The sequence below is a fragment of the Selenomonas sp. CM52 genome, from assembly GCF_000292955.1.
Lineage (GTDB): Bacteria > Bacillota > Negativicutes > Selenomonadales > Selenomonadaceae > Selenomonas.
Window position 1 is genome coordinate 115,344 of the sequence record NZ_ALNM01000030.1, and the last position, 55,419, is coordinate 170,762.

General features: G+C 55.0%; 58 protein-coding genes, 1 other RNA gene and 1 pseudogene (2 of these 60 running past the window's edge). 51 read left to right on the forward strand and 9 right to left on the reverse strand.

The features are described 5' to 3' along the window. The 12 genes from HMPREF1153_RS08115 to HMPREF1153_RS08170 all read left to right on the forward strand — a co-directional run. Positions 1 to 458 carry the final stretch of a 5-bromo-4-chloroindolyl phosphate hydrolysis family protein gene (locus HMPREF1153_RS08115; protein ID WP_009646504.1) on the forward strand. Its footprint begins 526 nt before the window's first position, so 458 of the gene's 984 nt are visible here — the last part of the coding sequence; the start codon falls outside the window, past its left edge; its stop codon occupies positions 456 to 458. Positions 459 to 484: 26 nt separating this feature from the next. Continuing rightward, positions 485 to 1,639: a toxic anion resistance protein gene (locus HMPREF1153_RS08120; protein ID WP_009646490.1), complete on the forward strand. Its 1,155-nt coding sequence runs from the start codon at positions 485 to 487 to the stop codon at positions 1,637 to 1,639. 56 nt (positions 1,640 to 1,695) lie between these two features. After that, the gene (gene purE, locus HMPREF1153_RS08125) at positions 1,696 to 2,187 is read left to right on the forward strand and encodes a 5-(carboxyamino)imidazole ribonucleotide mutase (RefSeq protein ID WP_009646498.1); all 492 of its coding nucleotides are present in this window, start codon (positions 1,696 to 1,698) and stop codon (positions 2,185 to 2,187) included. 24 nt (positions 2,188 to 2,211) lie between these two features. Then, positions 2,212 to 2,925: a phosphoribosylaminoimidazolesuccinocarboxamide synthase gene (gene purC, locus HMPREF1153_RS08130; protein WP_009646403.1), complete on the forward strand. Its 714-nt coding sequence runs from the start codon at positions 2,212 to 2,214 to the stop codon at positions 2,923 to 2,925. A gap of 92 nt (positions 2,926 to 3,017) precedes the next feature. After that, positions 3,018 to 4,070, forward strand: a complete 1,053-nt coding sequence (purM, locus tag HMPREF1153_RS08135) for a phosphoribosylformylglycinamidine cyclo-ligase (protein WP_009646436.1) — start codon at positions 3,018 to 3,020, stop codon at positions 4,068 to 4,070. Beyond that, positions 4,063 to 4,674 (forward strand): phosphoribosylglycinamide formyltransferase, encoded by a 612-nt coding sequence (purN, locus tag HMPREF1153_RS08140; RefSeq protein WP_009646488.1) that lies wholly within the window; start codon positions 4,063 to 4,065, stop codon positions 4,672 to 4,674. Before purM ends, purN begins: the two co-directional genes overlap by 8 nt. A gap of 38 nt (positions 4,675 to 4,712) precedes the next feature. Then, positions 4,713 to 5,306, forward strand: a complete 594-nt coding sequence (locus tag HMPREF1153_RS08145; RefSeq protein ID WP_009646364.1) for an IMP cyclohydrolase — start codon at positions 4,713 to 4,715, stop codon at positions 5,304 to 5,306. Between the two features lie 10 nt (positions 5,307 to 5,316). Beyond that, a complete protein-coding gene (gene purD / locus HMPREF1153_RS08150; RefSeq protein WP_009646466.1) occupies positions 5,317 to 6,594 on the forward strand; it encodes a phosphoribosylamine--glycine ligase in 1,278 nt (425 codons plus the stop codon). Between the two features lie 6 nt (positions 6,595 to 6,600). After that, entirely contained in the window at positions 6,601 to 9,543 is a 2,943-nt protein-coding gene (locus tag HMPREF1153_RS08155) for an insulinase family protein (RefSeq protein WP_009646386.1), read from the forward strand. Between the two features lie 90 nt (positions 9,544 to 9,633). Next, positions 9,634 to 10,521, forward strand: coding sequence for a 4-hydroxy-tetrahydrodipicolinate synthase (gene dapA, locus HMPREF1153_RS08160; RefSeq protein ID WP_009646474.1), 888 nt, complete (start codon positions 9,634 to 9,636; stop codon positions 10,519 to 10,521). A gap of 39 nt (positions 10,522 to 10,560) precedes the next feature. Continuing rightward, entirely contained in the window at positions 10,561 to 11,109 is a 549-nt protein-coding gene (locus tag HMPREF1153_RS08165) for a hypothetical protein (RefSeq protein ID WP_009646362.1), read from the forward strand. 112 nt (positions 11,110 to 11,221) lie between these two features. Then, entirely contained in the window at positions 11,222 to 11,638 is a 417-nt protein-coding gene (locus HMPREF1153_RS08170; protein WP_071530767.1) for a YbaN family protein, read from the forward strand. Here HMPREF1153_RS08170 and HMPREF1153_RS08175 read toward each other — a convergent pair. Together HMPREF1153_RS08175 and HMPREF1153_RS08180 are read right to left on the reverse strand one after the other, a co-directional pair. Next, positions 11,623 to 12,372, reverse strand: a complete 750-nt coding sequence (locus HMPREF1153_RS08175; protein ID WP_037370301.1) for a transglycosylase domain-containing protein — start codon at positions 12,370 to 12,372, stop codon at positions 11,623 to 11,625. The two genes, HMPREF1153_RS08170 and HMPREF1153_RS08175, sit on opposite strands and share 16 nt — an antisense overlap. Before the next feature lie 40 nt (positions 12,373 to 12,412). Then, positions 12,413 to 12,655, reverse strand: a complete 243-nt coding sequence (locus HMPREF1153_RS08180; RefSeq protein WP_009646439.1) for a DUF2442 domain-containing protein — start codon at positions 12,653 to 12,655, stop codon at positions 12,413 to 12,415. Positions 12,656 to 12,849: 194 nt separating this feature from the next. On the opposite strand from HMPREF1153_RS08180, the gene argC reads away from it, so the two are divergent. From argC to HMPREF1153_RS08220, 8 genes are all read left to right on the forward strand, one after another. Further along, entirely contained in the window at positions 12,850 to 13,884 is a 1,035-nt protein-coding gene (argC, locus tag HMPREF1153_RS08185; protein ID WP_009646456.1) for an N-acetyl-gamma-glutamyl-phosphate reductase, read from the forward strand. Between the two features lie 17 nt (positions 13,885 to 13,901). Then, the gene (gene argJ / locus HMPREF1153_RS08190) at positions 13,902 to 15,113 is read left to right on the forward strand and encodes a bifunctional glutamate N-acetyltransferase/amino-acid acetyltransferase ArgJ (RefSeq protein ID WP_009646372.1); all 1,212 of its coding nucleotides are present in this window, start codon (positions 13,902 to 13,904) and stop codon (positions 15,111 to 15,113) included. Positions 15,114 to 15,125: 12 nt separating this feature from the next. Next, on the forward strand, positions 15,126 to 16,010 hold the full coding sequence (gene argB, locus HMPREF1153_RS08195; protein WP_009646467.1) for an acetylglutamate kinase: 885 nt from the start codon (positions 15,126 to 15,128) through the stop codon (positions 16,008 to 16,010). A 26-nt stretch (positions 16,011 to 16,036) separates the two neighbouring features. Next, positions 16,037 to 17,242, forward strand: a complete 1,206-nt coding sequence (locus tag HMPREF1153_RS08200) for an aspartate aminotransferase family protein (protein WP_198003334.1) — start codon at positions 16,037 to 16,039, stop codon at positions 17,240 to 17,242. 14 nt (positions 17,243 to 17,256) lie between these two features. After that, complete coding sequence (gene argF, locus HMPREF1153_RS08205) at positions 17,257 to 18,189, forward strand: ornithine carbamoyltransferase (RefSeq protein ID WP_009646464.1); 933 nt, start codon at positions 17,257 to 17,259, stop codon at positions 18,187 to 18,189. A 114-nt stretch (positions 18,190 to 18,303) separates the two neighbouring features. Next, the gene (locus HMPREF1153_RS08210; RefSeq protein ID WP_009646473.1) at positions 18,304 to 19,524 is read left to right on the forward strand and encodes an argininosuccinate synthase; all 1,221 of its coding nucleotides are present in this window, start codon (positions 18,304 to 18,306) and stop codon (positions 19,522 to 19,524) included. Next, on the forward strand, positions 19,521 to 20,948 hold the full coding sequence (gene argH, locus HMPREF1153_RS08215) for an argininosuccinate lyase (RefSeq protein WP_009646415.1): 1,428 nt from the start codon (positions 19,521 to 19,523) through the stop codon (positions 20,946 to 20,948). Before HMPREF1153_RS08210 ends, argH begins: the two co-directional genes overlap by 4 nt. A gap of 459 nt (positions 20,949 to 21,407) precedes the next feature. Continuing rightward, a complete protein-coding gene (locus HMPREF1153_RS08220; protein ID WP_009646451.1) occupies positions 21,408 to 23,141 on the forward strand; it encodes a nuclease-related domain-containing DEAD/DEAH box helicase in 1,734 nt (577 codons plus the stop codon). 121 nt (positions 23,142 to 23,262) lie between these two features. Here the strand turns inward: HMPREF1153_RS08220 and HMPREF1153_RS08225 are convergent, their stop codons facing one another. Together HMPREF1153_RS08225 and HMPREF1153_RS08230 are read right to left on the reverse strand one after the other, a co-directional pair. Beyond that, a complete protein-coding gene (locus HMPREF1153_RS08225) occupies positions 23,263 to 23,643 on the reverse strand; it encodes a hypothetical protein (RefSeq protein WP_009646433.1) in 381 nt (126 codons plus the stop codon). Positions 23,644 to 23,666: 23 nt separating this feature from the next. After that, a complete protein-coding gene (locus tag HMPREF1153_RS08230) occupies positions 23,667 to 24,305 on the reverse strand; it encodes a hypothetical protein (protein WP_198003335.1) in 639 nt (212 codons plus the stop codon). A gap of 270 nt (positions 24,306 to 24,575) precedes the next feature. On the opposite strand from HMPREF1153_RS08230, the gene infC reads away from it, so the two are divergent. The 4 genes from infC to HMPREF1153_RS08250 all read left to right on the forward strand — a co-directional run bounded on the left by infC (position 24,576) and on the right by HMPREF1153_RS08250 (position 26,677). Continuing rightward, a complete protein-coding gene (gene infC, locus HMPREF1153_RS08235) occupies positions 24,576 to 25,106 on the forward strand; it encodes a translation initiation factor IF-3 (protein ID WP_049781183.1) in 531 nt (176 codons plus the stop codon). Between the two features lie 2 nt (positions 25,107 to 25,108). Continuing rightward, a complete protein-coding gene (gene rpmI, locus HMPREF1153_RS08240; RefSeq protein WP_006192168.1) occupies positions 25,109 to 25,303 on the forward strand; it encodes a 50S ribosomal protein L35 in 195 nt (64 codons plus the stop codon). 31 nt (positions 25,304 to 25,334) lie between these two features. After that, a complete protein-coding gene (rplT, locus tag HMPREF1153_RS08245) occupies positions 25,335 to 25,688 on the forward strand; it encodes a 50S ribosomal protein L20 (protein ID WP_006192170.1) in 354 nt (117 codons plus the stop codon). Between the two features lie 167 nt (positions 25,689 to 25,855). Beyond that, a complete protein-coding gene (locus HMPREF1153_RS08250; RefSeq protein ID WP_232208249.1) occupies positions 25,856 to 26,677 on the forward strand; it encodes a TrmH family RNA methyltransferase in 822 nt (273 codons plus the stop codon). On the opposite strand, the gene HMPREF1153_RS08255 is transcribed toward HMPREF1153_RS08250, so the two are convergent. Next, on the reverse strand, positions 26,665 to 27,366 hold the full coding sequence (locus tag HMPREF1153_RS08255; protein WP_009646416.1) for a thiamine diphosphokinase: 702 nt from the start codon (positions 27,364 to 27,366) through the stop codon (positions 26,665 to 26,667). The genes HMPREF1153_RS08250 and HMPREF1153_RS08255 overlap by 13 nt on opposite strands. A gap of 108 nt (positions 27,367 to 27,474) precedes the next feature. Here HMPREF1153_RS08255 and HMPREF1153_RS08260 point away from each other — a divergent pair, with 108 nt between their 5' ends. From HMPREF1153_RS08260 to dut, 4 genes are all read left to right on the forward strand, one after another. Next, positions 27,475 to 28,152: a metal-dependent hydrolase gene (locus tag HMPREF1153_RS08260; protein ID WP_006192175.1), complete on the forward strand. Its 678-nt coding sequence runs from the start codon at positions 27,475 to 27,477 to the stop codon at positions 28,150 to 28,152. Continuing rightward, positions 28,149 to 29,108, forward strand: a complete 960-nt coding sequence (miaA, locus tag HMPREF1153_RS08265; protein ID WP_009646516.1) for a tRNA (adenosine(37)-N6)-dimethylallyltransferase MiaA — start codon at positions 28,149 to 28,151, stop codon at positions 29,106 to 29,108. The genes HMPREF1153_RS08260 and miaA overlap by 4 nt, the downstream gene beginning before the upstream one ends. Next, complete coding sequence (gene hfq, locus HMPREF1153_RS08270) at positions 29,077 to 29,310, forward strand: RNA chaperone Hfq (protein ID WP_009646425.1); 234 nt, start codon at positions 29,077 to 29,079, stop codon at positions 29,308 to 29,310. Before miaA ends, hfq begins: the two co-directional genes overlap by 32 nt. 78 nt (positions 29,311 to 29,388) lie before the next feature. Next, complete coding sequence (gene dut / locus HMPREF1153_RS08275) at positions 29,389 to 29,844, forward strand: dUTP diphosphatase (RefSeq protein ID WP_009646502.1); 456 nt, start codon at positions 29,389 to 29,391, stop codon at positions 29,842 to 29,844. Positions 29,845 to 29,856: 12 nt separating this feature from the next. Here dut and HMPREF1153_RS08280 read toward each other — a convergent pair whose 3' ends face one another. Both HMPREF1153_RS08280 and HMPREF1153_RS13235 read right to left on the reverse strand, forming a co-directional pair. Then, positions 29,857 to 31,614: an Rqc2 family fibronectin-binding protein gene (locus HMPREF1153_RS08280; protein WP_037370304.1), complete on the reverse strand. Its 1,758-nt coding sequence runs from the start codon at positions 31,612 to 31,614 to the stop codon at positions 29,857 to 29,859. A 166-nt stretch (positions 31,615 to 31,780) separates the two neighbouring features. Further along, a pseudogene (locus tag HMPREF1153_RS13235) lies at positions 31,781 to 31,876 on the reverse strand (methyl-accepting chemotaxis protein); the annotation flags it as partial. A 278-nt stretch (positions 31,877 to 32,154) separates the two neighbouring features. Here HMPREF1153_RS13235 and ylxM point away from each other — a divergent pair. The 10 genes from ylxM (at position 32,155) to ssrA (ending at position 39,971) form a co-directional block, all read left to right on the forward strand. Continuing rightward, positions 32,155 to 32,523 (forward strand): YlxM family DNA-binding protein, encoded by a 369-nt coding sequence (gene ylxM / locus HMPREF1153_RS08285; protein WP_037370306.1) that lies wholly within the window; start codon positions 32,155 to 32,157, stop codon positions 32,521 to 32,523. Next, the gene (gene ffh / locus HMPREF1153_RS08290; protein WP_009646459.1) at positions 32,513 to 33,883 is read left to right on the forward strand and encodes a signal recognition particle protein; all 1,371 of its coding nucleotides are present in this window, start codon (positions 32,513 to 32,515) and stop codon (positions 33,881 to 33,883) included. Before ylxM ends, ffh begins: the two co-directional genes overlap by 11 nt. 74 nt (positions 33,884 to 33,957) lie before the next feature. Next, positions 33,958 to 34,233: a 30S ribosomal protein S16 gene (rpsP, locus tag HMPREF1153_RS08295; protein WP_006191829.1), complete on the forward strand. Its 276-nt coding sequence runs from the start codon at positions 33,958 to 33,960 to the stop codon at positions 34,231 to 34,233. A gap of 70 nt (positions 34,234 to 34,303) precedes the next feature. Continuing rightward, positions 34,304 to 34,531, forward strand: coding sequence for a KH domain-containing protein (locus tag HMPREF1153_RS08300; protein WP_009646379.1), 228 nt, complete (start codon positions 34,304 to 34,306; stop codon positions 34,529 to 34,531). Positions 34,532 to 34,642: 111 nt separating this feature from the next. Further along, positions 34,643 to 35,050: a YlqD family protein gene (locus HMPREF1153_RS08305; RefSeq protein ID WP_009646489.1), complete on the forward strand. Its 408-nt coding sequence runs from the start codon at positions 34,643 to 34,645 to the stop codon at positions 35,048 to 35,050. After that, positions 35,043 to 35,552: a ribosome maturation factor RimM gene (gene rimM / locus HMPREF1153_RS08310; protein ID WP_009646394.1), complete on the forward strand. Its 510-nt coding sequence runs from the start codon at positions 35,043 to 35,045 to the stop codon at positions 35,550 to 35,552. Before HMPREF1153_RS08305 ends, rimM begins: the two co-directional genes overlap by 8 nt. Continuing rightward, positions 35,542 to 36,297, forward strand: a complete 756-nt coding sequence (trmD, locus tag HMPREF1153_RS08315) for a tRNA (guanosine(37)-N1)-methyltransferase TrmD (RefSeq protein ID WP_009646408.1) — start codon at positions 35,542 to 35,544, stop codon at positions 36,295 to 36,297. Before rimM ends, trmD begins: the two co-directional genes overlap by 11 nt. A gap of 90 nt (positions 36,298 to 36,387) precedes the next feature. After that, positions 36,388 to 36,990, forward strand: coding sequence for a 3D domain-containing protein (locus HMPREF1153_RS08320; protein ID WP_009646398.1), 603 nt, complete (start codon positions 36,388 to 36,390; stop codon positions 36,988 to 36,990). Positions 36,991 to 37,099: 109 nt separating this feature from the next. After that, on the forward strand, positions 37,100 to 39,508 hold the full coding sequence (gene priA / locus HMPREF1153_RS08325; RefSeq protein ID WP_009646427.1) for a replication restart helicase PriA: 2,409 nt from the start codon (positions 37,100 to 37,102) through the stop codon (positions 39,506 to 39,508). 110 nt (positions 39,509 to 39,618) lie between these two features. Further along, positions 39,619 to 39,971: a transfer-messenger RNA gene (ssrA, locus tag HMPREF1153_RS12360) on the forward strand. A gap of 140 nt (positions 39,972 to 40,111) precedes the next feature. Here the strand turns inward: ssrA and HMPREF1153_RS08330 are convergent. Next, the gene (locus tag HMPREF1153_RS08330; protein ID WP_009646359.1) at positions 40,112 to 42,361 is read right to left on the reverse strand and encodes a sensor domain-containing phosphodiesterase; all 2,250 of its coding nucleotides are present in this window, start codon (positions 42,359 to 42,361) and stop codon (positions 40,112 to 40,114) included. 358 nt (positions 42,362 to 42,719) lie between these two features. Between HMPREF1153_RS08330 and HMPREF1153_RS08335 the strand changes: the two genes are divergently transcribed. Together HMPREF1153_RS08335 and rlmD are read left to right on the forward strand one after the other, a co-directional pair. Further along, on the forward strand, positions 42,720 to 43,379 hold the full coding sequence (locus HMPREF1153_RS08335) for an HAD family hydrolase (protein WP_009646500.1): 660 nt from the start codon (positions 42,720 to 42,722) through the stop codon (positions 43,377 to 43,379). Between the two features lie 33 nt (positions 43,380 to 43,412). Further along, the gene (rlmD, locus tag HMPREF1153_RS08340; RefSeq protein ID WP_009646501.1) at positions 43,413 to 44,786 is read left to right on the forward strand and encodes a 23S rRNA (uracil(1939)-C(5))-methyltransferase RlmD; all 1,374 of its coding nucleotides are present in this window, start codon (positions 43,413 to 43,415) and stop codon (positions 44,784 to 44,786) included. Between the two features lie 472 nt (positions 44,787 to 45,258). On the opposite strand, the gene HMPREF1153_RS08345 is transcribed toward rlmD, so the two are convergent. Next, entirely contained in the window at positions 45,259 to 46,455 is a 1,197-nt protein-coding gene (locus HMPREF1153_RS08345; protein WP_009646412.1) for a helix-turn-helix domain-containing protein, read from the reverse strand. A 240-nt stretch (positions 46,456 to 46,695) separates the two neighbouring features. Here HMPREF1153_RS08345 and HMPREF1153_RS08350 point away from each other — a divergent pair, with 240 nt between their 5' ends. From HMPREF1153_RS08350 to rpsI, 11 genes are all read left to right on the forward strand, one after another. Further along, positions 46,696 to 47,313: an SAP domain-containing protein gene (locus tag HMPREF1153_RS08350; RefSeq protein WP_009646355.1), complete on the forward strand. Its 618-nt coding sequence runs from the start codon at positions 46,696 to 46,698 to the stop codon at positions 47,311 to 47,313. Positions 47,314 to 47,413: 100 nt separating this feature from the next. Continuing rightward, positions 47,414 to 47,713 carry a hypothetical protein gene (locus HMPREF1153_RS08355; protein WP_009646491.1) on the forward strand — a complete coding sequence of 100 codons (300 nt, stop codon included), beginning with the start codon at positions 47,414 to 47,416 and terminating at the stop codon, positions 47,711 to 47,713. 36 nt (positions 47,714 to 47,749) lie between these two features. Next, entirely contained in the window at positions 47,750 to 47,965 is a 216-nt protein-coding gene (locus HMPREF1153_RS12930; RefSeq protein ID WP_009646506.1) for a helix-turn-helix domain-containing protein, read from the forward strand. 13 nt (positions 47,966 to 47,978) lie between these two features. Further along, entirely contained in the window at positions 47,979 to 49,733 is a 1,755-nt protein-coding gene (locus tag HMPREF1153_RS08365) for a DUF262 domain-containing protein (protein WP_009646410.1), read from the forward strand. A 319-nt stretch (positions 49,734 to 50,052) separates the two neighbouring features. Beyond that, a complete protein-coding gene (gene ylqF / locus HMPREF1153_RS08370) occupies positions 50,053 to 50,961 on the forward strand; it encodes a ribosome biogenesis GTPase YlqF (protein ID WP_037370314.1) in 909 nt (302 codons plus the stop codon). 14 nt (positions 50,962 to 50,975) lie between these two features. Next, positions 50,976 to 51,728, forward strand: coding sequence for a ribonuclease HII (locus HMPREF1153_RS08375; RefSeq protein WP_037370360.1), 753 nt, complete (start codon positions 50,976 to 50,978; stop codon positions 51,726 to 51,728). Between the two features lie 89 nt (positions 51,729 to 51,817). Next, positions 51,818 to 53,932 carry a hypothetical protein gene (locus HMPREF1153_RS08380; protein WP_156810563.1) on the forward strand — a complete coding sequence of 705 codons (2,115 nt, stop codon included), beginning with the start codon at positions 51,818 to 51,820 and terminating at the stop codon, positions 53,930 to 53,932. Further along, positions 53,929 to 54,258: an EscU/YscU/HrcU family type III secretion system export apparatus switch protein gene (locus HMPREF1153_RS08385; RefSeq protein WP_009646424.1), complete on the forward strand. Its 330-nt coding sequence runs from the start codon at positions 53,929 to 53,931 to the stop codon at positions 54,256 to 54,258. The genes HMPREF1153_RS08380 and HMPREF1153_RS08385 overlap by 4 nt, the downstream gene beginning before the upstream one ends. After that, a complete protein-coding gene (locus HMPREF1153_RS08390) occupies positions 54,255 to 54,620 on the forward strand; it encodes a YraN family protein (RefSeq protein ID WP_009646518.1) in 366 nt (121 codons plus the stop codon). Before HMPREF1153_RS08385 ends, HMPREF1153_RS08390 begins: the two co-directional genes overlap by 4 nt. Before the next feature lie 293 nt (positions 54,621 to 54,913). Continuing rightward, the gene (rplM, locus tag HMPREF1153_RS08395) at positions 54,914 to 55,354 is read left to right on the forward strand and encodes a 50S ribosomal protein L13 (RefSeq protein ID WP_009646432.1); all 441 of its coding nucleotides are present in this window, start codon (positions 54,914 to 54,916) and stop codon (positions 55,352 to 55,354) included. Positions 55,355 to 55,379: 25 nt separating this feature from the next. Then, a protein-coding gene (rpsI, locus tag HMPREF1153_RS08400) for a 30S ribosomal protein S9 (protein ID WP_006192988.1) crosses the window boundary here: on the forward strand, positions 55,380 to 55,419 show its beginning. Its footprint extends 353 nt past the window's final position; only the first 40 of its 393 coding nucleotides appear in the window; it begins with the start codon at positions 55,380 to 55,382; its stop codon lies off the right edge, out of view.

The following is a 55,419-nucleotide window of genomic DNA, read 5'->3' on the forward strand; positions in this document are numbered from 1 at the left end:
AGTTCAAGCGCGTCATCAACTATCAGCTCATGGATCTCAACGCTGAGATCGAGGTGCTGCAGCATTCGATGAAGGGGCAGGCGATGGGGGAAGCGTGCACCGTGCCCGAAGCGGCGGAGCAGCCCTTCGTAAGGCGAGGTGCGCAGCATCCGATGAAGGCGGCGAACGCGACGCCAATCTTCCTGCAGAAGGTTTCGAGTCTCGCGCGAGGGACGAGCGTCATACCGCAGGAGCTTTACTGGCAAGTCGTGCGGCGCAAGATCAAGGCGTCGCTGCTCGGCATATTCCTCGGTGGTTTCGGTGCGCACAAGTTTTTTCTGGGCAAGAATTTTCAGGGTGTTGGTTACATCCTGTTCCTCTGGACGGGACTGCCGATCTTCGTCGGCTTCATCGAGGGCGTGCGTTGGCTCTTCATGCCCGTCGATGATTTTTATTTCGATTATTGTAATGAGGATTAGGCAGAGCAGATAAAGGAGAGGGAGAAATGGCGGAAATCAATCTGGACGATCTCTTGAGCAAGCGTGCGCAGCAGCCGCAGGAAAAGGCGCTGGAACTTGCGCCTGAAAAGGAGCTTGAGCGCATCGCGCAGACGGTCGAGGAACTGACGCCTGCGGAGCGTGCCGAGGTGGAGAAGATCAAGGAGGGGCTTGACCTCACGGATTCGGCGGCGATCATCGATTTCGGCACGGCGGCGCAGAAGAACATCGCCGACTTTTCGGACAGCATTCTTTGCAACGTGCGTGCAAAAGACAGCGGCTACGTCGGTGAGCTTCTGGGCGAGCTTCTGACGAATGTCAAGAGTTTCGAGCCGAAGTCATCGGACGGCGGATTCTTGAAGAAGCTGCCACTCGTCAGCTCCCTCGTCGGCAAGGCGGAGACGATGATGCAGGGCTACGAGAAGGTTTCCGTGCAGGTCGAGAAGGTCAAGACGTCGCTGCAGAAGGCGCGCATGCTCATGATGAAGGACGTCACGATGCTCGACACTCTCTTTGCGAAGAATCTTGAGTACTTCAAGACGCTGGAACTTTACATTCGCGCGGGCGAGGAGAAGATGCAGGAGATGCGTGAAGTCACGCTGCCCAAGCTGCGCGCGCAGGCTGCCGCTTCGAGCGATCCGATGGCAGCGCAGGTCGTCAGTGATTTTGAGAGTTCCGTCGAGCGCTTCGAGAAGAAGGTGCACGACCTCAAGATCAGCAAGACGATCTCCATCCAAACGGCGCCGCAGATCCGACTCATACAGAACAACGACAAGGTTCTCATCGACCGTGTGCAGAGTGCGATCTACAACTCGATTCCACTGTGGAAGAATCAGATGGTCATAGCGCTCGGTCTTGCGAACCAGAAGAAGGTTCTTGAGATGCAGCATTCGGTCAATGAGATGACGAACGACCTTTTGAAGAAGAATGCGGAAATGCTCAAGATCGGCACGATCGAGACGGCGAAGGAGAATGAGCGCAGCATCGTGGACATCGAGACGGTGCGCAAGGTGAACGACGACCTCGTGACGACGATCGAGGAAACGCTGAAAATCCAGCAGGAAGGCAGGGCGAAAAGGCGCGCGGCGGAAGCCGAGCTTGTCGAGTTGGAAGGCAGGCTTAAGAAGGCACTCGAAAGCACGCTCGACGGGCGAAGCGGTTGACAGCGTTTCCTTTCATCTGCTATCATACACTAAAGAGAAAAGGAGATGGAACTTTCATGAAAGCAGCTCTTTTTATGGGCAGTGACTCAGATTGGCCGATCATGAAGCCGGCGGTGGAGCTTCTCAAGGAGTTCGGCGTCGAGGTCGATGTCATCGTGGCGTCGGCGCACCGCACACCCGCGAAGGTGCATGAGTATGCCGAAAACGCGCGTGAAAACGGTGTCGGCGTCATCATTGCAGCGGCGGGCGCGGCAGCGCACTTGGCGGGCGTTATCGCGAGCTACACGACGCTTCCCGTCATCGGCGTACCGATCAATGCGACGCCTTTGAATGGTCTCGACGCGCTCTTGAGCACGGTGCAGATGCCGTCGGGCATCCCCGTCGCGACGATGGCGGTCAACGGCGCGAAGAATGCGGCGGTCTTCGCCCTCGAAATCTTCGGTGCAGGCGATGCCGCTGTGGCAAAGCAGCTCGAAGAGTATCGCGAGAAGCTCAGGGAAGGCGTGGCGAAGAAGGCGGCGCGCGTCGCCTCCCAGGTCAATCAGTAGAAATTTAACGGAGGACAGAAAATCATGAGCAAGAAGGTTCTGTACGAAGGCAAAGCAAAAATCATGTACGAGATGGAAAATCCCGACGAATTGCTCGTCTATTACAAGGACGATGCGACGGCAGGCAACGGCGCGAAGAAGGGCACGATCGTCGACAAGGGCGTCATGAACAACAAGATCACGGCTTTTTTCTTTGATCTCCTGAAGAAGAACGGCATCGACCATCACTGCATCAGCATGCCGAGCGACCGTGAGATGATCGTCAAGAAGCTTGAGATCATTCCGCTTGAGGTCGTCGTGCGCAATATTGCGGCGGGCAGCCTTGCCGAGCGCCTCGGCCTTGAAGAAGGCACGAAGATGGCGATCCCCATCGTGGAACTTTACTACAAGAGCGACGAGCTTGGCGATCCGATGATCAACCACTACCATGTCAAGGCAATGGCGATGGCGACGGATGAGGAGATCCGTGAGATTGAGCGCCAGGCCTTGAAGGTCAACGAGATTATGCGCGATTATTTGAAGACGAAGAAGATTACGCTCGTCGATTTCAAGCTGGAATTCGGCAGGGACAAGAACGGTACGATCATTCTTGCCGATGAGATTTCGCCGGACAACTGCCGCTTCTGGGACAGCGATACGAACGAGAAGCTCGATAAGGACAGATTTCGCCGTGATCTCGGCAACGTGGAGGACGCCTACAAGGAGATTCTGCGCCGCCTGACAGGCGAGGAGAGATAATAGCCCGCAGCCCGCCGCCATTCTGTTGGATGGCGGTGGGTTTGTGTATTTCTTTACATTTTTTCGTTTTCGATTGTGTTGGAGGAGGCAGAATGGAAAAGAAACTTACCTATCGCGATGCGGGCGTCGATATCGACGCGGGCAATGAATCCGTCAAACTCATCAAGGACAGCGTGCGTGCGACGTACCGCCCCGAAGTGCTCGGCGATCTTGGCGGCTTCGGAGGCCTCTTTGCACTGCAGGCAGCGAAGTACAAGGAGCCGGTGCTCGTCTCAGGTACGGACGGCGTGGGCACGAAGCTGCGGCTTGCCTTCATGCTCGACAAGCACGATACCGTGGGGCAGGACGCCGTCGCCATGTGCGTCAACGATATCCTTGTGCAGGGTGCAGAGCCGCTTTTTTTTCTCGACTACCTCGCCGTCGGCAAGCTCGTTCCCGAGCAGGCGGCCGCTGTCGTCAAGGGCGTTGCCGCCGCCTGCAAGGAGTCGGGATGTGCGCTCATCGGCGGCGAGACGGCGGAGATGGCGGGCTTCTATGCTGATGGCGAGTACGACATCGCAGGCTTTGCTGTCGGCGTCGTCGAGAAGTCGAAGATCATCACGAGCGAGCGCGTCCAGGAGGGCGACGTGCTGCTCGCGTTGCCGTCCTCGGGCGTTCATTCGAACGGCTTCTCGCTCGTGCGCAAGATTTGCTTCGAGCACAAGGGCTTCACGGGAGCTGAAACCTTCCCTGAGCTTCAAAAGACGCTCGGCGAGGAGCTTCTGACACCGACGCGGCTCTATCCGCGCGCGTGTCTGCCGCTCATTGAAAAGTTCGACATTCATGGCATGGTGCACATCACGGGCGGCGGCTTCTACGAAAATATCCCGCGCGCCCTGCCCGAGCATCTTGCCGCAGAGGTCGATGCTTCCGCCTGGCAGACGCCGCCGATCTTCCGCCTGCTGCAAGAGTGGGGCAATGTCGATGGACATGAGATGTACCGCACGTTCAACATGGGCGTCGGCATGGTCATCATCGCCGCGCCCGAGGAGGCCGCGAAGATTCGCGCTCACCTTGCGTCAGTGGGCGAGGAGGTCTACGAGATCGGCTGCGTCAAGAAGGGTGCGCATGATGTGACGATCAAAGGCGGGGTTCTCGATGCGTAAGGAAGTTCTCGGCATCCTGTGCTCGGGGCGCGGCACGAACCTCGAATCCATCATCAAGGCGCAGAAGCAGGGCGAGATTCGCGCTGAGATCGCTGTCGTCTTGACGGACAAACCCGAAGCGAAGGCCTTGGAACGCGCGGCACAGGCGGGTATAGCGCATCATTGCGTCGATCGCAAAGCGTGTGCGACGCGCGAGGAGTTCGAGGAGAAGCTCGTTGCAGCGCTTGAAGAGGCAGGCGTGACACTCGTTGTGCTCGCAGGTTTCATGCGCATCTTGAGTCCGTACTTCGTGCGCAAGTTTTGCGGGCGCATATTGAACATTCATCCGTCTCTCCTGCCGTCGTTTGGCGGGGCGCACGCCCATCGCGACGTGCTCGCCTATGGCGTCAAGGTCTCGGGCTGCACGATTCACTTCGTCGACGAGGGCATGGACTCAGGGCCGATCATCCTGCAGGCGGCTGTGCCTGTCATGGATGACGATACGGAAGATACGCTCGCCGCGCGGGTGTTGGAGCAGGAACATATCCTCTATCCGCGCGCTATCGCGCTCTATGTGGATGGGCGGCTCAAGGTGGAAGGCCGCCATGTGACGATTTTGGAATAAGCTATTTGTTTGTTGTAGACGAAAGGTGGAGGTTGACCATGAAAATCAAGCGTGCTCTCATCAGTGTATCGGACAAGACGGGCGTCGTCGAGTTCGCACGCAAGCTGCATGATGCCGGTGTTGAGATCGTCTCGACGGGTGGCACGATGAAGGCGATCCGCGATGCGGGCATCCCCGTGCTCTACGTCAGTGATGTCACGGGCTTCCCTGAGATCATGGACGGCAGGGTCAAGACGCTCAATCCCTACATCCACGGCGGCATTCTCGCCGTGCGCGACGATCCCAAGCATGTACAGCAGATGAAGGAGCACAAGATCACACCGATCGATCTCGTCGTCGTCAACCTCTATCCGTTCGATGCGACTGTGGCGAAACCAAACGTGACGCTCGCCGAGGCGATCGAGAACATCGACATCGGCGGCCCTGCGATGATCCGCGCCGCCGCGAAAAACTTCAAGTTCGTTGCCGTCGTGACGAATCCTTCGCACTACGATGAGGTTGCGGAAATGATCCAAAAGGACGGCTGCGTGCGCGGCATGAAGCGCATGGAACTCGCTCGTGAGGCCTTCCGTCATACATCGGTTTACGATGAGCACATCGCCGCATATCTTTCGGAGCAGATTGAGAAATAGGAGCAACGAGATGAAGATTTTGGTCATCGGCAGCGGCGGGCGCGAGCATGCACTTGTCTGGAAGCTCAAGGATAGTCCGCAGACGGAGAAGCTTTATGCGATTCCGGGCAATCCGGGCATGGCGGCAATCGCCGAATGCGTACCGCAGATCTCTCCGACGGATAATGCGGCAGTCGTCGCTTTTACCAAGGAGAACGACATCGATCTCGTTGTCGTCGGCCCTGAGGCGCCGCTTGCGGGCGGACTCGTCGACGCACTGGCGGCGGAGGGAATCAAGGCATTCGGCCCCGCGAAGCTCGCGGCGGAGATTGAGGGTTCGAAGGCATTTTCCAAAGACCTCATGAAGAAGTACGGCATCCCGACGGCGAAGTATGAAGTGTTTTCCGATGCCGCCGCCGCACGCGCCTACGTCAAAGCCGAGGGTGCGCCCATCGTCGTCAAGGCGGACGGACTCGCGGCGGGCAAGGGCGTCGTCGTCGCCATGACCGAGGAGGAAGCGCTCGCCGCCATCGACGAGATCATGGAGAGCGAAGCATTTGGCGCGGCGGGCAGCCGCGTCGTCATCGAGGAATTCATGGCGGGCGAGGAGGTTTCCATCCTTGCGTTCACCGACGGCAAGACGATTCGCGCGATGATTCCGTCGCAGGATCATAAGCGCGCTTACGACGGTGACAAAGGGCCGAACACCGGCGGCATGGGCGCTTACGCGCCCGCACCCGTCGCGCCGCCCGCACTCGTCGCCGAGGTGCAGCGGACGATCCTGGAGCCGACGATCCGCGCGATGGAGCAGGAAGGACGGCTCTACAAAGGCTGCCTCTATGCAGGACTCATGGTCACGGAGGAAGGCGCGAAGGTCGTCGAGTTCAACTGCCGCTTCGGCGATCCTGAGACGGAGGTCGTGCTGCCGCTCCTCAAAGGCGACCTCGTCGAAATCATGCTGGCGTGCGTCGACGGCAATCTCGCCGATGTCGAGATCCCTTGGAGCACGGGCGCGGCGGTGACCGTCGTCCTCGCGGCGGGTGGCTATCCGAAGACCTACGAGAAGGGCGCGGAAATCACGGGTCTCGCCGATGCTGAGGCGGAAGGATGCCTCGTCTTTCATGCGGGAACGGCAGAGAAGGATGGCAAGATCGTCACGGCGGGCGGCCGCGTGCTGAACGTCGTCGCCGAGGCGGCGGATATCCGCGCGGCGGTTGAGAAGGCATATCGCGGCGTCGGGTGCGTACATTTCAAGGACGCCTTCTGCCGCAAGGACATCGCGCACCGTGCATTGGAAAGGATGAAATGAACCTCTATGAAGTTGAACCTCAAGGAAAATGAGATTCTCCACGGTTTCCGTCTGCTCAAGCAGCAGACGGTGCCGGAGATCGATGCGAAGGCCTATGCGTTCGTGCATGAAAAGAGCGGCGCCCGCCTTTTCTTTTTGGAAAACGACGACGACAACAAAGTCTTTTCCATCAGCTTCCGTACGACGCCGGCGGATGATACGGGCGTGGCGCACATCGTCGAGCATTCGGTGCTCTGCGGCTCCAGGAAGTACCCGCTCAAGGAGCCGTTCGTCGAGCTTGTCAAAGGCTCTTTGAACACCTTCCTCAACGCCATGACCTTTCCCGATAAGACGATGTACCCTGTGGCGAGCCGCAATGACAAGGACTTCCAGAACCTCATGGATGTCTATCTCGACGCGGTCTTTTATCCTTCGATGAAGGAGACGCCTGAAATCTTCCAGCAGGAGGGTTGGCACTACGAGATCGACAATGCCGAAGAGCCGCTTCGCTACAGCGGCGTCGTCTACAACGAGATGAAGGGCGCTCTGTCCTCGCCCGATGACGTGCTTGAGAACAAGATCATGCTCTCCCTTTATCCCGATACGATGTACGGCTTCGAGTCGGGCGGCGATCCTGATGCGATTCCGACGCTGACATATGAGGATTTCTGCGCCTTTCACAGTCGCTACTACCATCCGTCGAACAGCTATATCTACCTCTACGGCGCGATGGACATTGAGGAAAAACTCGCCTATCTCGACCGCGAATATCTCGCCGCGTTCGACCGAATTGAGCCGCATTCCGAGATTGCTTTGCAGCAGTCCTTCCGTGATATGGCTCGCAAGGAGGACTTTTACTCCATTAGCGAGGGGGAGAAGGAGTCGGAGAAAACCTTCTTGGCGCTGAATTGGCTCGTGGGAGAGGCGGATGATGCCGAAGCGATGCTCGCTCTTGAAATCCTGCAGCATGCTCTCCTGCAGACGGAAGCCGCGCCCCTCAAAAAAGCGCTGATGGACGCGAAGATCGGCAAGGACGTCAGCGCTTCCTTCGAGGATGCGCTGCGCCAGCCTTACCTGAGCATCATCGTCACGAGTTCGGAGGCCGAGCGCGCCGAGGAGTTTTGCCGCCTGACGGAAGAGGCGATGCGCGGCCTCATCGAGAACGGCATCGACAAGACGCTGCTCGAAGCGTCGATCAACCGCCTCGAATTCAAGGCGCGTGAGGCGGACTTCGGCACGTTCCCCAAGGGGCTTGTCTACAACATCAAGATCATGAACAGCTGGCTCTACGATGCCGACCCTGCGCTCTACCTCTATTATGAGGAGCTTTTTCAGAAGATGCGCGAAGGACTCAAAGGGCGCTACTTTGAAGAGGTCTTGGAAAAGTACCTCGTGAAGAATGCGCATCGTTCGCTCGTCGTGCTCAAGCCGAGCAAGACGCTTTCCTCTGAGCGCGAGACGGCGCTTGCCGAAGCGCTGGAAAAGAAGAAGCAAGCGCTCACGCACGAGGAGATTGAGCGCATCATCGAGATGAACAAACGACTGAAGGAACGGCAGGAAAGCTCCGAGACAGCGGAGGCCCTGGCGACGATCCCTCTTCTTGAACTCTCCGATATTCGCAGGGAAGTGGAGAAACTGCCGCTCACCGAGCGCGAGATCGAGGGCTGCAAGGCGCTCCACAGCGATATTTTCACGAACAAGATCGCCTACGTTAACCTCTATTTCGATGCGCAGGGCGTACCACAGGAGCACATCCCGTATCTCTTTTTGCTGACCGAGCTTCTTGATGCGGTTGACACAGAGAGCCATACGTACGCCGAGCTGTCGAATCTCTCGAACCTCCATACGGGCGGCATATCGTACGAAAATTCCGCCGCCGTCCGAAACGGCGAGCCAGATTCCTGCATGCCGATGTTCCGCGTGCGTGCACGCGCCTTCGTACGCAAATTGCCCGAACTGTTCTCGTTTCTCGCGGAAGTTCTGACCGAGAGCAAGTTCACGGACAAGAAGCGCATCGAGGAGCTTTGCGGACAGTGCCGCGCCGTCATGGAGGCTCGCGTCATGAGCGCCTCGCAGCGCAGCATGGCGGCACGCATCGCGTCTTATCTGTCGCCGGCGGGCGCTTACAACGAGCAGGCGATGCTGTCCTTCTATAGCTTCATCGCCGACCTCACCGATCACTTCGAGGAGCGCTTCGAGGAGCTTTCCGAGACGCTAGCGAGCCTTCTGCCGCTCGTCTTTACCAAGGGCAATTTGACCATCGGCGTGACGCTCGCCGAAGCCGAATATGCCACGTTCGCTGAGGAGGCCGCAAAGTTCTGCCGCCGTCTGCCGCAGGCGAAGGCAGAGCCGCAGGTCTATCACTTTGATGTGCGTGCGAAGAACGAGGGGATTCTGTCGTCGAGCCGCGTGCAGTATGTGGGCAAGGCGGCGAACTTCCTGCACCTCGGCTTTTCCTACACGGGCAGCATGAGCGTTCTGGAGACGATCCTGCGCTACGACTACTTCTGGACGAAAATCCGCGTGCAGGGCGGCGCCTATGGCGCATTTACGCAGTTCAGCCGCGTCGGCTTCCTGTTCTTCGGCTCGTACCGCGATCCGAACCTCAGGGAAACGCTCGACGTCTTCGACAAGACGGCGGACTATTTACGCGGCTTCGACGTGTCCGACCGCGAGATGGTGAAGTTCATCATCGGCACGATCAGCACGGTCGACGCGCCGCTGACGCCGCAACTCAAGGGACTTGCCGCGCAGGATGGCTTCCTGCGTCATGTGACGGAAGCCGATCGTCAGAAGTCGCGCGATGAGATTCTTGCGACGCGGCAGGCGGACATTCGCGCGCTGGCGGATGTCGTCGACGCCTGCATGCAGGAAAATGTCCTGTGCGTCTTCGGCAATGAAGAAAAACTGAAGGAAAATGCAGGCCTTTTCGGCGGGCTTCTGCACGCTCTGGGCAGTGCGGCTGATTGACTTTCTTCCCTTGTCATGCCATAATGAAGAGAAACGCTGCACACGTCGGCGTTTCTCTCCAAATGAGATAATATCAAGGGGGACTTCGGAATGAAAGAACCAATCTTTACTGGTGCGGGCGTCGCCATCATCACTCCCTTTACGGAAGATGGCGTGAACTTCGAGGAGTTCGGCCGCATCATCGAAGATCAGATCGCGGGCGGCACGGACGCCATCGTCGTCACAGGAACGACGGGCGAGGCGGCAGCCATGAGCGATGCCGAGCACAAGGAAGCCATCAAGTTTGTCGTTGAGACAGTCGGCGGACGCATCCCCGTCATCGCGGGCACAGGATCGAACGATACGAACTACGCGATCCAACTTTCGCAGTATGCGGAGAAGGCGGGGGCGAACGGGCTGCTGCTCGTGACGCCGTACTATAACAAGTGTACGCAGGGAGGCCTTGTCAAGCATTTCTCGAAGATTGCCGACAATGTCAATATCCCGAGCATCGTCTACAATGTGCCGTCGCGCACGGGCGTCAACATTCTGCCCGCGACGTATGCCCGTCTCGCCGAGCATCCGCGCATCAACGCGACGAAGGAAGCGAGCGGCAACCTCGCGGCAGTGGCGCGCATCCGTAAGGCTTGCGGCGATTCGCTCAACGTCTATTCGGGCAACGACGATGAGATCGTGCCGATCCTCTCCGTCGGCGGCAAGGGCGTCATCTCCGTTCTTTCCAACGTCGCGCCGAAGGCGACTCACGATATGTGCCGTCTGTACTTCGAGGGAAAGGTTGAGGAAGCAGCGAAGATTCAGATTGACTACATGGATCTGATCGAAGCGCTCTTCTCCGAGGTCAATCCGATTCCCGTCAAGACGGCGATGCGCCTCATGGGCTACAAGACGGGGCACTTGCGCATGCCGCTTTCCGAGCTGGAGCCTGAGCATCTGGAACCGTTGAAAAAGGCGCTGAAGAGTCACAACCTTTTGCAGTGACCTCATGCCGATTGAGAAAGAGTCAAGGAGGAAGATTCAATGAAGAAGATTGTCCAAGTCATGCTTTTCGTCTGCCTGACCGTGTTCGGCATGCAGGTTGCTTTCGCCAACTCCGACAAGGTTACGATTCCGGAGGGCGCCGACATTGTCAGCGTCAAGCGTCTTGCTCTCGCAGCGCCGCTCTACACGCCGACGAAGGACGCTCCGACGAAAGAAGAATTGCTCGCTTCAATGTATGAGGCAAGCAATGTGGCGCGCAGCTATGTGCTTTCCTATGATATGGTTGCCGCCGACATTCAGAAGAATACAGGCGTTGACATCAAGTCGCTCGACCGCCGCCAGGCCGCAAAGATCTACAAGGAAAACGTGGCCGCCGATGCCGATGCTTATGTCGTCTTGACAGTCGCGAACAACAGTCGCATCGTCTTTTTCTTCGATGTCTACCGCTCGGGCACGAACGAGCTTCTCTACACCTATCAGATCGTAGCGAACAGAAGCCAGAAGGCGAATACGGAAACGTACAAGGCTCTGTCGGAGCAGTTCTACAAGAACTTCGAGCGCTCCGCCAACGAACAGGCAAAGAAATAAAAGGAAAGGGGGCTGCGCATAAGTCGATCGGACTTGTGCGGCAGCCCCTTCTTTATGCGGCGGGGTGCAGCTGAAAATCTGCACGGACAATACGGACAGAAAGGAAGATCGGATGATTTCAGCGAATCGCTTGATGCGCTATCTTTGGCTCGGTGTCGGCATGACCGCCTTCGCCTTGGGCACGGCGGGCATCGTTTTACCGCTGTTGCCGACGGTGCCGTTCTATCTTCTGGCGGCGTTCTGCTTTGCCAAGAGTTCGGAGCGTCTCCATCGTTGGTTTGCCGCCACCAAATTGTATCAGAAATACGTCGTCCCGTTTAACGACGGCAACGGCATGACGTGGCAGGCGAAGCTCAAGACCATGGCGCTTGTGACGGGCGTCATGAGCGTCAGCGGCTACTTCCTTTTGGACAACTGCATGGGCTTGATGATGCTTGGCGGCGCATGGCTCCTCCAGGGCGTTGCGATGCTCTTTTTCGTCAGGACGAGGAAGTGTGAGAAGCCTCCTGTCGGTCAGTGTGCGAAGTAGAGCGGTTTGATTTTGGCGGATTCTGCGACGGATTCCGAGATGCAGCCCGTCCGTACCATGGCGTCGAGCACGACGATCTGCCGCTTCTTTGCAAGCATGAAGTCAACGTAGGGCGAATAGACGGAAGGCGCGTTGGGGATTCCTGCGAGCATTGACGTCTCGGGCAGGTCGAGTTCGTGCGGCTCTCTGCCGAAGTAGCCGACAGAAGCTTCGTGTATGCCGTAGAAGCCTGAGCCGAAGTAGATCGTGTTGAGATACAGCTCCAGAATCTCATCCTTGGAGTAGTGCATCTCAAGATCGAGCGAAAGCAGCGCTTCTTCCAGCTTGCGGTCGAGGGACTGCTCATCGGACAGGAAGAGGTTTTTGGCGAGCTGCTGTGTGATCGTGCTCGCGCCTTCCTCGATGCGTCCGTATTGCAGATTGACGAGCGTCGCGCGTGCGATCGCTTCGGGATCGAAGCCGTGATGTGAGTAGAAGCGGCTGTCTTCGACGGCGACAACGGCGTCGAGGAGCGAGTCGGGCATCTCGTCGATTGTCACATAGCGCTCGCGCTGACGCACGCGCTCAGCGACCGCATCACGCAGAAAGATGAGGCGGCGAGCTTCCTGCATCTTCGGCATGGAGTCGAAGAACGCGGGACGAAAGATCGCCGCACTGCCTGTGACGAGGAAGGCGAGACAGAAAACGGTGAGGAGAAAGAGGGAAAAGCGCAAGAGCCGCTTGATTTTTTTCATGATGGCGGAAGCGTCCTCCTTTGATGGTTTTTGAATGCACTCAGTTGGCAGGCACGGAATCGTCATAAAGCTCATGCGGTGCGATGTCTTGTCCATCGGCCCACGCAACGGTATGTCCAGCGATATGCACGGTATGAAATACCGATATGTCGCGCAGTTTGCCATACCAATCTCCTTGGATGTATGGTCCAACGTCAAAAATCTTTTTCTCGCCCGTTTCAAAATCCAAAAGCAGCTTGTAATCGGGCAATGGTTTTACTGCCGTAACTTTGGGTTGCAACATAAAGATGACTCCTTAAAGTATGTTCGTCTTTATTATAAATTATACCGTACTTTTTTGGAATACATTTCGCAAAACAGCAATTATACAATTTGTTTAGAAGATAAATCTCCCAAACCTATTGCATAATTATGCAATAAAATGTATAATTATAAACGCCGTTCGACAAAGGAATTCGGGAAGGGGCGGTCGAGCACATGAGAGTGAGCATTATCGGAGCTACGGGCTACGCGGGGGCGGAGCTTCTGCGGCTTCTTTACGAACACCCGCAGGCGGATGTCATGCATATCACGTCGGAGAGCCATACGGGGGAAAAGATTTCGAGCATCTATCCGCATCTTCGCGGCATTTACGATGAAGAGCTTGAGAGCATGAAGGACATCGTGCGCATCGGCAGAGACAGCGACTTCGTTTTCATCGGCCTGCCGCACGGTCATGCGATGGCGGCGGGCAAGGCGCTCGAAGGCGAGAAGACGCGCATCATCGACCTCGGCGCGGACTATCGCTTCTCTGACACATCGGTCTATGAAGCGTGGTACAAAGTCAAGCATACACACAAGGATGCTGAGCGCGTCTACGGTCTGGCGGAGCTCAATCGCGAGGCGATTCGCAGCGCGAAGATCATTGGCAACGCAGGCTGCTACACGACGGCGAGTATCCTCGCGCTCGCACCGCTCGCCAAGAATCACCTCGTCGACATGGCGAGCATCGTCGTCGACGCGAAGTCCGGTGTATCGGGCGCGGGGCGCTCGGCGAAGCAGGCGAATCTTCTGCCCGAGCTTTACGACAGCTTCAAGGCGTACGGCGTCGCTACGCATCGCCATACGCCTGAGATCGAGCAGGCGATGACGGAGCTTTCGGGCGAAGCGTGCATCCTGTCCTTCACGCCGCACCTCGTGCCCATGTCGCGCGGCATCCTCGCGACATGCTACGCGCGGTTGAAAGAAGGTATCGAACCCAATATGGTCGATGCAGCGTATGAAACGATGTACGGCGAGGAATACTTCGTGCGGCTTCTCGGACGCGGCGGCTATCCGGCGACGAAGGCGGTGCGCGGTTCGAACTTCTGCGACATCGGCTGGCATATCGACGAGAGGACGCGTCGCGTCGTCGTCCTTTCCGCCATCGACAACCTCGTCAAGGGGGCGGCAGGACAGGCCGTGCAGAACTTCAACATCGCCTGCGGCTTCGATGAGAAGCTCGGGCTGGATCATATCGCAGTTTATCCGTAATGCAGGAGGGTATACAGATGTTTTCTGATACAGCAGCAAAAAAAGGCGTGACATTTCCCAAGGGATTCAAGGCGGCGGGCGTCAAGGCCGGTATAAAGAAGAGCGGCAACCTCGACGTCGCCGTGATTTACTCGGAAGAAGAGGCTGCCGTCGCGGGCGTCTTCACGCAGAATGCCGTGGCGGCGGCGCCCGTCTACGTTTCCAAAGCGGCGGTCGAGGACGGAAAAGCGCGCGCCATCGTGGCCAATGCGGGCTGTGCGAATGCCTGCACGGGCGAGCAAGGCATGAAGGATGCAAAACATACGGCGGAGATCGCAGCGAAGGCGCTCGGCTGTGTGGCGGATGACGTCCTCGTCGCCTCGACGGGCGTCATCGGCGTGAATCTGCCGATGGACAAGCTAGAGCAGGGCGTCAAGGATGCTGTGGCAAGCCTTTCCACGGAAGGCAGCGTCGATGCTGGTAATGCCATCATCACGACGGACACATACTCCAAGGCGTGTTCGACGGAGGTCGAGATCGGCGGCAGGAAGGTGCGCTTCGGCGCGATTGCCAAAGGCTCGGGCATGATCCAGCCGAATATGGCGACGATGCTCTCTTTCATCACGACGGACGCGGCAATCGAGAGCAAGCTTCTGCAGGAGGCTCTTTCCGAAATCACCGAGGTCACGTTCAACATGATCTCGGTCGACGGCGACATGAGCACGAACGATATGGTGACGGTGCTTGCGAACGGTGTGGCGGGCAACGCGAAGATCACGGAGAAGAACGCTGACTACGAAATTTTCTATCGGACGCTCAAGGAGATCTGCACGGGGCTTTCCGAGCGCATTGCGGCGGACGGCGAGGGCGCGACGAAGTTCCTGACCGTGCATGTGACGGGCGCGGAGTCCTTCGATGCGGCGAAGCAGGTCGCGATGAGCGTCGCGAAGTCGCCGCTCGTCAAGACGGCGTTCTTCGGTGAAGATCCGAACTGGGGGCGCGTCATCTGCGCTGTCGGCTATGCGGGCGTGCCCATGACGCCGGAAAAGACCGTCGTGAAGTTCGGCGGTATTCCCGTCTATGCGAACGGCACGGGCGCTTCCTGCGATGCAGACGCCTTGCGCAAGGTCATGGGGCAGCATGACATCGTCATCGATGTCGAGATGGGCTTGGGCAGTGCCGAAGCGACGGTCTGGACGTGCGATTTTTCCTATGAGTATGTGAAGATCAACGGCGAGTACCATACCTGAGGCGGTGAAGCGATGTTTGCGGCAAACGACAAGGCGGCGATCCTCGTCGAGGCGCTGCCTTATATACAGGAATTTTATGGCAAGACCGTCGTCATCAAGTACGGCGGCAACGCCATGATCAATGAAGAGCTCAAGGAAAAGGTCATGCAGGACGTGGCGCTGATGAAGTACGTCGGCATACAGCCCGTCATCGTGCATGGCGGCGGCCCTGAGATCACGGGATTTCTCGGCAAGGTCGGCAAGGAGACGGAGTTCATCAGCGGCCTGCGCGTGACGGATGAAGAAACGGTCGAGATCGCCGAGATGGTGCTCGACGGCAAGATCAACTCCGACATCGTGACGCTCCTCAATCGCCGCGGAGTCAGTGCTGTCGGATTGTCGGGCAAGGATGCGAACCTCATCCGCGCGCAAAAGAAGCTCGCGACGGTCTACGAAGGGGAAGAGAGCCGGAAGGTGGACATCGGCTATGTCGGCCAGGTTGAAAAAATCGACACGCGCCTCCTGCAAGACCTCATCGCGCACGACTACATCCCCGTCATCGCGCCGATCGGCGTCGGTGCGGACGGCGAGAGTTACAACATCAATGCCGACTACGTGGCGGCGGAGATCGCGGGTGCGCTCGGGGCGGAGAAGCTCCTGCTCCTGACAGACGTCGAGGGCGTCTACAAGGACTATGAGGACAAATCATCCTTCATCTCGACGCTCACGGCAGCCGAGGCGCGCCGCTATATCGAGGACGGCACCTTGACGGGCGGCATGATCCCGAAGGTGGAAGCGTGCCTGAGGGCGCTCGATGCGGGTGCGGCAAAGACGCATATCATCGACGGCAGGCTCGGCCACTCCATCATCTTGGAAATCTTCACCTCGGCGGGTATCGGTACGCAGGTCGTGAAGTGACGGCGCATGGAAAAGCGGGGGAAATTATGAGAGAAACAGATGAAGCAATCTACGCGAAGGACGCAGCGGGCTACCTGCCCGTGTTCAACCGCTACAAGATTGTGCTCGACCACGGCGAGGGCGTCTACGTTTTCGACAACAACGGCAAGAAGTACATCGACTTCCTCGCGGGCATCGCGGTCAACGTGCTCGGCCACGCCTATGCGCCGCTCGTCGAGACGATCGCCGAACAGGCGGGGCGCATGATCCACTGCTCGAATCTCTACTACACGCAGGCGCAGGCGGATGCAGCGGAAAGGCTCGTGCGCCTTACAGGACTCGGCAAGGCGTTTTTCGCCAACTCGGGCGCGGAAGCGAACGAGGGCGCAATCAAGGTCGCGCACAAGTATGCGCACGCAAAAGATCCTGAAAAGTCGCAGATCATCACGGCGTGGCACAGTTTTCACGGACGCACGCTCGCGACATTGACGGCGACGGGGCAGCCGAAGTATCATGAAGGCTTTGGCCCACTGCCGGCGGGATTCGACTATGTGCATTACGGCAATATCGAAGAGCTGGAAAAGATGATGAGCGCGAAGACGTGCGCCGTCATGCTCGAAACGATTCAAGGCGAGGGCGGCGTCCATGTGCCCACGGCAGAATACTTGAAGCGCGTGCGCGAGCTTTGCGACGAGCACGGCGCACTCTTGATCTTCGATGAGATTCAATGCGGCATGGGGCGCACGGGCAAGATGTTCGCTTACGAGCATTTCGGCGTGCAGCCCGATATCGTGACTCTTGCCAAGGGGCTTGCGGGCGGCGTGCCCATCGGCGCGTTTATCGTGACGGATGAGGTGGCGGGGGCGTTCCATGCGGGCGACCACGGCACGACCTTCGGCGGCAATCCTCTCGCGTGCGCGGCGGCGAACGTCGTGCTCGACACGGTGCAGAAAGAGGGCATCTTGGGTCATGTCGACAAGGTCGGCGCGTATTTCCGTGAAAAGCTCGAAGGCTTTCAAAAGAAGTATCCGGCTCTCATCAAGGAAGTGCGCGGCATGGGGCTTCTTCTCGGCATGGAGCTTTCCATAGAGGGACGCGGCATTGTCAACGAATGTTTGGAGCACGGCGCGATCATCAACTGCACGGCAGGAAATGTCCTGCGCTTCGTGCCACCGTTGATTGTCAAGGAAGCGCATATCGACGAGCTCTGTGCGATCTTGGAGCCGATTCTGGCGAAGTACGCCAAAGGCTGAAGGGAGGAAAACGTATGTTAAAAGGCAGGGATTTACTTTCCATCCATGATCTGTCCTCTGAGGAAGTCGAGTCGATTCTCGCGCTTGCCGAAGAACTCAAGGCGATGCAGAAGGCGGGCATAGAGCACCGCGTTCTCGCGGGCAAGACGCTCGGCATGATCTTCGAGAAATCCTCGACGAGGACGCGCGTTTCCTTTGAGACGGGCATGTTTCAGCTCGGCGGGCAGGCACTCTTCCTTTCGAACCGCGACTTGCAGATCGGGCGCGGCGAACCGATCAAGGATACGGCTCGCGTCCTCTCGCGCTATCTCGACGGCGTGATGATCCGTACCTTCGAGCATGAGAAGGTGGAGGAGTTCGCCAAGTATGCCGACATTCCCGTAATCAACGCCTTGACCGATTTCCTCCATCCGTGCCAGGCGCTGACCGACCTCTTGACGATTCGCGAGCACAAGGGCAAGAATCTCAAAGGGCTGAAGATGGCGTACGTCGGTGACGGCAACAACATGACGCATTCTCTGATGTATGCGGCGGCAAAGACGGGCATGAACTTCGTCGCCGCGACGCCTGCAGACTACGCGCCCGATGAAGGGGTGACGCAGAGGGCGCAGGAAGATGCGAAGGAGACAGGCGCGAGCATCACGCTCGTGACCGACCCGTTTGCAGCGGCGAAGGACGCTGACATCCTCGTGACAGACACATGGGCGAGCATGGGGCAGGAGGCGGAGCACGAGGAGCGCAAGAAAATTTTCGTACCGTACCAGATCAACGGCGACCTGCTCGCCGCCGCTGACAAACGCGCCATCGTCATGCATTGCCTGCCCGCCTATCGCGGTGAGGAGATCACGGACGACGTTATGGAAGCATTCTCCGACGTCATCTTCGACGAGGCGGAGAACCGCCTGCATACGCAGAAGGCGATCATGGCGCTTCTGATGGCGGACTGACTTTATCTTATCTGCAATCCCGGCAGGAAAATTTTATGAAAGCGCGTATTCTTAAGGAGACGCTGAATTTATCAGTGCTTCCTTGATATAAAATGTTTTAAGGAGCTGTTTTTCATGGCAAAGGCAAAAGTGAAGAAAGTTGTACTCGCATATTCGGGCGGTCTTGACACCTCCGTCATCATTCCGTGGCTCAAGGAGAACTATGACGGTTGCGAGGTCATCGCGGTGTGCGTCGACATCGGGCAGGGCGACGAGGTCGCTCCCGTGCATGACAAGGCGCTGAAGTCCGGCGCGTCGAAGGCATACGTCGAAGACCTCACGCAGGAATTTCTCGAAGACTACGTCTGGCCGACGCTCAAGGCGCAGGCGGTCTACGAAGGCAAGTACCTCTTGGGCACATCGTTCGCGCGTCCCCTGATCGCCAAGCGTCTCGTCGAGATTGCGAAGGAAGAAGGGGCAGACGCCATCGCGCACGGTGCGACGGGCAAGGGCAACGATCAGGTGCGCTTCGAGCTTACGATCAAGGCGCTCGCGCCGAACCTCACGATCATCGCCCCGTGGCGCGAATGGGAACTTGGCGCGCGCACGGAGGAAATCGAATACGCTAAGAAGCACGGCATCCCCGTCGCCGAGGAAAACAAGACGTACAGCATGGATCGCAACATCTGGCACCTGTCGCACGAAGGTTCCGACCTCGAAGATCCGTGGAACGAGCCGAAGAACGAGATGTTCCTAATCTCGAAAGCTCCCGAGGACGCACCCGACAAGCCCGAGTATGTCACGGTTGACTTCGAGAAGGGCATTCCCGTCGCCGTCAACGGCGAGAAGCTCGGCGCGGTCGAACTTCTGACGAAGCTCAACGAGATCGGTGCGCGAAACGGCGTCGGCATCACGGATATATGCGAGAATCGCCTCGTCGGCATGAAGTCACGCGGCGTCTACGAGAATCCCGGCGGAGCGATCCTCTACTACGCGCACCGCGAGCTTGAGTACCTGTGCCTTGACCGCGCGACGTACCACTACAAGGAAGGCGTCGCCATCCGCTTCGGCGAGCTCGTCTACGACGGCATGTGGTTCTGCCAGCTCAGGGAAGCGCTGCAGGCGTTCGTCGACAGCACGCAGGAGAGCGTCACGGGCACGGTGCGCCTAAAGCTCTACAAGGGCAATATCATCAGCGCCGGCTCGAAGTCGCCGTACTCGCTCTACAGTCAGGAGTTCGTGACCTTTGAGCGCGACGAGGTCTACGACCAGTCCGACGCGACGGGCTTCATCAACCTCTTCGGCCTGCCATTGAAGGTGCGTGCCCTCATGCAGGAAAAGGCGGGGAAGAAATGAGCGAACAGCTTTGGGGCGGTCGTTTCTCCAAGAGCACGGACGAGATGATCAACGATTTCCAGGCATCGATTTCCTTCGACAAGCGCATGTACCGCGAAGACATCTCGGGCAGCATCGCGCACGCGAAGATGCTCGCCAAGTGCGGCATCATCGCGGAAACGGATAAAGATGCCATCATCTCCGGGCTGCGCGACATTCTGCAAAAAATCGAGCACGGTGACTTCGACTTTTCCGTCGCGCTCGAAGACATTCACATGAACGTCGAGAAGCGCCTGACCGACGTGATCGGCGAGGCGGGCGGCAGACTGCACACGGCGCGCAGCCGCAATGACCAAGTCGCGCTCGACACGCACCTCTATGTGCGCGGGCAGACACTCGCCGTGCTCGGCTACATCGCTGACCTGCAGCGTGCGCTCGTCGAGACGGCGGAGCGCTATCCCGACGTGATCATGCCAGGATACACGCACTTGCAGCGTGCGCAGCCGATCCTCTTCTCGCATCACATGCTCGCCTACTTCTCCATGCTCGCACGCGACTTCTCACGCTTCCTGGGCGTTTACGAGCGTGCGGACATCATGCCGCTCGGCGCGGGTGCGCTTGCGGGCACGACGTTCCCCATCGACCGCGAGTTCGTGGCGAAGGAGCTTCACTTCGATGCCATTTACACGAACAGCCTCGATGCCGTCAGTGACCGCGACTACATCATGGAGTTCCTCTCCGCCGCTTCCATCCTCATGGTGCATCTCTCGCGACTCTCCGAGGAAATCATCCTCTGGTGCTCGCGCGAGTTCTCCTTCATTGAGTTGGACGACGCGCACTGCACAGGCTCTTCGATGATGCCGCAGAAGAAGAATCCCGACGTCTCCGAACTCGTGCGCGGCAAGACGGGACGCGTCATCGGCCACCTCATGGCGATGCTCACGATCGTCAAGGGTCTGCCGCTCGCCTACAACAAGGATCTGCAGGAGGACAAGGAAGGCGTGTTCGACGCCATCGACACGGTGAAATTCAGCCTCGCCGTCTACACAGCGCTCCTGCGCGGCATGACGGTCAAAGGCGACGTCATGAAACGCGCCGTCACGGAAGACTTCTCCAACGCCACCGACCTTGCCGACTACCTCGTGAAGAAAGGCATGCCGTTCAGAAAAGCGCACGCCGTCGCAGGACGCGCCGTGCATCTTTGCATCGAGCAGGGCAAGTGGCTCGAAGACATGAGCATGGAGGAATTCCACGCCCTGTCCGACCTCTTCGAAGCGGACATAAAAGACGCCATTCGTCCTGAAACTTGCGTAAAGAACCGCAATTCCCTCGGCGGCACTTCGTACAGCCAGGTCGCGTGGCAGCTCGAAAAAGCGAAAGCGCTGCTTGATGAGGAAGGTAAGAAGCAGGAAGAGTTGAAGAAGAAAGAGATTCGGCTCGATTGATGGGCAAGCCCCTTGCTGGGCACGTTGTATCGAATCGTGCATCTCAACGGCAAAAAAAGGAGTGTCGCTGTCGGCACTCCTTTTTTTGCTGTTGAATTCTATCGAAAGTGCAGAGCTTATGGTTAATTGTAAAATGAAATTGGACACATAAAAAGGACAGGAAGAAGAACCTGTGGGAGAATGTTTTGACAGAAAACAAGGCCGAGAGGAGCATCCTGCATGTCCAAGAAACGTTCTATCAAAACTACGCGAAACTTCAAGGTTAATTGCAATAGTAAATAGAACAGCTATAGAAAATTTTCAGCCGGCAGAAGTAATTCGATTGAAGTATTCCTAAAATGCTTTTTCTGTGATTTCTCTAAACGGTGCAATCGCAATCACAAAGGAGACAATTGGGGTTGACAATGCCTACGGCAGTACATACTATGAAAGTGAACATCAAGATGAGGAGGGGCGGCGATGGCACGATTTTATCCTGCATTTGCGGGGGATTTTCATGGGAGCGAGGGGGAGCGGCAGGCTTACCGTGCGTTGGAAACGCTCGGGGATGACTATACGGTGTTTCACTCTTACTGCTGGCTGGGAGACGGCGTGCGTACGGCGCCGCAGGGGGAGGCGGATTTCGTCGTTCTGCATCCGAAACACGGCATCCTCGCCATCGAGGTGAAGGCGGGCGGGATTGCCTACGAAGATGGAGCATGGCAGCAGACGAACCGCCGCACGGGCGAGCGGAAGGTCATCTATCCGTTTCAGCAGGCGGAGAACAGCTGTCAGTGCATCCTTGCGGAGTTGCGCCAAAGGACGCCGCAGTATGTGCCTCTCGTGGCCAAGGCAGTTTGGTTCACCTCCGTGGAGATTCCTCAAGGCAAGCCTTTGCCGTTGGAGTCGCCGCGCGACATCATCCTCGACGCGGGCGATTTGCGTGAGCCGAAAGCGAAATTGGAGAAGATTTACAGCTATTGGCGCAAGTTGTTCCGCATTCCTGAGCGCGTGCAGTCGCCGAGCGTGTTCAGACAGGTCATTCAGACATTGCAGCCCGTGTTCCGCATCGTGGAGACGGTTTCTGCCGCGTCGCAGGCGGTCGAGCAATCGACGGCGCGTCTGACGAATGCGCAGTTCGCGCTCTTGGAGTATCTGACTGATCAGCGAACGGCGGCGATTCACGGCGCGGCGGGCACGGGCAAGAGCCTGCTGGCGGCGGAGAAGGCGCGCATGCTGGCGCGTGAGGGACAGAAGGTGCTCTACCTTTGTTTCAATGAGTTTCTTTTTGAGCGGCTGCGCTCCTGTCACTGGGATTCGCAGATCATGATCCACAATGAGCGCACGTTGGCGGAGGAGTTGATGGCGGGGCGGAATCTGCCGCTCACGACGGTACTGCGCGAGTTCGAAGAGTTCTTTCAGAATGAATTTGATGATACACTGTGGGAGTATCCGAACATCGTCATCGATGAGGCACAGGATTTCCCGAGCGCATTGCTCGAACATCTCGCGCTTTTGGCTGAACTTCATAACGGAGCGTTCTACCTGTTTTATGATCGCGGGCAGACGATCATTTCGCGCCGTTCGACAGGGCAGACGCAGCAGACGGCGGCAGAGTGGATCGACGCGCATATGGACTGCCGGCTCGTTCTCTATCGCAATTGCCGCAATACGGCGGAGATCGGGCGTACGGTGCAGAGCTTCCTTTCGGGTAGGCACAAGAATTATCTCAATGCCATCCATGGCAACAAGCCTCGTGCCGTATTCGTTCCCGATGCAGAAGCGCTTGCGGCGGCCGCCGCCGATTTCGTACGCCGTATGAAGAGCGAGGAGAAGCTGGAAATTCAGGACATCGTGATCCTTACGGTGAGCACGCTGGAAAAGAGTATGCTCGCAGGCGTGACGTCGCTCGCCGGGATTCCTCTCGCGCATCAGCCGGCGGAGGGAAAGGTTTGGTTCACGACGGTGCGTCGCTACAAGGGACTGGAGGCGAAGGCCGTCCTCCTCGTGGATGTGCATGTGTCGAAGCTCGTGAAACCGACCTGCCAACGACTCGTCTACGTCGGCAGCTCACGCGCTTCTGCATATCTTGAGACGATATTTCTTAGCGATGTTTCGGCAGAGGAATATCCAGCGTTGGTCGAGCAGTTGGATACGGCTATTGAACCGTCTCCACAAGGAGTTGCGAAGTGGCTGGGGATGGAGGCGCAATAATTTCCGCAATTCCCGCATCGTGCGCTTTGAGCATGACAAATCCCGCCTGTTGCAGATCGTATTCTGAACAGGCGGGATTTGTCATATTGGGGAGAAATTCGTGCGTTCGAGAGCGGTGGTCTCAATAGTACCAGTATCCCTTGATGTAATATGACCAACCTAAGGAATCCATGCAAAACTCGAAGACCTGATTCCTGGGGAGGACGACCGTCGTATGGTCTCCTCGCATAGTGCTTGTTTCATATCTCCACATATCCGATTTGTATTTGATGAAATTCCAATGGACGATACGGATCAGCTCTCCGTTTCGCACCTCCTTGGTAGATACCTTGAAATATTTTATGCTGTCGGATGAACCAGTTGTAAGCGTATCATCCATAACGTAGATATCGACGTCCTCTGAATTCCAATGGTCGACCCAGACGTCCTTTGCCTCGCAGACGTATGATGGCAGCAGAATGGCTGCAGATACGAGCAAAGCCATGAGAAAAAATCGTTTCATTTTGCATTCCTCCTGAGAATTCCTCAATCCCGACGTATCTTTAGATGCTCATAAGAGAAGTCTCCGTTTTGAGCAACCATTGTCCAGCCTGTCGTCCCATCACTCTTGCGAAGGCAGTACCATGCCTCGATGGAAAGATTGCGTGATGTCATTTCGCCGATATATTCTCCCCATGCTTGCTGGGAAGCCCGATCGGAGAAATTTCGGATAGTGGAACCGTTTAGCCACCAAGCTTCTTCTCCGTTGTACCAGCCGATATAGGTGCCTTCTCCCGTGTACATCAAAAGATAGACGTAGGAGCCAGGCTGCAGGATCAATCCATCGGGGACAATTGTGCTGGCGCCTTGCTTTTTGTAGCTTCGCAACGTCCGCAGCACCCGTACGGGATGCTTTTGTGGATGCGTATAAACTACGCAGGAAACTCGCTTGACGATTTCGCCGGCAGCTACAGAGTTGATGACCGTATTTCCTCGCGGGGAATCGTATAGGTTGATGGGGGCGGTTGCCTCAAGTCTTGCTTCGACGAATGCCTCGCCAGGAATCCTGTCCCAAATGGCATACTCTGTAGGAGGCACAGCGGCGTAACCGTCATGCGTATGGCAGCAAAATAAAGCAAGAAGCATACAAAACGTACCCAGGTGCAGCTTGTAGGTCATATTCATGTAAAATCCCTCCATAAAGCTTTTTACATAGAGTATATTCTGCATATTATATGAAATTCCTCTAACATATTTCGGGGTAAAAGCGGTGTTTTGAAAAATCCCTTGACGTACGGTGCATTGATATGATAATATAGGCAAGTAATTCAAGAAGAGGCCGCCGCTTCTCACCTGCCGACATGCGTCGAGCGGGTCTTATATGCAGGTTTTGCAAAGGAAGGGGTGGCGTCTGCCGCCCTTTTTATTTGCTCGTTCACCAGGAGGTGTTTTCCCATTAGCAGGGACTCTTTAAGAATCAACGAAGAAATCCGCATTCGCGAGGTACGCGTCACGAGCGCGTCCGGCGAGCAGCTCGGCATCATGGCGACACGCGATGCCTTGCGCATGGCGGAGGAGCAGCATCTCGATCTCGTCGAGGTTGCGCCGAAAGCGAAGCCTCCTGTCTGCCGCATCATGGATTTCGGCAAGTACCGTTACGAGCAGCAAAAAAGGGAGAAGGAGGCGAAGAAGAAGCAGAAGATCGTCACGATCAAGGAGGTCAAGCTGCGCCCGAACATCGAGCAGCATGATTTCGACGTGAAGCTCAAGAATGCTCTTCGCTTTCTGGAAGAAGGAAACAAGGTCAAGGTCACGATCATGTTCCGTGGCCGCGAATTGTCGCATCCGGAGCTTGGCCGAGAGGTCTTGAACAAGGTGGCCGACCGGCTCAAGGAGCTCGTTTCCATCGAGCGCGATGCGAAGCTGGAGGGCAAGAATATGACGATGATTCTCGCCCCGAAGGCGCAGACTAAAGGAGGAAAATAAACATGCCAAAGGTAAAGACACGCAGAGCCGCTGCCAAGCGCTTTTCGATAACGGGTTCCGGTGAGTTCAAGCGGAACAAGGCGTTCAAGAGCCATATCCTTGAGAAGAAGACGAGGAAGCGCAAGCGCAACCTGCGCAAGGCTACGCTTGTCGCCGCCGCTGACCACAGGCGCGTGCGCGATATGCTGAACAAGTAAGATTCGAGCGAAGATAATGGAGGAATAAGATATGCCAAGAGTAAAATCCGGCGTTACGGCGCATCGCCGCCATAAGAAGATTTTGAAGCTCGCCAAGGGCTATCGCGGCGCAAAGAGCAAGCAGTTCAAGAAGGCGAACGAGACGGTCATGAAGGCGCTCTACTATGCGCGTCGTGATCGCCGCGCGAAGAAGGGCGAGTTCCGCAAGCTCTGGATCGCCCGCATCAATGCGGCTGCACGCATGAACGGCATTTCCTACAGCCGTCTCATCAACGGCTTGACGAAGGCCGGCGTCGAGGTCAACCGCAAGATGTTTGCCGATCTTGCCGTGCACGATGAGAAGGCGTTTGCCCAGCTCGTCGCCATTGCCAAGGAAAATCAGTAAGAAGATGACGAAAGGGGAGCTTTCCACAGCTCCTCTTTTTTTATGAAAGCCAAGAAGTCAAACTCGAAGGGTGCAGACTGCTCGGGGAACTTTCTGTAAGGGCGGCGCACAATGTCATGAAAGTGGATGTTCGTGCGTATAATATCTACAATTTCCGCGGAGGAACGATGGAAAAGATCGAGAGCGCACAGAATAAGAGGATCAAGTGGCTTGCGAGCTTGAAGAATGCCAGGCGGCGAAGGGAAGAAGGCGTCGTCGTCGCCGAGGGTGTGCGGCTCGTCGAGATGGCGGCGGAGGCGGGCTGGACGACGCGCTTTTGCCTCGTCACAGCCGAGGCGGCGCGGGAGGAGCGCACAGAGCGCATCCTCGCGCGGCTTGCGTCCCTCGGCTGCCCGCTCGCCGAGGTGACGCCCGAGGTCTATAAGAAGGCGAGCGATACCGATGCGCCGCAGGGCATTTTGCTTGTACTGGAAGAGCGGGGCGCGAGTCTTGCGGCTCTTCCTATGCGGCAGGAAATGCACGTCGTCGTGCTCGATGGCGTGCAGGATCCGGGCAATGCGGGAACGATCGTGCGCACGGCGGATGCGGCGGGCGCGGATGCCGTCGTCTGTCTGGAGGATACGATCGACGTGTTTTCTGCCAAGGCGGTTCGCGCAAGCATGGGATCGGTCTTTCATGTGCCCGTCGTGCGGAACGTGTCTCGCACGGCGCTGTGCGAGTTCCTGCAGCAGGGACGCGTGCGGCTCTTGGCTGCCGATCTCGACGAGGCGGCACAGCCGTACTATGCGGCGGATTACAGCGGCCGGCTCGCGCTCGCTTTCGGCAACGAGGGCAACGGCGTGTCGGACGAGGTTCGTCGGATGGCCGAGGCGAAGCTCTTTATCCCGATGTTCGGCAAGGCGGAATCGCTCAACGTGGCGACCGCCGCCGCCCTTGTGCTCTATGAGGCGGCCGGCGTGCGCCGCGGCTTTCGGCGTCACTGCCAGTAGAGATAGACGGCGAGCGTGCCCGCTTGCAGGCTGACGCGGAAGGAGGAGCTTCCTTCCGCCAGTTCGTTGCTCACGGCGTAGGGTTCTTCCTGGCGCAGGACGGCGCCTTTGAGCGGCCATTGTGTTCCCGATAGAGAGATGCCGCGACATTCGCCGCCCAAGGCGAGGAGAGAGATGGCCTTGGGCGTTTGTTTTGCCGTGAAGGAAAGGCTGTCTTTTTCGTGCAGGAAGAAGCACGCTTCCTGCTCGTCTGCCAGAATCATCGGGATGCCGCTGAAGGCGCAGGAAAAGAGCGTGCTCATGGCGTGATCGAAGCGGCCGCCGAAAGCCCCCGTGAGCAGGAGAAACGTGTCGAGGGATTTCTCCTTGATTTTGACAAGTGCGAGCTGCGTGTCCGTGAGATCCTTCTTGACATCGAAGCGCTCGCAGGGGGCGCCTTCGGCGAGCGCCCAAGACCAGGCGGCGGGCGAGGCGCTGTCTGCGTCGCCAAGCAGGAAGTCGGGCACGCATTTCATCGCGTGGCAGAGGTCGACGCCGTGGTCGATCGCCCAGAGCTTGCCGCGCCGCGCCCTTTGCAGCCAGTCGGCGGCGGGCGGACGACCTCCTGTGACCAAGGTGCAGATATGTGCGGGAAGCGCCCGAGAGAACGCGATCGTGCCCTGCGGCAGGGAAAATTCATGGGAGCGCATGTTTTTCCTCCTCCATTTCCGTTTGTAGGAAGGTTTTTCAATTTTTTTGTTTAATTATACAATATATAGATTTTTTGTGCTCGACTAAAATGGGAGGAGTCAAATGCGATGATCAAGTATACGTATTACGGGCACGCTTCGTTCTTGCTCGATGACGGCACGTCGAAGGTTCTGACCGACCCGTTCCTCACGGGAAATCCGCTCGCTGCGATTCAGGCGGATGAGGTGGAGTGCGACTACATCTTGCTGACGCACGCGCACGGCGATCATCTCGGCGACGCGCCTGCCATCGCCAAGCGCACGGGCGCGATGGTCTTGGGCATTCCGGAGGTTCTCGACGTCTGTTTGCAGGCGGAGAGCGACATCAAGACGCACGGCATGAACATCGGCGGCTCGGTCAAGCTGCCCTTCGGCAAGGTGCGCATGACGATGGCGCTGCACAGCTCGGGCGTCGCGGGCGGCATCGCCTGCGGCTACGTCATCCAGATCGGCGGCATCAACGTCTACTTTGCCGGCGATACGGCGCTTTTCAGCGACATGAAGCTCATCGGGCAGAAGGATCCGCTCGATTACGCGGTTCTTCCAATCGGCGACAATTATACGATGGGACTTGAGGATGCGGCTCTTGCCGCACAGTGGCTCAACACGAAGAACGTCATACCGATCCACTACAACACTTGGCCCGTCATCGCGCAGGAAGCGGGGCGGTACAAGGAAGTGACGGAGGGCATGACGCGTGCCGCCGTGCATATCGTAGAGCCGGGCGGTACGTTGGAGCTTGCATGAAGAAGGCGCGGCTCGTCGTCCTCATAGGGCCGACGGCGGTCGGCAAGACCGCGCTTTCCCTTGCGCTTGCCCGACGGCTTGATGCGGAAATCATCTCGGGCGATTCGATGCTCTTTTATCGGGGGTTCGACATCGGCACGGCGAAGCCGACGAAAGAAGAGCTGAGTGCCGTGCCGCATCACTTCATCGACATTCTCGCGCCCGGGGCGTCGTTCAACGTCATGGACTTTCAGCGCCTCGCGCGAGAGGAGATCGGGCGCATCGCCGCGCGCGGCAAGCTGCCGCTCGTCGTCGGCGGCACGGGGCTTTACATCAAGTCGCTCCTGGAAGGGTACGTCTTCAACGAGACTTCGGGCGATCGCGCCTATCGTGAAAAGATTGAGAGGCTGGCACAGGAAAAGGGCAAGGCGTTTGTCCATGGCCTTTTGCAGGAAGCCGATCCGGAGGCGGCTGCTCGTCTGCATATCAACGATTTCCGCCGCGTCGTGCGTGCCTTGGAGGTCGCTTCCTTGGGAAACGAGCATATCTCCGAGCAGCGCGAGGCGGCAGGCGGGGAGCTTGCCTACGACGCCTATGTCATCGGACTGCGGCGCGAGCGGCAAGAGCTCTATGCACGTATCGAGGAACGTGTCGATGCGATGTTGGAGGCAGGCCTTGCCGACGAGGTGCGCTCTCTCCTGGCGGAGGGCGTGCCTCGTGACTGTCCGGCGATGAAGGGCATCGGCTATCGCGAGATGCTTGCCTATCTTGCGGGAAGCATGGACTTGCCGCTTGCCGCAGCGGAAATCAAGAAGGCGACGCGCCATTTCGCAAAGCGCCAGCTCACTTGGTTTCGTAAGATGCCGTATGTACATTGGTATGCGGCGTCGCAGGGGGAAGAGCTGCTGCTGGAAAAAATTTGTACGGATATAAGGAGGTCTTTCCATGCCGGTAAAACCGCTGAACCTACAGGATAATTTTCTCAATCAGATGCGCAAGGAGAACCGAGCAGTCAGCATCCATCTGCTCAACGGCTTCCAGATGAAGGGATATGTCAAGGGCTTCGACAATTTCACGGTGATTCTTGAGGTGGCGGGCAAGCAGAATCTTGTTTACAAGCACGCCATATCGACGATCGCGGCGACGAAGCTTGCGTCGGCCGGCGAGGCGGAAAAATAAGAAGAGCCTTCTCCCGCAGAGGGGGAAGGCTCTTCTTCGTGACGCGGCGAAGATCTGAAGATCTTAGGAGGAAATACTTTGCGAAAGCGTGGATTTGAAATCATCAAGGCGTATGAAGCGGCGGGGCTTTCCCTGCCGCAGAGAAAGACGGCGGCGAGCGCAGGATACGATCTCGCGGCGGCGGAGGACTGCGTATTGCCGTGCGGCAAGGTGACGGTCGTGCCGACGGGACTCAAGGCGTACATGCAGAAGGATGAGTATCTCGGACTGCACATCCGCTCGGGAATCTCGCTCAAGCATCAGCTCATGCTCGTCAATGCGCAGGGAATCATCGACGCGGATTACTACGACAACGAGGAGAACGAGGGGCATATCATGGTGGCGATCCTGAATCTTGGCACGGCGGATTTTCGTGTGGAGAAGGGCATGCGCATCGCGCAGGGCATCTTCTATAAGTATCTCGTCGCCGATGATGACGAGGCGGGCACGGGAGAAGTGCGTACGGGAGGTTTCGGCTCGACGGGCAAGCGCTGAAGCGGGCGGCTGTCAGCGCTCTTCGGGAAGCAGCCTTGCCGCGTCTTCTGCTGAAGGCGTCACATAAAGCGTCTTCTGGTGCGTGAAGATGACGAAGCCCGGACGTGAGCCGGAGGGCTTTTTCACATAGCGCCGGTAGGTGTAGTCGACGGGAACGTTCGAGGAATCCTGCGCCTTGCTGAAGTGTGCGGCGAGGAGGGCGGCGTGGTGCAGGCTCTCTTCGCTCGGCTCTTCGCCCGAGAGGCGCAGGATGACGTGCGAGCCGGGGATGTCCTTGGCGTGCAGCCAAATGTCGTCGGGCGCCGCCGTGTGGAAGGTCAGGCGGTCGTTCTGGTAATTGTTTTTGCCGACGAGGATGCTCTTGCCGTCCTCGGCCACGAAGCGAAAGGGAGCGGAAGGCTTGTCCTGCCGCTTTTTTTTCGTGCTCTCCTTGAGGAAGCCGCTTTGAATCAGTTCATCTTTGATCTCTTCGATTTCGGGCAGTGTCGAGGAGGCGGCGAGGGAGCTTTCGACGCTGGAGAGGTAGCGGATGTTCTCCTCGCAGAGTGCGATCTGCCCGTCGAGCAGCTTCTGCGCACGCTTGAGCTTGTCGTACTTGTGGTAGAACGCCTGCATGTTCTGACTGAGCGTCAATCTCTGGTCGAGTTTCAGCGTGATCTTTTCGCCCGCTTCGCTGTAGATGTTGTCGACGGTCAGCGAGGCGTCGGCGTGGTCTTCGTAGAGATGCGCATACGTCATGAGATTGTCGCCAAAGATTTTGTAGTCCTCGGCGTTTTCTGCTTGGCGAAGCTCTTCCTGCAGGATGCCGAGCTTGTTTTCGGCACGCGTGAGCTCGGTCTTGACGAATTTCTTCAGGCGATCTTTTTCGGGTGGTGTGTAGGCTCCCGCAAGCTGCGTGGCTTTTTCGAGCATCGCGCTGATCGTGGGAAAGGAGAGCTGCGTGCTTTCTGCCGGGAAGTAATGGAGAGGAAAGGGCGAGGTCGCGAGCACCTTGTTGTTCTTGTCAAGGGTGAGACTGGGCGCAGCTTCTTCCTCTATGCAGGCAGCATAGACTTCAGCGAGGGCGCGCTGCAGCGCTTCCTTGTCCTTTGCGTCCAAGTCGGCGCAGCTCATCTTCTCGGGCAATCCGGCAGAAAAGATGACCTCGCGGGTGCTCACCGGGCCGAAGCCCAGACAGACGTTCAAAAGTCCTTTGCCGAGTGTCGCTTCCTCATCTTGTGCGAGGCGTTCGACGATGATGTCGGGCTTCACGGTGCGCAGGTCGAGCTTTTCCTGGGCGGGCGGCGGCGCGTATTCGCGTGCGGGAAGAATGAGGCGCGTGCGGCTGTTCGCGCTGCCGACTTTCTTGAGAGCGTCGATGACGACGCCGTCCTGCACAAGGATGATGTTGCTGTACTTGCCGATGAGCTCGACGATGAGGGTCTTCGTGACAATCTTGCCGCCGGCCGCGAGGGAGTCGAAGTCGAAGCAGAGGATACGGTCGAGCGAGTGCTGGCGGATGTCGGCGATGCGGCTTCCTTCGAGCTGCTTGCGCAGAACCATGCAGAAGAGCGGCGGTTCAGCTGGATTCTCGGGCGGCTTCGTCGCGAGGAAGACGGCGCTTGCCTGCGGGCTTGCCGCGATGTGCAGCAGGTGATTCCTGCCAGGCTGGCGTATGCTCAGGAAGATGGAGGCTTTCGTCGGCTGCGTGATCTTGTCGATGCGTCCGCCTAGAAGCGCGGCGCGCAGTTCCCTGACTAAGGGCTGTGTGGAAAATCCATCGAGGCTCATGGTCGTCACCTGTTCTTTCGTAAACTTAATACGAAGTATAGCATTGATGAAAGGAGCGGTCAACGGCGCGCGTCTTGCACGGGCACATGATGAGGAACGCGCATTTTGGCTTGGGGACATACAGTTCAGGCATTGTCGTGATAAGTAATGGTATCGTTGTATTTTGGAGGGAGGTGATTTCCTGTGCGGCGTTTTCCGACTGCTCGGCAAGCTTTCGCACTTCTTCCGCCACGAGGGTGAAGCCGCGGCCCTGTGTGCCTGCACTTGGGCACGACGCCTTCTTCACTGCCAAGAAAGTCGCTCTGATGTGCGTTCTACGATATAGATATTTTACCTATTATCTTATGAGTAAACACTTAGATTTACAGGAAAATGATACACTGATTCATCGTCAGCGTATCAAGGATAGAAAAATCTTATCTCTCTGCCAAGGAAAAAACTTGACAGGATGCCTCGCCTTGCTTATAATAGCCTAGTCGGGGGAGATTCCCCTGCGCATGTCCGTTTTGGAAACGTGCTTGCAGGAAGGCGGGTGGAGTGATGCTCGAAAGACTCTTTCATCTGGCGGAACTGTTCGACATGTACGGCATGCTGCTCACAGAAAAGCAGCGGCGCTGTCTGGAACTTCATCTCTTCGACGATTTCTCCCTCGCGGAGGTCGGCGAAGCGGTCGGAGTTTCGCGGCAGGCCGCTTACGATATCATTCATCGCTCGGAGCAGGCGCTGGAAGGCTACGAAGAAAAGCTCGGCCTCTTGCGGCGCCTTGCCAAAGAGCACGAGGAACTTGCGGCGATCGGCGAGGCGATTCGTAAGCTGCGCACGGAAGAGAACGATGTCGCCGTAGAGGCAGTCTTGCAGCGAATTTCGCGTCTTTTAGGGGCGCAGCGGGAGGTACAGCATGATTTTTGAAAGCTTGGCGGATCGCCTGCAGCAGACATTCAAAAAGCTGCGCGGACATGGCAAGCTGACGGAGGACGACGTAAACGAGGCGATGCGCGAGGTGCGCATGGCGCTCCTCGAAGCCGACGTCAATTTCAAGGTCGTCAAGGACTTCATCAAGAAGGTGAAGGAGCGCGCCGTTGGGCAGGATGTGCTCGACACCTTGACACCGGCGCAGGTTGTCGTCAAGATTGTCGACGAAGAGCTTACAGAACTCATGGGCGGCACGCAGAGCCGCCTCAATATCTCGTCCGTACCGCCGACCGTCATCATGATGGCAGGACTTCAGGGTGCGGGCAAGACGACCTCGGCGGGAAAGCTCGGCCTTTCTCTCAAGAAGCAGGGAAAGAAGCCGTTGCTCGTCGCGGCCGATATCTATCGACCTGCGGCCGTCAAGCAGCTCCAGGTGTTGGGCGAGCAGCTTGGCATCCCCGTCTTTTCCATGCCGCAGGGTACGGATGCCGTGACGATTGCCAGAAGTTCGATCGAACATGCGCGTTCGCACATCAACGACGTCGTGATCATCGATACGGCGGGGCGTCTGCACATTGATGAGAAGCTCATGCAGGAGCTTAAAGACATCAAGGCGGACGTCAAGCCGCACGAGATTCTGCTCGTCGTCGATGCCATGACGGGTCAGGATGCTGTGAATGTGGCCGAGAGCTTCAACGAGGGGCTGGGCATCGACGGCGTCGTCTTGACGAAGCTCGACGGCGACGCCCGAGGCGGTGCGGCGCTGTCGGTCAAGGCGGTCACGGGCTGCCCGATCAAGTTCGTCGGCATGGGCGAGAAGCTTGAAGCGCTTGAGCCTTTCCATCCCGACCGCATGGCGTCGCGCATCCTCGGTATGGGCGACGTGCTCTCCCTCATCGAGAAGGCGCAGTCCACGTTCGATGCGGAAGAAGCCAAGAAGATGGAGAAGAAGCTGCGCAAGGCGGACTTCACGCTCGACGATTTCCTCGCGCAGATGCAGAAGGTGCGAAAGCTCGGCTCCTTTGAGCAAATCCTCGGTATGATCCCTGGCATGGGTGGACTCAAGAAGCAGCTGCAGGGACAGGACATCGACCTCAACGGCAAGGAAGTGCGCCGTATCGAGGCGATCATCAAGTCCATGACGCCGAAGGAACGCGCGGACATTTCCATCATCAACGGCAGCCGCCGCAAGCGCATCGCGCTTGGCAGCGGCACGCGCGTGCAGGATGTGAACAAGCTCTTGAAGCAGTTCAACGAAATGAAGAAGATGATGAAGCAGGTCAAGAAGATGCAGGGAGGAAAGAAGGGGAAGGGATTCCCCGGCCTCGGAGGCATGAAGCTGCCGTTCATGCACTGATCGGCTCATGGAAGATTCGTCGGCTGCGATGCGTCGCGGCTGACAAAAAATTATCCTTTGAAGGAGGTGAAAACATGGCAGTAAAGATTCGTTTGACCCGCATGGGCGCGAAGAAGAACCCGTTCTACCGCATCGTCGTGGCGGATTCCCGCTCGCCGCGCGACGGTCGCTTCATCGAGATTCTCGGCAACTACGACTCCACGAAGGAGCCGGCCGTCATCAATGTCGATGAAGACAAGGCCATCGATTGGATGAGCAAGGGCGCACAGCCGACGGATACCGTCCGCTCGCTCTTCAGTAAGAAGGGCATCATGGCGAAGTTCGATGAGAAGAAGCGCTCGAAGAACTGATCGAGACGAGGCGACGGAGACGGCATGAAAAGCCGCCTCCCGCAGCTTCTCTTGAGAAAAGAGGATCAGCATGAAGGAAGTCGTTGAAATCATCGCCAAGGCGTTGGTCGATCATCCCGAGAACGTCGTTGTCGACGAAAAGCAGGAAGACCGCATGACATTGATCGAGCTTCATGTCGCTTCGGACGATATGGGAAAGGTGATCGGCAAGCAGGGCAGGATTGCGAAGGCGATCCGCACGGTTGCCAAGGCCGCCGGTACCCGCGAGAACAAAAAAGTCAAGGTCGACATCAATTAGTGAACTACGCGGCAGCATTCCCTTCGGGGGTTCTTGCCGCTATTTCTTTAGGCGCACGGATGAGGTGACGGTGTTGCCTCTCATCCATGCGCTCGATGAAGGAGAGAGAATATGGACAGCATTCAGGTGAAGGTTCCTTGCACGGTCAAGGCGAAGCTGACAGAAAAGCTCAAGAAGCGCATCATTGACGAGCTGGAAGACAGTCTGCAGAAGGTCGATCTCGAACTGCAGCAGATGGGCATCGAGGAAAAGCGCATTGTCTCTGAGGCGGCGCAGCAGGATATCCAGCGTGCGCAGGCGGCGCGTCAGCACTTCGCCATCGAGCGTCAAAAGCGCATGGATTTCAAGGAGCAGGCACAAGCGAAGCTCGAAGAGACGAAGAAGCTCGCCATCGGAGCTGAAATCGTGCAGGGCACGCTGGAGCGCACGGCGGAGCTGAAGGTCGGCTCGAACATGCGCGAGCTTATGAACGTCGAAGTCCTCGTCGAGGACGACAAGGTCGTTGCGATCCGTGGCTGACGGGCGCGTCGTCATAGGCAAGGCGGGTGCGCCGCACGGCCTTCGGGGCGAAGTGCGCGTGATACCGCTGACGGATTTTCCCGAGCGCTTCGAGTCCCTGCGCGAGGTCTTCATCGGCGAGCGCGTTTTCCACGTCGAGCACGTTCACTACCATCGCCAGTTCGTGCTGCTGACGCTCGCTGAGTGTACGTCGCGCGAGGCGGCGGCAAAATTGACGGGCGAGCTTCTGCGCGTCGCGCGGGAAGATGCCGCGCCGCTCGCTGAGGGCGAGTTCTACACGTTCGACATCATCGGACTCGCGGTGCTCGATATGGCAGGGGAAAGGCTCGGGGAGGTCACGAACGTCCTCAAGACGGGCAGCAATGACGTCTATGTGGTGAAGAAACCAGACGGCGCGGAATTGCTCGTGCCGGCACTGAAGAAGGTCGTGCGCGAGATCGACATCGCTGGAGGCTTTTTGCGCGTCGACTTACAGGAAGAGTTGGAAAACCGTGCGGATTGACATCGTGACGCTTTTTCCTGCGATGTTTGAAGCGGTGTTCGGTGAGAGCATCATCAAGCGCGCGAGGGAGAAGGGGCTGCTCGACATACGTCTGACGCAGCTGCGGGACTTCGCCTTTGATAAGCACAAGCAGGTTGATGATTCGCCCTTCGGCGGCGGCAGCGGCATGGTCTTGAAGCCTGAGCCGATGTTTCGTGCCGTGCGCTCGATCGTGGCGAACAGCGCTTTGAGGCGGCGGCGCATCGTGCTCCTGTGCCCGAGCGGCGAGACGTTCACGCAGGCGAAGGCGAAGGAACTGGCGAAAGAGGAGCAGCTGATCTTCCTCTCGGGGCATTACGAGGGATTCGACGCACGCATCCATGCGCATCTGGCGGATGAGGCGATCTCCATCGGCGATTTCGTGCTGACGGGCGGCGAACTGCCCGCGATGGTCGTCGTCGACGCCGTGGCGCGCATGATCCCGGGCGTCCTCGGTTCGGAGGAGTCTGCGCCGACGGATTCTTTCTACGACGGCCTCTTGGAGTTCCCGCAGTACACAAGGCCGCGCATCTTCGAGGGAATGGAAGTGCCCGAGGTGCTTCTGTCTGGCGATCATGCGAAGATTCGCGCCTGGCGTCGCAGAGAATCGCTGCGCATCACGCGCGAAAGGCGACCAGAGCTTTTGAAGGGCGTGCAGCTGACGGAGCGAGAGAAAGCCTATTTTGCGAATCTTATGGCACAGGAAGAGAATTGTGAGAAAGATTAGTCAGGGCTAAAGGAAAGCTTTGACGGAGTATCGTTTCTTTGCTATAATAGTCCTCGTAGGAAAATCAGCTTTTCTGTGAGGTGGCGTCTATTGAGAAAAATGGTGATTTTTTCGTCCATCCTTTGCATTTGCCTGCTCTTGTCGAGTGCTGCAGCCTTTGCCAGCGGTTTTCTTGTCAAGGAAGGCATGCGGGGCGACAGCGTTCGTGCCGTGCAGAAGCTGCTGATCGGGCGCGGCTATCTTGCGGATGGAGAAGATGACGGCGTATGCGGCAAGAAGACGGTGACTGCCATCACGAAGTTCCAGCAGGAGAACGGCTTGGATGCCGACGGCATCTGCGGACAGATGACGTACAGGGCGCTCTCGGGCGGTGAGGAGCCGCCTGTCATCGAGACTCCTGTGAGCCGCGGCGGCGGTCGTTCGCTGCTTGTGTCGGCGTCAGCGTACAGCCGCTTCGATCCAGGCCTTTCAAGTCATACGGCAAGCGGAACCTTGGTGAGAAAGGGTGTGATCGCTGTCGATCCTGCGGTCATACCGATGGGCACGCGCGTCTTTATTCCGGGATACGGCGAAGCGGTAGCTGAGGACATCGGTTCGGCGATTCGCGGCAATACGATCGACATCGCCTTTGAGACGGCAGAAGAAGCGATTCAGTTCGGCCGCAAGACCATCGAGATCTTCATCATGGATTGAGAAGCGTTTGCTGTTTTTGCAGCATGATGGCGGCAGAGCATCGGAAAGGCAGGCTTTCGGCGCGAAAGATTCGCGCTGAAAGCCTTTTTTCTTGTGGGAGGAGAGCATTTTGCGAAGGGCGGAAGTCTTTGTCAATATTCCCGTGAAGAGCATAGCGAAAGCGTACAGCTATGCCGTGCCCGACGAGATGTCTTTCCTTGCGGCGGGCTGGCGCGTATTCGTGCCTTTCGGCGGGCGCAGGGTCGAGGGCTTCGTCGTTGCCGTCTGGGATGACGAAGGGGAGCGGCCAGGCTACGAGCTGAAGCCGATCATCGCCGTTGTCGACGAAGAGGCCTGGTTTACGTCCGAGATGCTAGAAACGGCACGTCGAATCGCGGACTTCTACCTGTGCTCGCCCGCTGAGGCGATGCGGCTCTTCATGCCGGGCAAGAGCGGCTTGAAGATCGAGGTCGAGTATGAGGCAAAAGAGGGGGAAGAGCCGCCTTTGACGGGAGCGGCGCAGCAGGTTTTCCGTTGCCTCCGTGAAAATGGCGTCATGCGGCTTTCCGTACTTCGCAAGGCGCTTCCTGCGCTTGCCGCAGAGATGCCTGTTCTCCTGGAGAAGCTCGTGCAGCAAAAGCAGGTGAGAAAGCTCTATCGGGCGCAGCAGCGCGACAAGGCGCGTTATGAGAATATCCTGTCGCTCGCGCGTCCGCTCGATGAGGCTGTGCTCTCCCGCTATCGAAGGCGGCACGCGCAGAAGCGTCTGTTGGAGCTCCTTGCCGCAGAGGGGGAAAAGGCGGACGCCGATCTGCGCGAGGCAGGATTTTCCGCCGCTGTCCTTCGCGCGGTACTCGAAGCGGGCGATGTGAAGAGCGAGAAGCGGCGCGTTCTGCGCGACAGTTACGGAGATGTGACGGGCGCTGGGGCGATGGTCGACCTGACGGCGGAGCAGAGGGCGGCTGTCGATGCCGTGCTTCCCTACATCGGGCGGCGCGAGCATCGTGGCTTCCTCTTGCAGGGCGTGACAGGAAGCGGGAAGACGCAGGTCTATATCGAGACGGCGGCGGCCGCGCGCAGGGAAGGGCGCAGGGTCATCGTGCTCGTGCCCGAAATCGCCCTGACGAGCCAGATCGTCCTCGCCTTCAAGGGATCTTTTCCCGAGGACATCGTCGTCATGCACAGCCAGCTTTCCCTTGCCGAGCGAAACGACGCGATCTTCCGCGTGCGGCGCGGGGAGGCGGGCATCGTCATCGGTGCACGCTCGGCGCTCTTCACGCCCATCGAGGACGTCGGACTCATCATCCTCGACGAGGAGCAGGATATGTCCTACAAGCAGGATGAGGCGCCGCGCTACCATGCTCGTCCCATCGCCGAGGTCATGGCGAAACTGCATCGCGCCGTACTGCTTTTGGGCAGTGCCACGCCGTCTCTTGAGACTTCGTACCGCGCGCGCTGCGGCGAGTTTACGCTACTTTCGATGCCAGAGCGCATCGGTGCGAGACCGCTCGCGCATGTCGAATGTGTAGACATGCGCGAGGAACTGCACCGCGGCAATCGCACGATCATCTCCGCGCCTCTGCGTCAGCTCATTGAGGAAACGATGGCGAAGAAGGAGCAGATGATCCTCATGCTGAACCGCCGCGGCTTCTCGACCTTCGTCATGTGCCGCTCGTGCGGTGCCGTCGTCAAATGTCCTTCCTGCTCGCTGCCGCTCGTCTATCATCGCAGCGGCAAGCTTCTGTGCCATCACTGTGACATCGAGCAGGCCGTGCCGCTTTTGTGCCCCGAATGTTCGAGTCCCTACATCAAATACTTTGGCTCGGGCACGGAAAAGCTGGAAGCGGAACTCAAGGCGCTCGTGCCGACAGCACGCGTCGTGCGCATGGACAGGGATACGACGGCGCGAAAGCTCGCGCACCAAGAAATTCTCACGGCGTTTCGCGAGAAGAGGTACGACATCCTGCTCGGTACGCAGATGGTCGCCAAGGGGCATGACATCCCGGGCGTTACGGCGGTCGGCATCCTCAGCGCCGATGCGAGCCTCAACATGCCCGACTTCCGCGCGGCGGAGCGCTGCTTCATGCTCATCACGCAGACGGCGGGCCGCGCAGGCAGGGGTGAGGCTGCGGGACAAGTCGTCGTGCAGTGCTACAGCCCCGAGCACTATGCGGTGCAGGCGGCACTCAAGCAGGACTACGAGGCCTTTTATCGCGAGGAGATTGCCATACGCGAGCAGCTCTTCTACCCGCCGTTCAGCCGCCTTGTCAAGCTCATCGTGCAGCATGGGGAAGAGGAGGCGGCGCGTCAGGAAGCGTGCCGCATTCAGGAAAACTTCCTCGCTGCCTTCGCAGGCAGGGAAGGGCAGCAGATCATCGGTCCTGCACCCGCCTTGATCGCCCAGTTTCGCGGCATCCATCGCTTCGTGCTTCTCATCAAGACGGCGGATCTCGCCGCCGTGAGGGAGTTCCTGCGCGGCGAGGGACTGGATCAGAGGAACGATGTGCTCATCGACGTCGATCCGATCATGACGATGTGAGCCATGCAAAAATACTTGTTGCAAAATTTCTTCAAAGGCAGTATACTATACATCCAAGCTGAACGGGCTTTTGAGAGTCTTTTCAGCGAGCGCTTCATGTGCATGCCAACGGGGACGTAAAGGTTTCGACGAGGGTAGATGGTGCATGGGCAGCGAGCCGGGGGTTCACCATCCCGTCAGCAAGGTGAAACTTTTATTTAAACATAAAAGCAAACGAAGACTACGCTCTGGCGGCTTGACGCCAGCCTCTGTCCGCTTGGCTCCCGCCTGAGCGGATAAGAGGACAACTGCGGGATACCTGAGAGTTGATTTTCGCAGGCTCAAAAGGGAAATTTTTGCGGAATCGGATGACGGAAGCCTGTCTGCGGGCGTCTGGATTCTTAAATAAAAACACAGACTGCGCTCGGAGAAGCCGATGAAACAATGCTTTCGGACAGGAGTTCGATTCTCCTCGTCTCCACCAGAGAAAAAGCGGCAGAGCCGTTGAAATAAAGAAGAGGACGCCTGCGGCATTCGTACCGCAGGCGTCCCCTTTTCGTGCTTGTACATCGGCCTCAGTGATCGAAGTGTAGGGGAGAGTCCCTCTGTTCATTCAAGGGTATTCTACTTCTTTTTCTTTTCCAACAGGGCAAAGAAATCAGAAATCTCCATCGGCCGGTGGAAGTAGAAGCCTTGGATGTAGTCGCAGCCCGCTTCGAGGACGGTCTGAAGTTCCTGATCTGTCTCGACGCCTTCGACGCAGACCTTCTTGCCGAACTTATGGCAGGAGTAGACGATGCTCGATATAAAGTCGCTGCTGTTTTTGGAATAGGCCATTTCTTTCATCAAGCTGCGATCGAGTTTTACGATGTCGGACGGGTGCTTCAAGAGAAGTTCCAAGGAGGAATATCCCGTGCCAAAGTCGTCGAGCGCGAGACGAATGCCGAGGTCGCGGCACGCTTCAATGAAGGTCTGTAAAGTGGCGGGGCTTTCGTTGTAGTTCGTTTCCGTGAGTTCTGCAACGAGATTCTTGCCATCCATTTTGTGACGGGCAAGGGTCTGACGCATGAAGGGCAGGAAGTCGGGGTCCAGCACTTGATGATAACTGACGTTGAAGTTTAGGGAAAAGTTAGGGTTCGTACGGCGTATACGCTTGGCATGGATGACTGCCTGTTCGAAGATCCAGCGTCCGACAGCGCGGATTTGTTGAGTGCGCTCCAAGATGGGGATGAATACGGCGGGTGAGATGTTCGTGCCCTCGTGGGACCAGCGGCACAGAAGTTCGCCGCTGACGATGCCGAAACCGTCGGTGGTGACTGTTGGCTGGATGACCGTGCGGAAGTTGGCGCAACCGTGCTCGACATCCTCATTGATGGCGAGTAGGAAACGGCTGAGGTTTTTTCGCGTTTCGAGATTCTTTGAGGAGAAAAGAACATAAGGCTCATCGGGGGATTCTTTTGCGAGATCCAAGAGGCTCAGCATGTTGGCGATGATCTCATCACATGCCGTATCGCTCGGTATGTCCTCCATCAAGGCGAGAGAAGAGGGCGTTTGTACAGCAAGACCGTAGATGGCATAGAGATTCCTCACCGTCAAACTGATGAATTCGAGTATCGTCCTCGGATCTTCAGTGATGCCGGGCGAAAGGATTGCGAGGAAGCGCAGACCGTCGAGGCGGTAGATCAGAAGACCGTCGCGGAAGCGGTTCGTGAGCCCGGCTGCGATGTCCTTGAGGAGTGCGTCGGAATGGCTTCGGCCGTGCATCTCGTTGATTTCGCGGAAGTTGTTCAAGCGGAAGCCGATGAAGGAAAGGGAAGGATATTCCTTCTGCAGTTCCTGCAATTTGATTTCCGCACCTTTCTCGCGTGCAAATCCTGTGATGGGATCAACGACAAAATCGAGTGCGAGGCGCGAGATGCTGCCGGAGAAGAATAGGGGGTTCTCGCGTGTCGAATCCCATTTGAGGATGCCGCAACAACGAATCCAGAACTCGTTTCCTTTATGATCGGTCACACGGTAGCGCAGATCATGGGTATCGCGCTTGCTTTTGATGATGTCGGCAATGTCCGCTCTGTATGTGGCGAGATCATTGGGACGATGGATTCGACTTTCCCATTTTTTGAGAAAGTTCTTGACAACGTTGCTCTTGAAAGCAAAAGTTTCGCGCATCTGGTCGTTGATGTAGAATAGGTTCGATTGCATGTCGCCGAAGTAGATGTATTGGTCGGCGAGTTCAATGGAATCGAGGAAACTTGGGAAGTCGAAGCGATTCTCTCGAAGGAAGGTGGAGAGAGCTCCCTTGTCGGCATCGGCATCGATTTCTGCAGCAACGCCGCCCGTGCTGCGCAAGAGATCCCTCATGCGGATGATGCGCATTGCAAAGCGCCCGACAAGGTACAACGCTGCTGTGAGATCACGAACTTTTTCCCAATCAGGAACATCGGAGATGATGATGCCTGATGGTTCGCCATCCTTGAAGAGGGGGACAGCGGATAGGGAGTAAAGACCGAGCGAGGTGAAGCACTGGCTGGCAAGAGGGTGTTTAGCAGCAATCGTCTGCGTATCCTTATAGAGAATGCACTTGCCGTTCATCAATTGATCATACGTCAAGGCGACAGCAGCGCGCACGAGGTCGCCCTCAGGCTGCCTGTATGGTTCCATATCATTTGAACTCCAAGTGTAGGCGGGCGTAGAGCGCTCATCCAAGGGTTCGATGATCATGATACGATGCAATGCAAAGATATCGCCCATATACTGAAAGAGCGAGTGGATGCCTTCGTCAGATTCTTCCGTATCGACGATTTTTTTCAAAAAAGCCGCAGAAAGTTCGCTTTTTTCACAGAATTCATCAAGCCATTCCAAAACGGAGTTCATGATTCTTCCCAACTCCTTTGTAGCGTTTTTGGGAATCGCTGATAAATTTAGTACAGCCATCTGGATGCATCTTTTCTGCCTGCTCTGCATCGACAAATCTTCACCGATCTGACAGACTTCGTTTATCAGAGCTCCCTTTACTATATGATGTTATTATACATGAAATCTCACTATTCGTCTATTGTTTATAGGAAAAAAGTTCATGTTTTGGAATTTTTGAATCGCACTTCGTTTTTAAAAGCAGTGCGATGGACTTTGGTGTGTGTTTTCGATCCATCGCGTATTCATGCAGGGAAAAAGAAGCTTTTCGCGAATAAAAAAAGAGCAATAGTTCGACAATAGCAGAAAGGTGATACCTATGCAATATAAAGCTGTGATCTTTGATTTAGACGGTACCCTTGTTGATTCCTTGGCTGATCTTTCGGACAGCGTGAATCTCATGCTGGAAAGTTACGGCTTTCCGACACATGAGATGGAAAAGTACCGTTATTTCGTCGGTAATGGCTCGAAAAAGCTCATGGAGCGTACCTTGCCGAGGGATAAGGCGGCGTCCGCCGAATTTGTTGAGGAAGCACTCGTGAAATACAAGGCGATCTACAAGGAGCGCCTTCTGGAAAAAACGCGTCCCTACAATGGCGTACGGGAACTTCTGGCAGAATTGAAGAGCCGTGGCATTCCCTTGGCAGTCTGCACGAACAAGCATAATGATGCGGCGTTGACCATCGTGAAGATTCTTTTTGCACCTGGTACCTTTGAAGAAGTGCTCGGCGATCGCCCGGGTTTTCCGAAGAAGCCCAATCCTGCGACCCCATTGGAAATCGCTTCACACCTTGGCGTGAAGCCTGATGAGGTGGCTTATTTGGGCGACACCTCGGTTGACATGGAAACCGCTGTGCACGCGGGATTTTTGCCTGTCGGTGTCCTCTGGGGATTCCGTCCCGAAGAGGAACTTGTGAAAAGCGGCGCGAAGGTCTTGCTCAAAGCACCGTTGGAGCTCTTGGAAAAAGTGGAGTTTTGAATAGCCATCGGACGATTGAAGGAAAGAGAAGCAATGAGAAAAGAAATTCCCGTGCAACAGGGCGAAAAATATGAAATCACAATCAAGACCCTTGGCGCGAGCGGCGAGGGCGTGGGGCGTGCTGTCGATTTCACTGTATTTGTGCCTGGCGCTTTGCCTGGCGAGCGCGTGCTCGTGCGTATCGACGAGGTTAAGAAAACGTATGCGCGCGGAAAACTCGTGGAAATCTTGGAGAAAAGTCCTAATCGCATTTCTCCCGCCTGTCCGATTTACGATTTTTGCGGTGGCTGTCAGCTTCAACACCTGTCGTATGAGGGGCAGTTGCACTGGAAGCGTCAGCAGGTCGTCGATGCCGTCGAGCGCATCGGAAGGCTTTCCGGCATCGAGGTGCTGCCCGTTTTAGGTGCGAAAGAGCCGTGGTTCTATCGCAACAAGATGCAGTTTCCCGTAGGAAGGAAGCGGGGGAAGACGGTCATCGGCTGCTTTGCCAAAGGCTCGCATGACATTATCGATACGAGGGACTGTCGGATTCAAAAGGAAGGTAACAACACCATTGTCAATGTCATGCGCGAGGTCGTCGATCGTTTGCGTATTCCCATCTATGATGAAGATCGTCACACAGGCGTCCTGCGCCACGTCGTCGGCCGTATCGGGGAAAACGGCGAAGCGATGGTCGTGCTCGTCACAGCGACGAAGGATTTGCCTAAGGCGAAAGAAATCATACGGTTTCTTAAGGAGCGCGTGCCAAACCTCAGGAGCGTGCAGCAAAATATTCAGACGTACCGCAATAATGTCATATTGGGGCGCGAGACAAAACTCCTCTGGGGCAAACCGACGATCCCCGACCGCATCGGCAAACTGCACTTCTCCATCTCAGCACGGTCGTTTTTCCAAGTCAATACGGAGCAGGCCGCCGTTCTTTATGAGAAGGCTCTCGAATATGCAGATCTCAATGGAATGGAAACTGTCATCGACGCCTACTGTGGCACAGGTACGATCACGCTCTTCCTCGCACAAAAGGCGCATCGTGTTCATGGCATCGAGATCGTCAAGCCCGCGATCGATGATGCGAAGAAAAATGCGCGTGACAATCGCATAAAAAATACGGTGTTCCTCGTCGGCGACGCCACAAAGCTCATGCCGCGCCTCTATCACGAAAACGTTCATCCCAATGTCATCGTCGTCGACCCGCCGCGCGCTGGCTGTACGGAAACCGTTTTGAAAACCTTCGCCGCTATGCATCCTGACCGAATCGTTTATGTATCTTGCAATCCCGCAACTCTGGCAAGGGACATGGCATTCTTGGCGACATTGGGATATATGGCGAAAGAAATACAGCCGGTCGATATGTTTCCGCAAACATCGCATGTCGAGTGCGTGGTATTGATGTCAAGAGATCAGAAGTAAAAGCAGGGAAAAGGCTTGAAATCAAGGGATTCCGAGAATATTGCTGGTAGCGTCGCCGGAGTCCCTTATTTATGCCCTTTGCCAACAGTTGCCACTACTGGTTTTTCAGTATTTGTAACAAGAGAACTGCTTTTGTCCTTGGCGTAACAAAGGAACTACTGTTTTTCGAGGTTCTGGAGAATGTGTGAGAAGGGAACTTATACCACCACGAAAACGAACCGTAAATTCGCAAAGTAACTTCCGCTGATGTAAGTCTGTGGGATTTAGTCTAAGAAAGCCGATAGGAGTAAGTGCGAGAAGCATCAGAATTTGTATGCAACGGATGACCTGAGCACAATATCGTCTTAAAAGCGACCGAACCATAAGGGATCATCTGGAAAAATGGACATGCTTCGCACTCCGAAAAGCGAGGCTTTTCAGAGTAAGTTCCACCCTAGCGGGATTTACTATGAGAAAGATGTGCAGCGCAAGATCAGCCCTTTAGAAGCCTAGGAGACTGCACGACATCTTCCGGCGCAACATACGAGATACCCAAAAGAGCAGCCAGTTCCTCGGAAAAAGCGAACGTAAACATCTCATAGGGAGACTTGCCGCTGTAAATGTTGCGACGGACGCCATTGATGTGAGAAAAAATCAAATTGACGGTATCCTGTGTGAAATGGTCGAAAGAAGACCCCTTCGGCACAATATCGCGAAAAAGTGTGTGATTCTTCTCAATTTGCGCCTTTTGGCAAGACTGCATGGGATCGCAGAAAAAAAGGCAGGCCTCCTTTTCTCCCTCAAGATTGTTCTCAAAGGCGAAAACATCGGAGAACTCTCCACCGTTGTCCGTAAGCATCACGGGCATAAGGGCAGGAAAAGAAAAACCGCCTGCAGTCAAAGTTCGTTTGACCTCTTGGAACTTCAAGGCAGCCTGCACAGCCGTCTTGTTTTCGAGCAGAAGCCCGAACATGAAATTGAACGCAGTGAAGTGGACGGTGAGTATGACTTTGCCGCCCGAAACTCCGATAACGGTATCAAGCTGCGTATGTGCGCTAAGCCCTTCCCGTTCCATATGAGCGAGGAAATCCGCATAGGTGCGTTCCTTCTTTATGGCAGAAGGAACGACATCCGCCCGCTTCTTTTTGCGAGGCTTGAACTTTACGGCGCGTGGAAGGTGAATCTTGGAAGCCGAATAATATCCCTTGGAAAAATGCCGATAAACCGTGCTGAGAGACACATTGAGCTCTGGGTGAGAAGCGACGATATGATAAATGTGCTGCCCCTTCTCAATGCAAGAGGAAATGATGCGATCCTGCTTGTAAAAAGACGCACGGTTCAACGGAATGCCTTCGCGTGCATCGTGCAGGAGCGCTTCGTATTCGGCATGTGCCTGCGGAGCGACATAGAGAAGGCGGAGGAAGCGGCAGTTAGCGGAACGGCGCTTGGAGCAGGCGTTGCAGACGAAGGGCGTCTTGTCGAGCAAGGGGCAGAGTTCGTCCGTTTGCACGAACGCATTGTGGTGCTCTTTGCGATGTTGCTTCACTTCGTAAGATATGGTGGTAGGATCTTTCTGAACGAGCAGGGCGATCGCCTTGAAGGACAATCGCTTGTCGAGCCCGTTCATGATTTCCTGGCGGTCTTGTGCAGTAAGGTGCTTGTTCTTCTTGTTGTTGTCTGCTTGCTTCATGATGACAGCCTCCTTTGTGTAGAGAGATTTCTCACACTAAATTCAGCCATAAATTCTTCTCAGAGCAAATCCCGTCAGTGACCTATTATGTGAGATTTACTTTGGAAATTTACCAAATATAGTAAGGTGGCAGGTCAAGCTGAGTTTGATAAGTTTTAATTTAAGGCTTTGAGAAATTTTGGTATAATAGAATAATAGGATAATAGATAAAAATAAAATTGAATTTGGTGAGGTGATCACTTGAAGGAGCTTAGACCCAATTTCAGAGACATAAAATCATTTGAGGAATTTAGCAGATACTATTGGTATCGAGAAGAACTTTCAAAAATTTGCAAGTCTCTTGGATTAGAATATAGAAGTACAAAGCAAGAACTGAATCATATTATAGAACAATATTTTAATGGGAATAGAATAGAGAAGTCTCAGAGATTTGTAAACAAAAATCAAACGGAAGTTGTAACGTTAAGTACACCATTACTTGAGTGTAGTTTTTCTTTTAATAAAAAATTTCGAGAGTATTTTTCAGCTGTAACGGGTGTTAGTCCATTTAAGTTTAATGCTGATATGGCAACGGCATGGAGAAAAGTAAAATCAGAAAATGATTTAAATTTTAAAATTCAAGATATGCTGAAAGTATATTATGGAGAATCAGAATATGCTAAGTACGATAATTCAGCTTGTCAATGGAATCAGTTCCTAAAAGACTTTTTTTTGGATAAATTTAGCGAAAATTATTTCGATAAGTTAAAAGTGGCAGCTATCCTTTGGAAAGAAGTCAGAGATTCAAAGAGCAAAAAAATATATTCTAGGGAACTTCTAAATGAATATAGAAATAAAATTGAAGAGTACCATAAATAGTGAAATACCAGCTTGTCGATTGAATAAAATATATAACTAAGACATTTACAAAAAAGTAGATGTCTTTTTCATGCTCATTTTTAGGAAAGGAGGGATGTAAGTGGCTAACAGAATAAAAGGAATTACCGTTGAAATTGGTGGAGATACTACCGGCCTTGATAAAGCCTTAAAAGGAGTAAATTCTACAATAAAAAATACGCAGTCACAGCTTCGTGATGTGAATCGGCTATTAAAACTTGATCCTTCCAATGCTAAACTACTTGCTCAGAAACAACAGCTACTGCAAAAGGAAATTTCTGAAACCAGTGAAAAGTTAAATGCCTTAAAAGAGGCAGATAAGCAGGCAAAAGTACAGCTTGAAAATGGAGAACTTGGTCAAGATAAGTATGATGCCCTTTAAGGATAATTTTGTATATCCTATTGGAAGGTGAATTCTATGGTAAAGAATAATATTGAAGTGGATGTAAAAGTGAAATGCATTGAAGCCGGAAAGACGCAGGTGCAGCTTGCAGAAGAGATTGGCACTACTAGCCAGTATGTTAACCAGATCATTAAGAAAAAAGATGGGGTTGTTAATAAAACCTTTGTACAGATGATGGAAAAGCTAGGTTATGATATTGAGCTAACCTATGTGAAGAGGAAGGAATGCTAAGGAGGATAATATTATGGCATATGAGACACCATTAACAATAGCTGAGGTAATGAAGGACATTACTGCAAATAAATATGTTTTACCTTCTATTCAGCGTGAATATGTTTGGGATACCGAGCAGATTGAAGCTTTGTTTGATTCTCTTATGAGGGACTATCCGATTGGGACATTCCTTTTCTGGGAGATTAATAAGGAACATGTAAACGACTATGACTTTTATGGATTTATTAGAAATTATCATGAGTATAAAGGTGTACATAATAAGAAAGTCGATTTAAAAGGTTTGGATGGCGTGACAGCTGTTCTTGATGGACAGCAACGTCTCACCTCAATTTATATAGGGCTTAAGGGAACCTATGCCTATAAACTTAAATATATGGCAAAGAAAAATCAGGAGGCATACCCAACTAGGAAATTATACTTAAACTTACTATCAAATTCTACGGACAGTAGTAACGAGTATGAGTTTAAATTTCTTACAAATAAAGAAGTGCAAAATGATGAAAATACATACTGGTTCGAAGTCGGTGAAATCCTTAATATGAAACAAGATGGTGACGTTGCGATGTTTGTTACTAAAAATATAGGCTTTTCAAAGGAGTTTAAGTATACTGAAGAACAGACAATATTCGCTATCAATGCTCTGTCTAAGCTATATAACATTATTAATAAGGTTGGCACGATTAGTTATTATAGAGAGAAGACGGTAGAACTCGATAAAGTTCTAAATATATTTATAAGAGTCAACAGTGGAGGGACACCTCTAAGTTACTCTGACTTGCTTCTATCCATAGCTTCTGCACAGTGGGAAAACCATGATGCGAGAGAAGAAATTATTGAGTTTGTTGATGATGTAAATGCAGTAGGAGCAGGATTTAAAATCAATAAAGATTTTGTGCTGAAGACGGCGTTGGTTCTTAGTGATTTTACGAATATTGCTTTTAAAGTGGACAATTTTAACAAACAAAACATGATTAAAATTGAAAACAATTGGGATAATATAAAGAAAGCTATTAAACAGGCGGTTCTTTTGGTTTCATCATTTGGTTATTCAGGTGAAACACTAACATCAAATAATGCGCTGATTCCAATTGCATATTACCTTTTTATTAATGGTATGCCGGATAACTTTGTTGATTCAGGGACAAACAAGAATAATAAAGATAAAATAAAGAAGTGGCTTATACGTTCTCTGTTAAAGAAGACATTCAGTGGACAACCAGATAATGTGATTAGACCAATTCGTGAGATTCTAAAAGCAAACGGAACAAATGAGTTTCCATTAGACAGTATCATCGACAAGTTTAAAGGTACAAATAAATCCATACAGTTTACGGATGAAGATATTGAGGAGTTCCTTTTGAAACTTAAATATGGAAAGAGTGACACACTTTCAACTCTCATGTTGCTATATCCATCACTAGATTTCAGTAATAAATTCCATGAAGATCATATGTATCCGAAGAGCAAATTTACAAAAACTTATCTCCGAAAGCAGGGTGTTCCTGAGGAACAATTAGATTGGTACATTGCAACGGTTAATGATATAAGTAACCTTCAGCTTCTTGCTGCACAGCTTAATGAAGAGAAGCTTGCTACTGATTTTGATGAGTGGTTTAACGAACAACATCCTACAGATACGGATAAGATTCAGTATAGGACTGTGAATTATCTGCCAGATATGGAGTATTCATATGAAAATTATCCAAAGTTTATAGAGGATAGAAAAGCACTTCTAAAAAAACAGTTAAGTGCAGTTCTGCTTTAGGATAATATGGGTTGTTATACTAATAAAAGTGATATGTTCCCAAGAACTGACAAAGATATAAAAACATGGGTGATATGTTCCCAAGAACTATTAAATCAACAGAATGTGCCAATGTAAGCTATGGTATCAGCTCGTGCCACGTGGAAACTCTCACGAAACTTATCAGGAAAGATTTGCTGTAAAGAAGAAGCCTCAAATCGAATTAGACTGCACTCCAAAATACGGACATGGATAGCGATAAATCGTGATTTCTTTGTTTTATACCTAGGCACATGATGCAAGAACTTAGTAAAATCAAGGGTCGAAGGGAATATGTATAATGATAAAAAATGATGTAGCGAGAGATATACCCATCATCCAATGGTATCCGGGCCACATGAAGAAAGCACGGGAACTGGTGGAGGAGAATTTGAAGCTTGTAGATGTCGTTGTCGAACTGCTTGACGCGCGGATTCCAGCGGCGAGCGCGAATCCCATGCTGCGGGAGATCGTCGGCGACAAGCCGCGCGTCGTGGCGCTCAACAAGAGGGATCTGGCGGACGAGAAGATGACGAAGTGTTGGCTGGAATATTTTCGTGCACAGAAGCTTCCGGCTGTCGCGCTCGATTCTGTGACGGGGAAGGGCATGCGGGAACTGTTGGCGCTCATTGAGAAGGCTGCGAAACATCGTACGGAAAGGTTGGTATCGAAAGGTGTTGCAGCACGCAAGGCGCGTGTGATGATCCTTGGCATACCGAACGTCGGAAAGTCGTCCCTGATCAACCGCTTGGCAGGCGCGGCGAAGGCGAAGACGGCGGACAAGCCAGGCGTCACGCGCGCGAAGCAGTGGATCCGCATCGGAGCGGACGTTGATCTCTTGGATACTCCGGGGATTCTTTGGCCGAAGTTTGAAGACCGCGCGGTTGGACTTAAGTTGGCGTTTACCGGCGCGGTCAACGATGAGATCTACGATTTGGAGAATGTGGCGCACTTGCTCCTTGCGGCTTTGCGGCGCGATCATCCGGAACGCTTGCAGGAGCGTTTCAAGTTCAAGGAGGCGCTTCCAGAGACTACGGAGGAACTGATGGAGGCGATTGGACGCAAGCGTGGCTGCCTTTTGAAGGGCGGACGCATCGATTTCGAGAAGGTGCAGCATATCCTTCTGACGGAATTCCGCATGGGGAAGTTTGGCAAGATCAGCTTGGACGTGCCCCCGACGGAACCATCGGAGGAAGTGGACGGCGGTTAATGGATGGGGAAGAAATGACGATAAGAGAACTGGAGTGCCTTTATCGCGCAGGGAAGTGGACTGAGGAGCTGCAGCGGCAGTGCCTGTCGGATTCCCGCACAGGTGTGCAGCGATTGGTGCGTCGATGGGAGCGAGATGCGCAGGAGCGCGCCCGCATCGAAGCACTGTACCATTACGAATTTTTGGCACGTGAGAAGGGCTGTCTGCTTGTGGCAGGCGTCGATGAAGCCGGTCGTGGCCCTTTGGCGGGACCCGTTGTAGTCGCCGCAGTCATCTTGCCGCTGGGGCTTTTTCTGCCACATTTGAATGATTCGAAGAAATTATCTCCAGCCGTGCGCGAGGAACTTTTTTCTGCCATTATGGAAAGCGCTGTCGCTGTGGAAATCGTGAGCATTTCAGAGAAAATCATCGACGAAAAGAATATCTATCAAGCGACGAAGCAGGGGATGTACGAAGCTGTTTCCGCCTTGCGGCCGCAGCCGCAGCATGTCTTGCTCGATGCCGTGCCGTTGAAGCTTTCTATGACGTCTTCTCCCATTGTCCACGGGGATGCAAAGTCGGCGTCGATTGCGGCGGCATCGATCGCGGCCAAAGTTACGAGGGATCGCCTGATGCTGAAATATGACGAGGAATATCCGCAGTATGGTTTCAAAAGGCACAAGGGCTATGGGACGGCGGAGCATTTGGCGGCTTTACGGAAGTATGGGCCTTGTCCCATTCATCGAAGATCCTTCGAGCCGGTTCTTTCGATGGCGGTGAACCCTTGAGGCAAGGACGCGTTGATGAGGCCGGCATCAAACGGATGGATTTCATTTTAGCAGGTGTTCCTTAGAAGATTACACGGAGGATTCGTTTCATGGCAATGGAAGCAAATGCCGCCAATGCTGCGGGGTCTTTGCAGCGAATACAGCGGCCTCAGACGACAGGATCGACAGATGCCGTAACGCGGCGAGGGGACGGCACTTCGTCCTCCCCTTTTGCAAAGGAGACGAATGTCTCTATACGAAATTCCATTGCGGATTTGTCATCCGTCCTCGGGAGGATTTCCCAAGGACAGGAGGATTCGGTGGAGGTTCTGCCCGATCACCTGCAGAAGGTGATTCGTAATGTCATGGAAAGCGCTTTTTCGTTAAGTGCGACCTTGGAAGAGGGATTGGGCAGTACGACGGAGAGCCAGCGTTTTTCCTTGGAGCAGTTGGGCACGCTTTCGCGCATGCTCACACAGCTGGGTGCACTCGCGGAAAAGGGCGTGCAGGTCAGCGATTTCAGTGAGAGCATGCAGACGTTGCTGCGAAATCTGAAATCGCTTCTGACGGCGCAGGAGGGTGGAACCTCCTTGGAGCCAGCCCTCTTGAATAAGCTGTCCTTCCAACTGCTTGACGCTAAGGCGCTGGAGGATTTGCCGGCAGCCTTGCAGCAGGCATTGACGGTTTTGGCACAGACGCAGCCGCAGCAGGGTGCGAGCGAGACAAGTTCTTTTGACTTTCTGAAATCTCTTGTGCAATATTTCATGCCGCGGCTCGGAGAGGAGAGTGTGTCGCCGATCATGCAGGAGTCGGGGCAGACGATGCCCGAAGGCGACGCGGATGCTGAGACCAGTGCGAATCCACCGATGCGCGATATGAGTGAAGGTGGTGCGAAGGAAGTGCGGCAAGAGGCGGCAAGGCAGATGTCGGAAGCCGCCAATGAGGCGACGAACGCTGCGCAGAAGGAAGGTGAAGCGGTACTTGGGAAGGAGGCGGCGTTGAGAAAAGCGGCGACGCAACAGCCCCAACGGAATGACGCCATTGTGCAGCAGAATGCCGAGGGAATGGAACCTGACTTGTTGCCAGACGCTGAGGATGGCGCTTCGGAAACAACACAGCAGCAGAAGGTTTCAGGGCAGGCAGAGACTACCAAGGGCAAGGGGCAGACGAAGACGTCTCAGGAGCAAAGCGGAGCACAGCAGCAAAAAGCCCTCGGACAGGGAAATGCTGCCGAGGGCAAAGGACAGTCGAGTGAGCAAATGCTGCGTGGTGCGCGGCAAGAGGGAAAGTCGACGGAATCAGCGGTATCGCGTCAGGATGAACAGAGTGCGAATCCGCAGTCGACAAGACAGGAAGGCACCAAACAGAATACAGTGCAGGAAAAGTCTCTGCTGCAGGGGCGGAATCCTGCTGGTCCATCGACTAACTCACCGAGCAATACGCAGGGAGAGGCGAAAGCTTCTGCGCGTCAGATGCCCGTGATGCAGAATACGCCTCAGCTCATGCAGAGTCTGAAGGAGACAGCGTCATTCATGCTGAAGAATATGCCGCTTACAGAGAAGGATGCTGCCTTGCTGCGCGACTTTATCAACAACGGGCAAAAACTCTTGCCGGACAAGGAAGCGAAGCAGCTGCAGCTTCTCCTGCGCCTCAGTCAGAATAATGTTCCTGCTGCCGTCAATCAGGCTGCCGTGCAGAAGAATCTCGGCGATCTGCCGCGTCTCTGGGCATTTATGCAGCTCTGCGATATGACGGCGGTGAAGGACATGAAGGAGCAGCAGCTCAAGCGAGCGGGTAAGGATGTCGCGGAATTTGCCGCTTCGATGAAGCGTTCTATGGAAGGCGGCAGTCTTTTTCAGACGGACGGCAAGGGCAATGTGCATCGGTCACTGAATTTCATGTTGCCATTGTATATGGGGGAAGGCGAAAAACAGAGTTTCCCCGCGTATGCCAATGTCTATAACGAGGAGAAGTATTCGCCCGAGGATGGGAGCATGCACAAGGAAACGTGGCTCAGACTCTGCGTGCTTACAGACCATATTGGCGCCGTAGAGCTGACTTGCCAGGTGTACGACGCGAAGAGCCTCAACATGCGCGTGCTTTTCTCGGAGGCGTCTGCCGTGGAAGAGTTCAAGGCGTATATTCCTGAGTTCAAGGAATCATTTCGTACGATGGCATTGGAACTGACCGATCTCAAAGTCAGTATAGCGGGTAGTAAAGAATGATGGACACGAATATGGAAAATAAAGATTTGCCGCTGGAAGAGCGAGACGTTGCCAATCAAAGAGCTGTGGCTTTGCGCTATGAGCCGGAAAGACAGCAAGCTCCGAAAGTCGTGGCGAAAGGACGTGGTTTCGTCGCGGAAAACATCCTCGCAGCGGCACAGAAAAACGCGATTCCTGTCTACCAGAATAAATCGCTCGTCAACATGCTGATGGCCTTGGAACTCGACCGAGAGATTCCGCCGGAACTTTACCGTGTAGTTGCTGAGGTTCTCGCTTATGTCTATCGCATAGACAAACGTCATCAGAAGCCGGAGTTGCCGCGGTGATAGCGAAGAGACTTGGCGACCGAGGTGAGGCAGCGGCGGCGCTGTATCTGGAAAAGCGTGGCTGCCGCATATTAGAACGGCAATTTCGCATGAAGACGGGTGAGATCGACATCATTGCCGAGGAAGATGGGACATTGCTCTTCATCGAGGTCAAGACGCGCCATCCGACGCGCTTCGGCACGCCGGCTCAGGCCGTAGGACGCACGAAACAGCGGCGTATTTTTCGTACAGCCTTTTTGTATATGCAAAAACATGGATTTATGGAAAGAGCCTGTCGATTTGATGTCATAGAAATCCTCGCGATGGACGAATCTTATGCAGTACGCCATTATGAGAACGCCTTTGAATTTGATGGCATTTAAAGGAAATTGATAAATTCAGTGATTCCTGAAAGGTTTGGAGAGAAGACGCTTTTGTCGTTTGCGGCTGCATAAGCTACCAAAGTTTGGCAGAACGATGCGACAATTAAACTTGCACGTAAATTTCCCCAATCTTCCAGGCAGAGCAGCGGCAAGAAAAAATGCTTGACAAGCTGTGCCCTTTTGAATAGAATATTTCTGTATGAGTCGTAGCAAGCGCATCCATTAGCCCCGGAGCGCCAGCGGGCCATCATCTATGAAAATAATGCATTACAATAGGTTGAGGGAGGATTCGCATGAAGACGACATTTATGGCGAATGCAGCGAATATCGAACGCAAGTGGTATGTTGTCGACGCTGCCGGCCAGACGGTAGGTCGCTTGGCAGCGGAAGTCGCCAAGGTGCTTCGCGGCAAGAACAAGCCGACCTTCACGCCGCATGTTGATACGGGTGATTTCGTCATTGTGATCAACGCGGAGAAGGCGGTCTTTACAGGCAAGAAACTTACGGATAAGATGTATTTCCGTCATTCCGGATATCCGGGTGGCACGACGTTCACAGCGGCAGGAAAGCTCATGGAGAAAGCTCCGGAGAAGGTCATTGAGAAAGCGGTGCGCGGCATGTTGCCGAAAAATCGCCTCGGTGCACAGATGTACCGCAAGCTCAATGTCTATGCTGGTTCGGAACACCCCCACGCAGCGCAGAAGCCCGAAGTGCTCGCGCTCGACATCCGTTGATTTCTGGAAGGAGGAGCTTTAATCCATGGCATTAGTCAGCTATTACGGCACGGGTCGCAGGAAGA

What these genes read in the sequence shown, in the direction of transcription:
- purD (WP_009646466.1), top strand. Translation starts at nt 5,317, where the DNA reads ATGAAGATTTTGGTCATCGGCAGCGGCGGGCGCGAGCATGCACTTGTC.
- hfq (WP_009646425.1), top strand. Translation starts at nt 29,077, where the DNA reads ATGCCGGTAAAACCGCTGAACCTACAGGATAATTTTCTCAATCAGATG.
- HMPREF1153_RS08375 (WP_037370360.1), top strand. Translation starts at nt 50,976, where the DNA reads ATGACGATAAGAGAACTGGAGTGCCTTTATCGCGCAGGGAAGTGGACT.
- HMPREF1153_RS08180 (WP_009646439.1), bottom strand. Translation starts at nt 12,655, where the DNA reads ATGTTGCAACCCAAAGTTACGGCAGTAAAACCATTGCCCGATTACAAG.
- HMPREF1153_RS08380 (WP_156810563.1), top strand. Translation starts at nt 51,818, where the DNA reads ATGGCAATGGAAGCAAATGCCGCCAATGCTGCGGGGTCTTTGCAGCGA.
- HMPREF1153_RS08200 (WP_198003334.1), top strand. Translation starts at nt 16,037, where the DNA reads ATGAGAGAAACAGATGAAGCAATCTACGCGAAGGACGCAGCGGGCTAC.
- HMPREF1153_RS08300 (WP_009646379.1), top strand. Translation starts at nt 34,304, where the DNA reads ATGAAGGAAGTCGTTGAAATCATCGCCAAGGCGTTGGTCGATCATCCC.
- HMPREF1153_RS08260 (WP_006192175.1), top strand. Translation starts at nt 27,475, where the DNA reads ATGATCAAGTATACGTATTACGGGCACGCTTCGTTCTTGCTCGATGAC.
- argB (WP_009646467.1), top strand. Translation starts at nt 15,126, where the DNA reads ATGTTTGCGGCAAACGACAAGGCGGCGATCCTCGTCGAGGCGCTGCCT.
- argF (WP_009646464.1), top strand. Translation starts at nt 17,257, where the DNA reads ATGTTAAAAGGCAGGGATTTACTTTCCATCCATGATCTGTCCTCTGAG.
- purM (WP_009646436.1), top strand. Translation starts at nt 3,018, where the DNA reads ATGGAAAAGAAACTTACCTATCGCGATGCGGGCGTCGATATCGACGCG.
- HMPREF1153_RS08280 (WP_037370304.1), bottom strand. Translation starts at nt 31,614, where the DNA reads ATGAGCCTCGATGGATTTTCCACACAGCCCTTAGTCAGGGAACTGCGC.
- HMPREF1153_RS08255 (WP_009646416.1), bottom strand. Translation starts at nt 27,366, where the DNA reads ATGCGCTCCCATGAATTTTCCCTGCCGCAGGGCACGATCGCGTTCTCT.
- HMPREF1153_RS08210 (WP_009646473.1), top strand. Translation starts at nt 18,304, where the DNA reads ATGGCAAAGGCAAAAGTGAAGAAAGTTGTACTCGCATATTCGGGCGGT.
- HMPREF1153_RS08385 (WP_009646424.1), top strand. Translation starts at nt 53,929, where the DNA reads ATGATGGACACGAATATGGAAAATAAAGATTTGCCGCTGGAAGAGCGA.
- ffh (WP_009646459.1), top strand. Translation starts at nt 32,513, where the DNA reads ATGATTTTTGAAAGCTTGGCGGATCGCCTGCAGCAGACATTCAAAAAG.
- purC (WP_009646403.1), top strand. Translation starts at nt 2,212, where the DNA reads ATGAGCAAGAAGGTTCTGTACGAAGGCAAAGCAAAAATCATGTACGAG.
- HMPREF1153_RS08165 (WP_009646362.1), top strand. Translation starts at nt 10,561, where the DNA reads ATGAAGAAGATTGTCCAAGTCATGCTTTTCGTCTGCCTGACCGTGTTC.
- miaA (WP_009646516.1), top strand. Translation starts at nt 28,149, where the DNA reads ATGAAGAAGGCGCGGCTCGTCGTCCTCATAGGGCCGACGGCGGTCGGC.
- HMPREF1153_RS08175 (WP_037370301.1), bottom strand. Translation starts at nt 12,372, where the DNA reads ATGAAAAAAATCAAGCGGCTCTTGCGCTTTTCCCTCTTTCTCCTCACC.
- argC (WP_009646456.1), top strand. Translation starts at nt 12,850, where the DNA reads ATGAGAGTGAGCATTATCGGAGCTACGGGCTACGCGGGGGCGGAGCTT.
- HMPREF1153_RS08155 (WP_009646386.1), top strand. Translation starts at nt 6,601, where the DNA reads ATGAAGTTGAACCTCAAGGAAAATGAGATTCTCCACGGTTTCCGTCTG.
- HMPREF1153_RS08250 (WP_232208249.1), top strand. Translation starts at nt 25,856, where the DNA reads ATGGAAAAGATCGAGAGCGCACAGAATAAGAGGATCAAGTGGCTTGCG.
- HMPREF1153_RS08120 (WP_009646490.1), top strand. Translation starts at nt 485, where the DNA reads ATGGCGGAAATCAATCTGGACGATCTCTTGAGCAAGCGTGCGCAGCAG.
- rlmD (WP_009646501.1), top strand. Translation starts at nt 43,413, where the DNA reads ATGAGAAAAGAAATTCCCGTGCAACAGGGCGAAAAATATGAAATCACA.
- HMPREF1153_RS08345 (WP_009646412.1), bottom strand. Translation starts at nt 46,455, where the DNA reads ATGAAGCAAGCAGACAACAACAAGAAGAACAAGCACCTTACTGCACAA.
- dapA (WP_009646474.1), top strand. Translation starts at nt 9,634, where the DNA reads ATGAAAGAACCAATCTTTACTGGTGCGGGCGTCGCCATCATCACTCCC.
- rplT (WP_006192170.1), top strand. Translation starts at nt 25,335, where the DNA reads ATGCCAAGAGTAAAATCCGGCGTTACGGCGCATCGCCGCCATAAGAAG.
- HMPREF1153_RS08170 (WP_071530767.1), top strand. Translation starts at nt 11,222, where the DNA reads ATGATTTCAGCGAATCGCTTGATGCGCTATCTTTGGCTCGGTGTCGGC.
- rplM (WP_009646432.1), top strand. Translation starts at nt 54,914, where the DNA reads ATGAAGACGACATTTATGGCGAATGCAGCGAATATCGAACGCAAGTGG.
- HMPREF1153_RS08335 (WP_009646500.1), top strand. Translation starts at nt 42,720, where the DNA reads ATGCAATATAAAGCTGTGATCTTTGATTTAGACGGTACCCTTGTTGAT.
- ylxM (WP_037370306.1), top strand. Translation starts at nt 32,155, where the DNA reads ATGCTCGAAAGACTCTTTCATCTGGCGGAACTGTTCGACATGTACGGC.
- HMPREF1153_RS08225 (WP_009646433.1), bottom strand. Translation starts at nt 23,643, where the DNA reads ATGAAACGATTTTTTCTCATGGCTTTGCTCGTATCTGCAGCCATTCTG.
- ylqF (WP_037370314.1), top strand. Translation starts at nt 50,053, where the DNA reads ATGATAAAAAATGATGTAGCGAGAGATATACCCATCATCCAATGGTAT.
- HMPREF1153_RS08220 (WP_009646451.1), top strand. Translation starts at nt 21,408, where the DNA reads ATGGCACGATTTTATCCTGCATTTGCGGGGGATTTTCATGGGAGCGAG.
- argH (WP_009646415.1), top strand. Translation starts at nt 19,521, where the DNA reads ATGAGCGAACAGCTTTGGGGCGGTCGTTTCTCCAAGAGCACGGACGAG.
- HMPREF1153_RS08330 (WP_009646359.1), bottom strand. Translation starts at nt 42,361, where the DNA reads ATGAACTCCGTTTTGGAATGGCTTGATGAATTCTGTGAAAAAAGCGAA.
- HMPREF1153_RS08305 (WP_009646489.1), top strand. Translation starts at nt 34,643, where the DNA reads ATGGACAGCATTCAGGTGAAGGTTCCTTGCACGGTCAAGGCGAAGCTG.
- argJ (WP_009646372.1), top strand. Translation starts at nt 13,902, where the DNA reads ATGTTTTCTGATACAGCAGCAAAAAAAGGCGTGACATTTCCCAAGGGA.
- HMPREF1153_RS12930 (WP_009646506.1), top strand. Translation starts at nt 47,750, where the DNA reads ATGGTAAAGAATAATATTGAAGTGGATGTAAAAGTGAAATGCATTGAA.
- rpsP (WP_006191829.1), top strand. Translation starts at nt 33,958, where the DNA reads ATGGCAGTAAAGATTCGTTTGACCCGCATGGGCGCGAAGAAGAACCCG.
- HMPREF1153_RS08365 (WP_009646410.1), top strand. Translation starts at nt 47,979, where the DNA reads ATGGCATATGAGACACCATTAACAATAGCTGAGGTAATGAAGGACATT.
- purN (WP_009646488.1), top strand. Translation starts at nt 4,063, where the DNA reads ATGCGTAAGGAAGTTCTCGGCATCCTGTGCTCGGGGCGCGGCACGAAC.
- purE (WP_009646498.1), top strand. Translation starts at nt 1,696, where the DNA reads ATGAAAGCAGCTCTTTTTATGGGCAGTGACTCAGATTGGCCGATCATG.
- HMPREF1153_RS08230 (WP_198003335.1), bottom strand. Translation starts at nt 24,305, where the DNA reads ATGAATATGACCTACAAGCTGCACCTGGGTACGTTTTGTATGCTTCTT.
- rpmI (WP_006192168.1), top strand. Translation starts at nt 25,109, where the DNA reads ATGCCAAAGGTAAAGACACGCAGAGCCGCTGCCAAGCGCTTTTCGATA.
- HMPREF1153_RS08145 (WP_009646364.1), top strand. Translation starts at nt 4,713, where the DNA reads ATGAAAATCAAGCGTGCTCTCATCAGTGTATCGGACAAGACGGGCGTC.